At 55.2% G+C, this 46,661-nt stretch carries 47 protein-coding genes, 1 tRNA gene, 1 rRNA gene, 1 other RNA gene and 1 pseudogene (1 of these 51 running past the window's edge); 25 read left to right on the forward strand and 26 right to left on the reverse strand.

The features are described 5' to 3' along the window. The 4 genes in view from ubiI to ABIE02_RS14260 are tightly spaced (at most 21 nt apart) and all read right to left on the reverse strand, a layout consistent with a single transcriptional unit that may run on beyond the window. Positions 1-591 carry the 5' end (the start) of an FAD-dependent 2-octaprenylphenol hydroxylase gene (ubiI, locus tag ABIE02_RS14245; RefSeq protein WP_059307237.1) on the reverse strand. Its footprint begins 612 nt before the window's first position, so 591 of the gene's 1,203 nt are visible here — the first part of the coding sequence; the start codon lies at positions 589-591; its stop codon lies off the left edge, out of view. Between the two features lie 12 nt (positions 592-603). After that, complete coding sequence (gene ubiH / locus ABIE02_RS14250; RefSeq protein WP_336995092.1) at positions 604-1,782, reverse strand: 2-octaprenyl-6-methoxyphenyl hydroxylase; 1,179 nt, start codon at positions 1,780-1,782, stop codon at positions 604-606. Beyond that, a complete protein-coding gene (gene pepP / locus ABIE02_RS14255; protein ID WP_103792609.1) occupies positions 1,779-3,092 on the reverse strand; it encodes a Xaa-Pro aminopeptidase in 1,314 nt (437 codons plus the stop codon). Before pepP ends, ubiH begins: the two co-directional genes overlap by 4 nt. A gap of 21 nt (positions 3,093-3,113) precedes the next feature. Then, the gene (locus tag ABIE02_RS14260; RefSeq protein ID WP_059307235.1) at positions 3,114-3,692 is read right to left on the reverse strand and encodes a YecA family protein; all 579 of its coding nucleotides are present in this window, start codon (positions 3,690-3,692) and stop codon (positions 3,114-3,116) included. Between the two features lie 166 nt (positions 3,693-3,858). On the opposite strand from ABIE02_RS14260, the gene zapA reads away from it, so the two are divergent. From zapA to ABIE02_RS14275, 3 genes are all read left to right on the forward strand, one after another. Next, positions 3,859-4,188 carry a cell division protein ZapA gene (gene zapA, locus ABIE02_RS14265; RefSeq protein ID WP_032613890.1) on the forward strand — a complete coding sequence of 110 codons (330 nt, stop codon included), beginning with the start codon at positions 3,859-3,861 and terminating at the stop codon, positions 4,186-4,188. Positions 4,189-4,229: 41 nt separating this feature from the next. Further along, positions 4,230-4,413, forward strand: a non-coding RNA gene (ssrS, locus tag ABIE02_RS14270) — 6S RNA. Between the two features lie 25 nt (positions 4,414-4,438). Beyond that, positions 4,439-5,035 carry a 5-formyltetrahydrofolate cyclo-ligase gene (locus ABIE02_RS14275; protein WP_032613892.1) on the forward strand — a complete coding sequence of 199 codons (597 nt, stop codon included), beginning with the start codon at positions 4,439-4,441 and terminating at the stop codon, positions 5,033-5,035. 90 nt (positions 5,036-5,125) lie between these two features. On the opposite strand, the gene serA is transcribed toward ABIE02_RS14275, so the two are convergent. Then, a complete protein-coding gene (serA, locus tag ABIE02_RS14280) occupies positions 5,126-6,358 on the reverse strand; it encodes a phosphoglycerate dehydrogenase (RefSeq protein WP_032613894.1) in 1,233 nt (410 codons plus the stop codon). A gap of 267 nt (positions 6,359-6,625) precedes the next feature. Further along, positions 6,626-7,285, reverse strand: coding sequence for a ribose-5-phosphate isomerase RpiA (rpiA, locus tag ABIE02_RS14285; protein ID WP_032613951.1), 660 nt, complete (start codon positions 7,283-7,285; stop codon positions 6,626-6,628). Positions 7,286-7,435: 150 nt separating this feature from the next. Here rpiA and argP point away from each other — a divergent pair, with 150 nt between their 5' ends. Continuing rightward, positions 7,436-8,329, forward strand: a complete 894-nt coding sequence (gene argP, locus ABIE02_RS14290) for a DNA-binding transcriptional regulator ArgP (RefSeq protein ID WP_032613896.1) — start codon at positions 7,436-7,438, stop codon at positions 8,327-8,329. Positions 8,330-8,388: 59 nt separating this feature from the next. Here argP and ABIE02_RS14295 read toward each other — a convergent pair whose 3' ends face one another. The 7 genes from ABIE02_RS14295 to tkt form a co-directional block, all read right to left on the reverse strand. Further along, positions 8,389-9,180 (reverse strand): oxidative stress defense protein, encoded by a 792-nt coding sequence (locus tag ABIE02_RS14295; protein ID WP_336995093.1) that lies wholly within the window; start codon positions 9,178-9,180, stop codon positions 8,389-8,391. A gap of 92 nt (positions 9,181-9,272) precedes the next feature. Continuing rightward, a complete protein-coding gene (gene argO / locus ABIE02_RS14300; protein WP_032613898.1) occupies positions 9,273-9,908 on the reverse strand; it encodes an arginine exporter ArgO in 636 nt (211 codons plus the stop codon). A 138-nt stretch (positions 9,909-10,046) separates the two neighbouring features. Continuing rightward, positions 10,047-10,904: a small-conductance mechanosensitive channel MscS gene (locus ABIE02_RS14305; protein ID WP_130588233.1), complete on the reverse strand. Its 858-nt coding sequence runs from the start codon at positions 10,902-10,904 to the stop codon at positions 10,047-10,049. A gap of 186 nt (positions 10,905-11,090) precedes the next feature. Beyond that, the gene (gene fbaA / locus ABIE02_RS14310) at positions 11,091-12,170 is read right to left on the reverse strand and encodes a class II fructose-bisphosphate aldolase (protein WP_032613902.1); all 1,080 of its coding nucleotides are present in this window, start codon (positions 12,168-12,170) and stop codon (positions 11,091-11,093) included. A gap of 89 nt (positions 12,171-12,259) precedes the next feature. Then, positions 12,260-13,423: a phosphoglycerate kinase gene (gene pgk / locus ABIE02_RS14315; RefSeq protein ID WP_032613905.1), complete on the reverse strand. Its 1,164-nt coding sequence runs from the start codon at positions 13,421-13,423 to the stop codon at positions 12,260-12,262. Positions 13,424-13,472: 49 nt separating this feature from the next. Continuing rightward, positions 13,473-14,492: an erythrose-4-phosphate dehydrogenase gene (epd, locus tag ABIE02_RS14320; protein WP_103792610.1), complete on the reverse strand. Its 1,020-nt coding sequence runs from the start codon at positions 14,490-14,492 to the stop codon at positions 13,473-13,475. 389 nt (positions 14,493-14,881) lie between these two features. Continuing rightward, positions 14,882-16,873 (reverse strand): transketolase, encoded by a 1,992-nt coding sequence (tkt, locus tag ABIE02_RS14325; RefSeq protein ID WP_032613909.1) that lies wholly within the window; start codon positions 16,871-16,873, stop codon positions 14,882-14,884. A 280-nt stretch (positions 16,874-17,153) separates the two neighbouring features. Between tkt and ABIE02_RS14330 the strand changes: the two genes are divergently transcribed. Further along, positions 17,154-17,912 carry a M48 family metallopeptidase gene (locus ABIE02_RS14330; RefSeq protein ID WP_032613911.1) on the forward strand — a complete coding sequence of 253 codons (759 nt, stop codon included), beginning with the start codon at positions 17,154-17,156 and terminating at the stop codon, positions 17,910-17,912. Between the two features lie 44 nt (positions 17,913-17,956). On the opposite strand, the gene speB is transcribed toward ABIE02_RS14330, so the two are convergent. From speB to ABIE02_RS14350, 4 genes are all read right to left on the reverse strand, one after another. Continuing rightward, positions 17,957-18,877, reverse strand: coding sequence for an agmatinase (gene speB, locus ABIE02_RS14335; RefSeq protein ID WP_059307233.1), 921 nt, complete (start codon positions 18,875-18,877; stop codon positions 17,957-17,959). A gap of 262 nt (positions 18,878-19,139) precedes the next feature. Beyond that, complete coding sequence (gene speA / locus ABIE02_RS14340; protein WP_032613916.1) at positions 19,140-21,116, reverse strand: biosynthetic arginine decarboxylase; 1,977 nt, start codon at positions 21,114-21,116, stop codon at positions 19,140-19,142. An 8-nt stretch (positions 21,117-21,124) separates the two neighbouring features. Beyond that, positions 21,125-21,256 (reverse strand): acid stress response protein YqgB, encoded by a 132-nt coding sequence (yqgB, locus tag ABIE02_RS14345; RefSeq protein WP_127472193.1) that lies wholly within the window; start codon positions 21,254-21,256, stop codon positions 21,125-21,127. An 87-nt stretch (positions 21,257-21,343) separates the two neighbouring features. Beyond that, on the reverse strand, positions 21,344-21,496 hold the full coding sequence (locus tag ABIE02_RS14350) for a hypothetical protein (protein ID WP_419720628.1): 153 nt from the start codon (positions 21,494-21,496) through the stop codon (positions 21,344-21,346). A 421-nt stretch (positions 21,497-21,917) separates the two neighbouring features. Here ABIE02_RS14350 and metK point away from each other — a divergent pair, with 421 nt between their 5' ends. From metK to ruvX, 8 genes are all read left to right on the forward strand, one after another. Beyond that, on the forward strand, positions 21,918-23,072 hold the full coding sequence (gene metK / locus ABIE02_RS14355) for a methionine adenosyltransferase (protein WP_032613918.1): 1,155 nt from the start codon (positions 21,918-21,920) through the stop codon (positions 23,070-23,072). Between the two features lie 208 nt (positions 23,073-23,280). After that, positions 23,281-24,678: a galactose/proton symporter gene (gene galP / locus ABIE02_RS14360; protein ID WP_032613920.1), complete on the forward strand. Its 1,398-nt coding sequence runs from the start codon at positions 23,281-23,283 to the stop codon at positions 24,676-24,678. Between the two features lie 71 nt (positions 24,679-24,749). Beyond that, the gene (locus tag ABIE02_RS14365; RefSeq protein WP_117386681.1) at positions 24,750-25,247 is read left to right on the forward strand and encodes a SprT family zinc-dependent metalloprotease; all 498 of its coding nucleotides are present in this window, start codon (positions 24,750-24,752) and stop codon (positions 25,245-25,247) included. Between the two features lie 94 nt (positions 25,248-25,341). Next, on the forward strand, positions 25,342-26,049 hold the full coding sequence (endA, locus tag ABIE02_RS14370; RefSeq protein WP_032613924.1) for a deoxyribonuclease I: 708 nt from the start codon (positions 25,342-25,344) through the stop codon (positions 26,047-26,049). A gap of 111 nt (positions 26,050-26,160) precedes the next feature. Continuing rightward, positions 26,161-26,892, forward strand: a complete 732-nt coding sequence (rsmE, locus tag ABIE02_RS14375) for a 16S rRNA (uracil(1498)-N(3))-methyltransferase (protein ID WP_032613955.1) — start codon at positions 26,161-26,163, stop codon at positions 26,890-26,892. A gap of 19 nt (positions 26,893-26,911) precedes the next feature. Continuing rightward, positions 26,912-27,859: a glutathione synthase gene (gene gshB / locus ABIE02_RS14380; RefSeq protein WP_032613926.1), complete on the forward strand. Its 948-nt coding sequence runs from the start codon at positions 26,912-26,914 to the stop codon at positions 27,857-27,859. A gap of 91 nt (positions 27,860-27,950) precedes the next feature. Continuing rightward, on the forward strand, positions 27,951-28,511 hold the full coding sequence (locus ABIE02_RS14385; protein WP_032613928.1) for a YqgE/AlgH family protein: 561 nt from the start codon (positions 27,951-27,953) through the stop codon (positions 28,509-28,511). Further along, positions 28,511-28,927, forward strand: coding sequence for a Holliday junction resolvase RuvX (gene ruvX / locus ABIE02_RS14390; RefSeq protein ID WP_032613930.1), 417 nt, complete (start codon positions 28,511-28,513; stop codon positions 28,925-28,927). Before ABIE02_RS14385 ends, ruvX begins: the two co-directional genes overlap by 1 nt. A 39-nt stretch (positions 28,928-28,966) precedes the next feature. Here the strand turns inward: ruvX and ABIE02_RS14395 are convergent, their stop codons facing one another. Together ABIE02_RS14395 and ABIE02_RS14400 are read right to left on the reverse strand one after the other, a co-directional pair. Continuing rightward, a complete protein-coding gene (locus tag ABIE02_RS14395; protein ID WP_032613957.1) occupies positions 28,967-29,656 on the reverse strand; it encodes an IclR family transcriptional regulator domain-containing protein in 690 nt (229 codons plus the stop codon). 99 nt (positions 29,657-29,755) lie between these two features. After that, positions 29,756-30,733, reverse strand: a complete 978-nt coding sequence (locus ABIE02_RS14400; RefSeq protein WP_032613932.1) for a type IV pilus twitching motility protein PilT — start codon at positions 30,731-30,733, stop codon at positions 29,756-29,758. A gap of 17 nt (positions 30,734-30,750) precedes the next feature. Between ABIE02_RS14400 and ABIE02_RS14405 the strand changes: the two genes are divergently transcribed. The 6 genes from ABIE02_RS14405 to ABIE02_RS14430 all read left to right on the forward strand — a co-directional run bounded on the left by ABIE02_RS14405 (position 30,751) and on the right by ABIE02_RS14430 (position 34,491). Next, positions 30,751-31,452 carry a YggS family pyridoxal phosphate-dependent enzyme gene (locus ABIE02_RS14405; RefSeq protein WP_032613935.1) on the forward strand — a complete coding sequence of 234 codons (702 nt, stop codon included), beginning with the start codon at positions 30,751-30,753 and terminating at the stop codon, positions 31,450-31,452. Positions 31,453-31,473: 21 nt separating this feature from the next. Beyond that, entirely contained in the window at positions 31,474-32,040 is a 567-nt protein-coding gene (locus ABIE02_RS14410) for a YggT family protein (RefSeq protein WP_032613937.1), read from the forward strand. Further along, complete coding sequence (yggU, locus tag ABIE02_RS14415; RefSeq protein WP_032613939.1) at positions 32,037-32,333, forward strand: DUF167 family protein YggU; 297 nt, start codon at positions 32,037-32,039, stop codon at positions 32,331-32,333. The genes ABIE02_RS14410 and yggU overlap by 4 nt, the downstream gene beginning before the upstream one ends. A gap of 3 nt (positions 32,334-32,336) precedes the next feature. Further along, positions 32,337-32,930: an XTP/dITP diphosphatase gene (locus ABIE02_RS14420; RefSeq protein WP_059307228.1), complete on the forward strand. Its 594-nt coding sequence runs from the start codon at positions 32,337-32,339 to the stop codon at positions 32,928-32,930. Next, a complete protein-coding gene (hemW, locus tag ABIE02_RS14425) occupies positions 32,923-34,065 on the forward strand; it encodes a radical SAM family heme chaperone HemW (RefSeq protein WP_130588226.1) in 1,143 nt (380 codons plus the stop codon). Before ABIE02_RS14420 ends, hemW begins: the two co-directional genes overlap by 8 nt. Before the next feature lie 63 nt (positions 34,066-34,128). Further along, complete coding sequence (locus ABIE02_RS14430; protein WP_117386675.1) at positions 34,129-34,491, forward strand: endonuclease domain-containing protein; 363 nt, start codon at positions 34,129-34,131, stop codon at positions 34,489-34,491. Positions 34,492-35,034: 543 nt separating this feature from the next. On the opposite strand, the gene ABIE02_RS14435 is transcribed toward ABIE02_RS14430, so the two are convergent. From ABIE02_RS14435 to trmB, 3 genes are read right to left on the reverse strand one after another with little or no spacing between them, the layout of a single operon-like run. Beyond that, positions 35,035-35,754, reverse strand: a complete 720-nt coding sequence (locus ABIE02_RS14435; protein ID WP_103792620.1) for a DUF2884 domain-containing protein — start codon at positions 35,752-35,754, stop codon at positions 35,035-35,037. 52 nt (positions 35,755-35,806) lie between these two features. Continuing rightward, positions 35,807-36,133: a YggL family protein gene (locus ABIE02_RS14440; RefSeq protein ID WP_059307224.1), complete on the reverse strand. Its 327-nt coding sequence runs from the start codon at positions 36,131-36,133 to the stop codon at positions 35,807-35,809. Beyond that, positions 36,133-36,852: a tRNA (guanosine(46)-N7)-methyltransferase TrmB gene (trmB, locus tag ABIE02_RS14445; protein ID WP_117386674.1), complete on the reverse strand. Its 720-nt coding sequence runs from the start codon at positions 36,850-36,852 to the stop codon at positions 36,133-36,135. Before trmB ends, ABIE02_RS14440 begins: the two co-directional genes overlap by 1 nt. A gap of 144 nt (positions 36,853-36,996) precedes the next feature. Between trmB and mutY the strand changes: the two genes are divergently transcribed. From mutY to ABIE02_RS14465, 4 genes are all read left to right on the forward strand, one after another. After that, the gene (gene mutY, locus ABIE02_RS14450) at positions 36,997-38,049 is read left to right on the forward strand and encodes an A/G-specific adenine glycosylase (protein ID WP_130588225.1); all 1,053 of its coding nucleotides are present in this window, start codon (positions 36,997-36,999) and stop codon (positions 38,047-38,049) included. Positions 38,050-38,074: 25 nt separating this feature from the next. Then, a complete protein-coding gene (locus ABIE02_RS14455; protein WP_032613973.1) occupies positions 38,075-38,347 on the forward strand; it encodes an oxidative damage protection protein in 273 nt (90 codons plus the stop codon). A 121-nt stretch (positions 38,348-38,468) separates the two neighbouring features. Then, on the forward strand, positions 38,469-39,548 hold the full coding sequence (gene mltC / locus ABIE02_RS14460) for a membrane-bound lytic murein transglycosylase MltC (RefSeq protein ID WP_032613975.1): 1,080 nt from the start codon (positions 38,469-38,471) through the stop codon (positions 39,546-39,548). Between the two features lie 237 nt (positions 39,549-39,785). Continuing rightward, entirely contained in the window at positions 39,786-41,042 is a 1,257-nt protein-coding gene (locus tag ABIE02_RS14465) for a nucleoside permease (RefSeq protein ID WP_032613978.1), read from the forward strand. Positions 41,043-41,095: 53 nt separating this feature from the next. On the opposite strand, the gene ABIE02_RS14470 is transcribed toward ABIE02_RS14465, so the two are convergent. Next, on the reverse strand, positions 41,096-43,231 hold the full coding sequence (locus ABIE02_RS14470; protein WP_155167287.1) for an ornithine decarboxylase: 2,136 nt from the start codon (positions 43,229-43,231) through the stop codon (positions 41,096-41,098). Between the two features lie 398 nt (positions 43,232-43,629). Between ABIE02_RS14470 and ABIE02_RS14475 the strand changes: the two genes are divergently transcribed. Both ABIE02_RS14475 and ABIE02_RS14480 read left to right on the forward strand, forming a co-directional pair. Next, complete coding sequence (locus ABIE02_RS14475; RefSeq protein ID WP_032613982.1) at positions 43,630-44,340, forward strand: DUF554 domain-containing protein; 711 nt, start codon at positions 43,630-43,632, stop codon at positions 44,338-44,340. 95 nt (positions 44,341-44,435) lie between these two features. Beyond that, positions 44,436-44,511: transfer RNA gene (locus ABIE02_RS14480), tRNA-Phe, on the forward strand. Positions 44,512-45,070: 559 nt separating this feature from the next. Here ABIE02_RS14480 and ABIE02_RS14485 read toward each other — a convergent pair. From ABIE02_RS14485 to rrf, 3 genes and pseudogenes are all read right to left on the reverse strand, one after another. Continuing rightward, complete coding sequence (locus tag ABIE02_RS14485; protein WP_336995094.1) at positions 45,071-45,700, reverse strand: deoxynucleoside kinase; 630 nt, start codon at positions 45,698-45,700, stop codon at positions 45,071-45,073. Positions 45,701-45,947: 247 nt separating this feature from the next. Next, positions 45,948-46,288 (reverse strand): annotated as a pseudogene (locus tag ABIE02_RS14490) (DUF1971 domain-containing protein). A gap of 300 nt (positions 46,289-46,588) precedes the next feature. Then, positions 46,589-46,661 (reverse strand): 5S ribosomal RNA (gene rrf, locus ABIE02_RS14495); the annotation flags it as partial.

Consider the following 46,661-nt stretch of genomic DNA (forward strand, 5'->3'; position numbering starts at 1 on the left):
CGGCTCCACGGTGCGAATGGTAGCCACCAGCGCATGGTGGCGGTAGTCCCAGTACGTCAGCGGAATGTCGGCTTTGTTACGCAGCCAGGAGTTTGCCCCGTCGGCCCCCACCACCAGGCGAGCAGTCAGCATATCGCCACTTTGCAGGGTAATGAACGCATCGTTTTCGCCCCAGGCGACCTGCTGTAGCTGCGCGGGGGCAATCAGCGTAACGTCGCTGCACTGCTGCGCTTTCTGCCACAATGCATGGTGAATTACGGCGTTTTCGATGATATGGCCGAGATGGCTGTAGCCCATGCTTTCATCATCAAAAGCGATATGCCCGAAGCTGTCTTTATCCCACACTTCCATGCCGTGATAACGGCTGGCGCGCTGGGCAATAATGTCTGACCAGACGCCGATCCGCGTCAGCAGCTTTTCACTGGCGGCGTTGATCGCCGAAACACGGAGTTCAGGCGGCGCATCAGAAGCGACTGGCTGAGGCTGTTTCTGCTCCAGCACCGCCACGCGCAGACCGCTGCCCTGCAAACCACAGGCCAGCGCCAGTCCTACCATTCCGCCACCGACAATGGCAACATCAACATTCTGCACTTTGTTTACTCCTTAGCGAGCGACCCAACCGAGAGTCCTCTGCGCCAGCACATCGCGTGCCGGAATGAATAATTCCATCGCCATCAACCCCAGGTTACGCCCGACAACCAGCGGTGCCCAGCGATTGGCAAACAGATGTACCAGCCCGTCGGTCACGCCGATGGTCGCCTCTTTATCTGCCTGACGTCGTTTCTGATACTGGCACAGCACCGGATATGCTCCGCAATCCTGCTGTTGGTCAAATGCCTGCGCCAGCGTTTCGGCAAGGGTCATTACATCGCGCAGTCCGAGGTTAAAGCCCTGTCCGGCGATAGGGTGTAACGTCTGCGCCGCATTGCCTACCAGCGCGACGCGATGGGAGACAGACTGCGATGCCGTGGTTAATGCCAGCGGATAGGCCGAACGCTTCCCGGCCTGGGTGATACGCCCCAGCCGCCAGCCAAAGGCTTTTTGCAGTTCGGCGCAGAAGCGTTCGTCAGACCAGCCCTGCACTTCATCCGCTTTTTCCAGCGGATGGCACCAGACCAGCGAGCTGCGCCCCTGCGACATAGGCAGCATGGCCAGCGGGCCATGCTGGGTAAAACGTTCAAAGGCGCGGCCACGGTGCGGCTCGGCGGTGGCCACGTTAGCAATCAACGCCAGTTGATGGTACGGCTGTTGCTGCCACTGAATTCCGCACTGCTCGCCGAGCGCCGAACGGGAGCCATCGGCCGCCACCAGCAGTTGGCCATCGAGCGTAGTGCCGTCATTCAGCGTGACGCTGACCGACGTTTCGCTGCGGGTAAAGTGCTCGACACGTGCCGGGCAATGTAGCGTTACGCCTGGAGCATCCTGCAACAGACGGAACAGGCGCAGCCCCACGTCGTGCAGCTCGACCACCTGCCCCAGCGCATCAATGCGATAATCCTGCGCTTCCAGGGTGACAAACCCGGCGTGGCCCCGGTCGCTGACATGAACGGTTTCGATAGCAGTGGCGCAATCGGCAATCGCCTGCCAGATGCCACTGCGGGCCAGCTGCTGGCAGGTCCCTTGCGCCAGGGCGATGGCACGGCCATCAAACCCCGGATGGCCGGTCGATTGTGGTGCCACGGCTTCCACCAGATGGACCGGAAGCTTACCCTGGGTCAGCGTGGAGAGGGTCAGCGCCAGCGTTGCTCCCGTCATGCCTCCGCCAACAATGATGATGCTCATGAGCGTGCCGCCGCCATCAGGGCTTCAATCTCGTCGGCGTTTTTCACCACGGAGGCCGTCAGGTTTTCGTTACCGGTTTCGGTGATCACAATGTCATCTTCAATACGAATGCCGATACCGCGATACTGGGCGGGCACATCGGCATCCGGGGCAATATACAGACCCGGTTCAACGGTCAGCACCATTCCCGGCTCCAGCACGCGCGAACGTTCCGGGCCATACACGCCCACGTCATGCACGTCCAGCCCCAGCCAGTGGCTCAGGCCATGCATAAAGAAGGGACGGTGAGCATTGTCAGCAATCAGCAGATCGACGTCGCCGTTAAGAATACCCAGCTCCACCAGCCCGCTAACCATAATCCGCACCACTTCCCCGGTGACATCCTGAATGGAAGTGCCGGGACGAAACAGCATCAGCGCGGTGTCCAGCGAGTGCAGCACGATGTCGTAGATTTCGCGCTGGGCCGGGGTAAACTTGCCGTTCACCGGGAAGGTGCGGGTGATATCACCGGCATAGCCTTTAAATTCGCATCCGGCATCAATCAGCACCAGATCGCCATCCCGCAGTTCAGACTCGTTTTCGGTGTAATGCAGAATGCAGCCATTTTCACCGCCGCCAACGATGGTGTTGTACGCCGGATAGCGCGCGCCGTGGCGCGTAAACTCATGGTGAATTTCGCCTTCCAGCTGATATTCGAACATCCCCGGACGGCACTTTTGCATCGCCCGGGTATGGGCCAGAGCGCTAATCTCCCCCGCTTTACGCATGACATCCAGCTCTTCGTCTGACTTAAACAGGCGCAGCTCGTGGACGGCAGGACGCCAGTCGGTGAGGGTTGCGGGAGCCTTCAGGTTTTGCCGGGAACCTTTACGCAGCTTATCCAGCGCGGCAAAGACAATCTCGTCGGCATAAGCGTATTCACCCTGCGCGTGGTAGACCGTGTCCAGGCCATTGAGCAACTGGTAAAGCTGCTCGTTGATTTCGCTGAACGCCAGGGCGCGATCGACGCCCAGCTTTTCCGGCGCGGCCTGCTGGCCCAGACGGCGACCAAACCAGATCTCGGCGGTGAGATCCCGGACGCGGTTAAACAGCACGCTGTGGTTGTGGGTATCGTGACTTTTAATCAGCACCAGCACCGACTCCGGCTCGTTAAAGCCGGTGAAGTACCAGAAATCACTGCTCTGGCGGTAAGGATATTCGCTATCGTTGCTGCGTGTGGCTTCCGGTGCGGCAAAAATCAACGCGGCGCTGCCCGGCTGCATCGTAGCCAGCAGCGCCTGACGGCGGCGAAGATACTCTTGCTGAGTCATGACACCCTCCAGTAGTTTTTATTAGTGTAAGGTTGGTTTACGCACTTCCGGCGCAGTGGGCTGTGTGCGCGTAAAGGTATCGTGGCAGAGCAGAGACGCAACGCGCACGTACTCGATGATCTCTTCGAGGGACATCTCCAGCTCTTCCTGATCTTCGTCTTCATCGTAGCCCAGTTGAGCGATGTTACGCAGATCGTCGATCGCTTCTCCCGCTTCGCCCGTCACTTTCTCGAGCTTAGGCTGCGTCACACCCAATCCTAACAGATAGTGGTTGACCCAACCGGCCAGCGCATCGGCGCGGTCGAATACGCTGACGCCGTCTCCATCAGGCAGATAAAGCTGAAAAAGGAAACCGTCATCTTCGAGCGCATCGCTGGTTGCGCCATGCATATTGCGCAACGCCTGGGCAAGATCGTGGCCGAACGCCAGACCCTCGTTCGTCAGGTCGTGAACCAGCGGCAGCCATGAGCTGTCGTTGTTTCCACCACACAGCATCCCGCTGATCAGACCGTGCATTTCAGCCGGCGTTAACCCCACGCCTTGCTGGTTCAGTAACTGGCTAACGTCGTTGTAACCAGGCATTTCGTTCTGTATAGACATGGCATTCGTCATCAATGGGAGGAATATTCATGATATGCTACCACTTTGGACCCTGGTGAACCAGAATAGGGCTTGTATCTACGCACCAGGGTAGCTATAGTGTCGCCCCTTCGCAGCCCCCGGAAGCGGATGTGAAGGCAGCGCAGTCAAACAGCAGGAAGGTGGCATGTCTGCACAACCCGTCGATATCCAAATTTTTGGCCGTTCGCTGCGAGTGAATTGTCCGCCTGAACAAAGGGATGCTTTGAATCAGGCTGCGGATGATTTGAATCAGCGGTTGCAAGATTTAAAAGAACGCACTAGAGTCACAAATACTGAGCAACTGGTCTTCATCGCCGCGTTGAACATCAGTTATGAACTGGCTCAGGAAAAAGCGAAGACTCGCGATTACGCGGCGAGCATGGAACAACGCATTAAAATGCTCCAGCAGACCATTGAACAGGCATTGCTTGATCAGGGTCGCATTACAGACAGACCGGGGCAAAACTTTGAATAACACTTCGTGGTCTACTATGGTAGAGTGACCCTGAAGGAAAAATTTCTCTGAGATGTTCGCATGCGGGCCAGTCCCCTGAGCCGATATTTCATACCACAAGAATGTGGCGCTCCATGGTTGGTGAGCATGCTCGGTTCGTCCGAGAAGCCTTAAAATCATGACGACACATTCACCTTGAACCAAGGGTTCAAGGGTTACAGCCTGCGGCGGCATCTCGGAGATTCCCTCACCTTTCTACCCAGCGACTACCATGACGCAACTTCCTGAAGTTCCTGCCTCACGTCAACACATTCGTCAGTTAATTCGTCAGCATCGCAGAGCCTTAACGCCTGAACAGCAAGCCCATTTTGCGCAACAAGCCGCGGCCCGCATGATGGCGTATCCGCCCGTCGTAATGGCGCACACCGTCGCCCTGTTTCTCTCTTTTGATGGCGAACTCGACACCCAACCGCTGATCGATGAACTCTGGCGCACCGGAAAAAAAGTTTACCTGCCGGTACTGCACCCTTTCAGTCCGGGAAATCTGCTGTTTCTGCACTACCATCCTCATAGCGAACTGGTGGTGAATCGTCTGAAAATCACCGAACCGAAACTGGACGTGCGCGACGTGTTGCCGCTTGAGCAACTGGATGTGCTGGTAACGCCGCTGGTGGCTTTTGATAAAAGCGGTCAGCGTTTAGGTATGGGCGGAGGATTTTACGATCGCACGTTGCAGAATTGGCAGCAGCATGGCCTGCAACCGGTGGGCTACGCACATGATTGCCAGGGCGTTGAAAAGTTGCCGGTGGAAAAATGGGATATTCCGCTGCCAGCGGTGGTGACACCGTCGAAGATCTGGCAGTGGTGAAAAAAGCCGGGTGGCGACTCCGCCTTACCCGGCCTGTAAGACCCGCAGGCCCGGCAAGCGAAGCGCCGCCGGGGATCAGATGGCACTCACTTAGTAGAGCAAACGCGCGCGGATAGTGCCCGGAATGGCCTTCATCGCCTGCAACGCTTTCTCTGCAACATCTTCATCCGCTTCAATATCAATAACCACATAACCCATCTGCGCGTTAGTTTGCAGATACTGTGCCGCGATGTTCACACCCTGCTCAGCGAAGATCTGGTTAATGGCCGTCAGTACGCCTGGACGGTTTTCATGAATGTGCAGCAGGCGACGCCCGCCGTGCAACGGCAAAGAGACTTCCGGGAAGTTGACCGCAGACAGGGTTGAACCGTTGTCAGAGTATTTGCTCAGCTTACCAGCCACTTCAAGACCGATATTTTCCTGTGCTTCCTGCGTAGAGCCACCGATGTGTGGCGTCAGGATCACGTTGTCGAACTCGCACAGCGGCGAAGTGAACGGGTCGCTGTTGGTCGCAGGCTCGGTCGGGAAGACGTCAATCGCCGCGCCCGCCAGATGTTTGCTTTTCAGGGCTTCGCACAGCGCAGGGATATCCACCACCGTACCGCGCGCGGCGTTGATCAGGAGTGAACCCGGCTTCATCAGCGCCAGCTCTTCCGCACCCATCATGTTTTTGGTGGAGGCGTTTTCCGGCACGTGCAGGCTCACCACATCGCTCATATTGAGCAGGTCGGAGAGATGCTGAACCTGGGTGGCATTACCCAGCGGCAGCTTGTTTTCGATATCGTAGAAAAAGACGTGCATCCCCAGCGATTCCGCCAGAATGCCCAGCTGCGTGCCGATGTGGCCGTAACCGATAATGCCCAGTTTTTTACCACGCGCTTCGAAAGAGCCAGATGCCAGTTTATTCCAGATCCCACGGTGGGCCTTGGCGTTGGCTTCAGGGATGCCGCGTAGCAGCAGCAGAAGTTCACCGATGACCAGCTCCGCCACGGAACGGGTGTTGGAGAATGGCGCGTTGAAGACCGGAATACCGCGCTTCGCGGCAGCATTGAGATCAACCTGGTTGGTGCCGATGCAGAAGCAGCCAATCGCGACCAGTTTTTCTGCTGCGGCAATGACATCTTCGGTCAGGTGGGTACGGGATCGCAGGCCGATGAAATGAGCATCACGGATCGACTCTTTCAGCTGTTCGGTATCCAGCGCACCTTTGTGGAATTCGATGTTGGTATAACCTGCCGCACGAAGGCTATCCAGTGCTTTCTGATGCACCCCTTCGACCAGCAGAAATTTAATCTTGTCTTTCTCCAGTGATACCTTTGCCATTTCCCCGACCCTGTCTGATTGTCTGAACTGTTGTTGTGCTGATTTAAAATCCGCTCCCGCCAACATATCAAAAAAAACTATTGCAGCAATATGAACGTTTGCGTCGGCACTCTGAAGAAATGTCATACAGCGCCAAATGGCAGTGAAAAATGCTGTGGAGCAATACGAAAGCGGTAGGATCGTCAGGAGAGGGTTAGAAATGTGACACAAGTCACCGAATATCGCTGTTGCAAAAAAAGTTAGCGGGGGGAGGCTCCCCCCGTCAGATCATTTCACGATGGTTTTAACGCCATCGGCGGTGCCGATCAGCGCGACATCCGCGCCACGATTAGCGAATAACCCTACCGTTACCACGCCTGGCAGGCCATTGATGGCATTTTCCAGCGCCACGGCGTCGAGGATCTCCAGACCGTGAACATCCAGAATCACGTTACCGTTGTCCGTTACCACGCCCTGGCGGTATTCCGGGCGACCACCCAGTTTCACCAGCTCGCGGGCAACCGCGCTGCGCGCCATTGGGATCACTTCAACTGGCAGCGGGAAGTTGCCGAGGATATCGACCTGCTTGGAGGCATCCGCAATACAGATAAACTTGTCTGCCACGGAGGCGATGATTTTCTCGCGCGTCAGTGCCGCACCGCCGCCCTTGATCATCTGCATATGGCCGTTGATCTCATCCGCGCCGTCGACGTAAATCCCCAGGCGGTCAACTTCGTTCAGATCGAACACAGTGATGCCCAGGCTTTTCAGTTTTTCCGTGGATGCATCGGAGCTTGAAACGGCGCCCTCGATCTGGCCTTTCATCGTGCCCAGCGCATCAATAAAGTGTGCTGCCGTTGAACCTGTGCCCACGCCGACAATGGTACCCGGCTGTACATACTGGAGAGCGGCCCATCCTACTGCTTTTTTCAGTTCATCCTGCGTCATGATCTCTTGCCCGTGGTGATTTTGCGTGACGCGCATTATAGAGCATTCGCCTGCGCCATGTGATCTGCGAGGTCACCAATTTCGTCTGTATCAAACATAAATTTATGTCATAGTGCGAAGTATCGTATTTTTTGGGAGTCAGCCAGAGCAATGAAACGTCCGGACTACAGAACATTACAGGCGCTTGATGCCGTTATTCGTGAACGCGGATTCGAACGCGCAGCACAAAAGCTGTGCATTACCCAATCCGCTGTTTCACAACGAATCAAACAGCTTGAGAACATGTTCGGGCAGCCGCTGCTGGTTCGTACCGTGCCGCCGCGCCCAACCGAACAGGGGCAGAAGCTGCTGGCGCTGCTGCGTCAGGTTGAGCTGCTGGAGGATGAGTGGCTGGGCGATGAACAGACCGGCTCCACGCCGCTGCTGCTCTCTCTGGCGGTCAACGCCGACAGTCTGGCAACCTGGCTTCTTCCTGCCCTCGCTCCGGTGCTGGCTGATTCGCCTATCCGGCTAAATTTACAGGTAGAAGACGAAACCCGTACCCAGGAGCGCCTGCGCCGCGGTGAAGTGGTCGGGGCGGTCAGTATCCAGCCTCAGGCGCTGCCAAGCTGCCTGGTGGATCAGCTGGGGGCTCTGGATTACCTGTTCGTCGCCTCGAAAGCCTTTGCCGAGCGTTACTTCCCGAACGGCGTTACCCGTGCCGCCCTGCTGAAAGCGCCTGCCGTGGCCTTTGACCATCTTGATGATATGCATCAGGCATTTTTACAGCAGAACTTCGACCTGCCGCCGGGCAGCGTACCTTGCCATATCGTTAACTCCTCCGAAGCCTTCGTGCAGCTGGCACGTCAGGGCACGACCTGCTGCATGATCCCACATCTGCAGATCGAGAAAGAGCTGAACAGCGGCGAGCTGATCGACCTGACGCCAGGCTTACACCAGCGCCGTATGCTCTACTGGCACCGCTTTGCGCCAGAAAGCCGGATGATGCGCAACGTCACCGATGCACTGCTGGCCCATGGCCATAAGGTCCTGCGCCAGGATTAATAAAAAAGCCGGGTCGCATTAACGCGAACCCGGCCTGTATTTGTGCTGACAAACAAGACTTACGGTGCTTTGGTCGCCGTATCTTGCTCCTGAGTCTGCTGAGGCTGCTCGTTCTGGTGAGCCTGCGTGCTCTGCTGCTGGCCCTGAGCTGGCTCCAGCTGGAACACCACATCAACCTGATCGTCAAACTGAATCGTTGGCTGTTCGTAGGTATCCTGCGCAGAGACCGGTGCCGCTTCAGATTTCATCATGCGAACCATCGGGCTGGGCTGATAGTTAGAGACGTGGTAACGCACGCTGTAAACCGGGCCAAGCTTGCTGTTGAAGCCAGAAGCCAGTTGCTGCGCCTGACGCACGGCATCATCAATTGCCGCTTTACGCGCTTCATCTTTATACTTCTCAGGTTGCGCAACACCCAGGGACACAGAACGGATCTCGTTCAGACCTGCTTTCAGCGCGCCATCTAACAGAGAGTTAAGCTTATCAAGCTGACGCACCGTCACTTCCACGGTACGCACCGCGCGGTAACCTTTCAGGATGCTTTTGCCATCCTTATAGTCATAGTCCGGTTGGGTACGCAGGTTGGCAGAGTTGATGTCTTTTTTACCGACGCCGTTCTGCTCCAGGAAAGAGAGATATTGCGCAACGCGATCGTCTGCCTGTTTCTTGGCGGTGGCCGCATCTTTTGCCGCCACGTTCACTTCGATGGCTAAGGTTGCGATATCGGGTGCCGCATCCACGCTTGCGGTACCAGAGGTCACAATGTGCGGGCTATCAGGCAGTTCACTGGCCTGAACGGATGCTGCGCCAAAACCCATTAATGCCGCCAGGGCGATTACATTCAACTTCACTTTTATTCCTCCATGTTGCGAAGAGTGCCCATGTAACAGGGCGCATGCCAGCAAGCTTAGCGCCTGCTGGTCGAATGTCCATAAGACAACGCTTAGTAGAATAGTTCACGAATATGATGAATCCCCTCTTTCGCCAGCTGAAAAGCGATAAACCACATCACCAGGCCCACCAGTGCGTTGATAATGCGCTGAGCTTTAGCGGTGCGCAGACGGGGAGCCAGCCATGCAGCGAGCAGCGCCAGGCCAAAGAACCACAGGAAAGAGGCGCTGACGGTACCCAGCGCAAACCAGCGTCTCGGCTCGGCATCCAGTTGCCCTCCAAGGCTACCCAGCACCACGAAAGTATCCAGATAGACGTGTGGATTAAGCCAGGTCACCGCCAGCATGGTCACAATAATTTTCCAGCGCCCCTGCTTCATCACTTCGGCGCTGGCCAACTCAATATTGCTGCCCATCGCCGTTTTCAGGGCACCAAAACCATACCACAGCAGAAACGCGACACCGCCCCAGGTCACCAGCGCCAGCAGCCAGGGTGACTGCATCAGCAGTGCGCTGCCGCCGAAAATACCGGCACAGATCAGAAGCATATCGCTTACCGCGCAGAGCAAGGCAATCATCAGGTGATACTGGCGGCGAATCCCCTGATTCATTACAAACGCATTTTGCGGACCGAGGGGCAGGATCATTGCCGCACCAATCATAAGCCCTTGAATATAAAAAGATAACATCGGAATCAATCTCAATAAACTGTCTGAGGGCAAACTATACTGCGGGGGGATAATAAGAGGAAATGGATAATATTAATTGGTAATAAGTGAAGCTAATAAGCCCGGCACGCATTGCGCGCGCCGGGTAACGGAGAAACGTTATTCTGCCGGTTCTTTCACACGCTTGAAGTTAACGTCCATCTGCGGATATGGGAAGCTGATGCCGTTGGCGTCAAAGTCGCGCTTGATGCGTTCCAGTACATCCCAGTAAACGCTCTGCAAATCACTGCTGTTGCTCCAGACGCGCACCACAAAGTTGATGGATGAAGCACCCAGTTCATTCAGGCGTACGGTCATCTCACGATCTTTCAGAATGCGATCATCCGATTCGATAATGTTGGTGAGCAGTTGCTTCACCTTTTCGATATCAGAGTCATACGCCACGCCAATAATGAACTCATTACGACGTACTGGTTCACGGGAAAAGTTGATGATGTTATTGGCGATGATTTTGCCGTTCGGGATCACGACCATACGACCATCCGCGCTGCGCAGCGTGGTAGAGAAGATCTGCACCTGCAGCACAGTACCGGCCACACCGCCGAGATCAACATATTCGCCGGAGCGGAACGGACGGAAGGTTACTAACAGCACGCCTGCGGCCAGGTTCGACAGCGAGCCTTGCAACGCCAGACCAATAGCCAGACCTGCGGCACCCAGTACTGCGATAACCGATGCTGTTTGCACCCCGACACGCCCCAGGGCCGCAATCAGCGTAAACGCGATAACACCGTAGCGCACCAGCGCGGAGAGGAAATCTGCCACCGTGGCATCAATATGACGCGCCCGCATTACGCGGTTAACGGCGTTAGAGATGATGCGCGCCACGATCATACCGATGACGATAATCGCGATGGCCGCCACAATGTTAACGGCATAACTCAGCAGCAACGCCTGGTTGCGCACCAGCCAGGAACCCGCGTTATTGATGCTATCTACAACACCGAGATCTTCCATTCAATATTCCTTATCTAAGCAAACCATAGAAATACATCCCCCATCGAGGCAGGCAAGTTAGTAAAGGGTAAACAAAAGCGGGTTTTTTTGCCAAACAGATCACATAAATAGTGTCCGTAGACAGTTGAAAGGCATAAAAAAAGCCCGCGATTAATGCGGGCTTTTTGAGGCTGTTAGCAGCGCAAATTACAGAACGTCAACCGCGTTCAGCTCTTTGAATGCCTGCTCCAGACGCGTCACCATAGAGGTCTGCGCTGAACGCAGCCATACACGTGGATCGTAGTATTTCTTGTTCGGCTGGTCTTCGCCTTTCGGGTTGCCCAGCTGGCCCTGCAGGTAAGCTTCGTTAGTTTTGTAGTACTGCAGGATACCGTCCCAGGTTGCCCATTGGGTATCGGTATCGATGTTCATTTTGATAACACCGTAGCTTACGGAGTCTTTGATTTCCTGAGCAGAAGAACCGGAACCGCCGTGGAAGACGAAGTTCAGGCTGTTATGCGGCAGGTTATGTTTCTTGGAAACGTATTCCTGAGAATCACGCAGAATGGTTGGGGTCAGAACCACGTTGCCTGGCTTGTACACGCCGTGTACGTTACCGAAGGAAGCAGCGATGGTGAAACGCGGGCTGATTTTGCTCAGCTCGGTGTAAGCGTAATCAACGTCTTCTGGCTGAGTGTACAGGGCAGAAGCGTCCATGTGGCTGTTGTCCACGCCGTCTTCTTCGCCACCGGTGCAACCCAGTTCGATTTCCAGAGTCATGTCCATTTTGGCCATGCGCGCCAGGTATTTAGAGCAGATCTCGATGTTCTCTTCCAGAGACTCTTCAGACAGGTCGATCATGTGAGAAGAGAACAGTGGCTTACCGGTTGCAGCGAAGTGTTTTTCGCCCGCGTCCAGCAGACCGTCGATCCACGGCAGCAGTTTCTTCGCGCAGTGGTCAGTGTGCAGGATAACCGGAACACCGTAGTGCTCAGCCATCTGGTGAACGTGGTGTGCGCCAGAGATTGCGCCCAGGATTGCCGCACCCTGAGGAACGTCAGTTTTCACGCCTTTACCTGCGATAAACGCAGCACCGCCGTTGGAGAACTGAACGATTACCGGCGCTTTAACTTTTGCTGCGGCTTCCAGTACGGCGTTGATAGAGTCGGTACCGACGCAGTTAACCGCTGGCAGAGCAAAGTTGTTTTCTTTTGCTACCTGGAACACCTTCTGAACGTCATCACCAGTGATCACGCCAGGTTTTACGAAATCAAAAATTTTAGACATGTTGCGAGTCCTGTATCTTCGGCCTTGGAAAGGGGCGAGCTATTAAAAGCACGCTGAAAATTGGGCAGGTTTCCCTGCCCTAAAATGGCTTACTTCTTAGCGCGCTCTTCGAGCATGGCTACTGCTGGCAGAACTTTGCCTTCCACGAATTCGAGGAATGCGCCGCCGCCAGTGGAGATGTAGGAGATCTTGTCGGAAATACCGAACAGATCGATTGCTGCCAGGGTATCACCGCCACCAGCAATGGAGAACGCTTCGCTGTCTGCAATCGCGTTAGCCACGATTTCAGTACCTTTACGGAAGTTCGGGAATTCGAACACGCCAACCGGGCCGTTCCACAGAATGGTTTTCGCATTCTTCAGGATCTCAGCCAGCTTCTCTGCAGAGGCGTCGCCCAGGTCCAGAATCTGCTCTTCGTTTTTGATGTCAGAGACAGATTTCAGTTCAGCGGTTGCGGTTTCAGAGAACTCGGTCGCCACGCGAACGTCAGTTGGGACAGGGATATCACAAGTGGTCAGCAGGCGTTTGGCTTCGTCAACCAGGTCTGCTTCGTACAGGGATTTACCAACGTTATGGCCTTGAGCAGCCACGAAGGTGTTAGCGATACCGCCACCCACAATCAGCTGGTCAGCGATTTTGGACAGGGAATCCAGAACGGTCAGTTTGGTAGAAACTTTAGAACCGCCAACGATAGCAACCATTGGACGAGCAGGTTCTTTCAGGGCTTTGCCCAGAGCTTCCAGTTCGTCAGCCAGCAGTGGACCTGCACAAGCGACGTCGGCGAATTTACCGATACCGTGGGTAGAAGCCTGCGCACGGTGAGCAGTACCGAAAGCATCCATTACGAACACGTCGCACAGTGCAGCGTATTTTTTGGACAAAGTTTCGTCGTCTTTCTTTTCGCCTTTGTTGAAGCGAACGTTTTCCAGAACAACCAGCTCACCTTCAGCCACTTCCACGCCATCCAGGTAGTCTTTAACCAGACGTACCGGGCTGGACAGTTTGTCTTTCAGGTAATTAACAACCGGCAGCAGAGAGAACTCTTCGTTGTACTCGCCTTCGGTCGGACGACCCAGGTGGGAGGTTACCATCACTTTTGCGCCCTGCTTCAGTGCCAGTTCGATGGTTGGCAGAGAGGCACGGATACGCGCGTCGCTGGTTACTTTCCCATCTTTAACCGGTACGTTCAGATCCGCACGGATGAAAACGCGTTTACCTGCCAGATCCAGATCGGTCATCTTAATTACAGACATGGTGAATCCTCTCGTTGATTCTTAAAGTTTTGCAGACGCAACAGGCGTCTTACCTGAAACCTTGTGCGGCCATGGCTAACGTGGTGTCGAGCATCCTGTTAGCAAAGCCCCATTCGTTATCACACCAGACCAGCGTTTTGATCAGATGTGCCCCACTTACGCGCGTTTGGGTGCCATCGACGATGGCGCTATGCGGATCGTGGTTAAAATCTACTGAGACCAACGGTAATTCCGTATAGTCAACTATACCATGAAATGCTTGCTGTGCCGCTTTTTGCAGCAACAGGTTGACCTCACAGGCTTTTACCGGTTTTTTCACGGTCACGCTGAGGTCAATCGCCGTCACGTTGATCGTTGGAACACGTACGGCGATGGCTTCAAAACGGTCTTCAAACTGGGGAAAAATTCGGGTAATTCCGGCCGCCAGTTTGGTATCCACCGGGATAATCGACTGACTCGCCGCGCGAGTGCGTCGCAGGTCCGGGTGGTATGCGTCAATGACCTGCTGATCGTGCATAGCGGAATGAATCGTGGTCACGGTGCCCGATTCAATGCCGTAGGCATCGTCCAGCAGTTTGATGACCGGAATAATACAGTTGGTGGTGCAGGAAGCATTGGAGACGATGCGGTGTTCCGCTTGCAACTCATGATGGTTCACGCCGTAAACCACCGTAGCATCGAGATCGTTACTGCCCGGATGTGAGAAGAGCACTTTCTTAGCGCCAGCCGCCAGATGGGCTTCGCCATGCGCGCGATTACCGTAAACGCCGGTACAGTCGAGCACCACATCTACGCCCAGCTCACGCCAGGGTAAGGCGTCGATCGTCTGCTCGTGCAGGACACGAATCACGTCATCACCGACGAACAGTTGCTCTCTCTCCTGACGAACGTCCCAGGCAAAGCGCCCATGGCTGGTGTCATATTTCAATAAATGCGCCATGCCTGCGGCATCCGCCAGTTCATTGATGGCCACCACGGTCATTTCCGCCCGACGCCCGGATTCATATAAAGCACGAACCACGTTGCGTCCGATGCGACCGAAACCATTAATCGCTACGCGTACGGTCATAAGTCTCCTGCAAAGCTTTCCCTGATTCGAGGTGGCTGACAGAGTAATCCAGCAACGCTCTGAGGGGAATCCTCGCCTGTCACAAACTCCAACTGATTGGTCATTTGTCGAACGTTTAATCGACTGAAACGCTTCAGCTAGAATAAGCGAAACATGGAATAAAGGGAATGTCCGTCCAGAGCAATAAGCCAGCTATATGACGCATATCACATTTTGAATGGAATAACTTACAGGCGTATTACATTTATGAGGAATAAGATGCACAAAAAGACGGGTGGGCAGGTAAAAGCAAAACGGTAACCAAAGGGTTACCGTTTTTAGTGTTTGCGCCCTCTCTTACAAGGAGGGGGCTGCGGTGAAGGCATCTGCCCGCACCGCATCAACCACGATTACAGCAGTTCTTTCGCTTTCGCGACCACGTTCTCAACGGTGAAGCCGAACTCTTCGAACAGCTGCTCAGCCGGCGCAGACTCACCGAAGGTGGTCATGCCGACGATAGCGCCGTTCAGGCCCACGTATTTGAACCAGTAGTCAGCGATACCCGCTTCGATAGCAACACGGGCAGAAACAGCTTTCGGCAGCACGGACTCACGGTATGCCGCATCCTGCTTGTCGAAGGCGTCGGTAGACGGCATGGAAACCACGCGCGCTTTAACGCCTTCGCCTGCCAGCTGATCCCAGGCCGCAACCGCCAGTTCAACTTCAGAACCGGTCGCGATGAAAATCAGCTCAGGCTGACCGTCGCAGTCTTTCAGCACGTAACCACCGCGGGCGATGTTCGCCAGCTGCTCTTCGGTACGATCCTGCTGAGCCAGGTTCTGACGGGAGAGGATCAGTGCGGTCGGGCCGTCCTGACGCTCAACGCCATATTTCCACGCTACCGCAGATTCAACCTGGTCACATGGACGCCATGTGGACATGTTCGGGGTCACACGCAGGGAAGCAACCTGCTCTACCGGCTGGTGAGTCGGGCCATCTTCGCCCAGACCGATGGAGTCGTGGGTGTACACCATCACCTGACGCTGTTTCATCAGCGCAGCCATACGCACCGCGTTACGGGCATATTCCACAAACATCAGGAAGGTGGAGGTGTAAGGCAGGAAACCACCGTGCAGGGAGATACCGTTAGCAATCGCGGTCATACCGAATTCACGTACACCGTAATGGATGTAGTTACCGGCAGCATCTTCGTTGATCGCTTTGGAACCGGACCAGATGGTCAGGTTGCTTGGCGCCAGGTCAGCAGAGCCGCCGAGGAACTCTGGCAGCCACGGGCCGAAGGCTTCGATGGCATTCTGGGATGCTTTGCGGCTGGCGATTTTGGACGGGTTCGCCTGCAGTTTAGCGATGAATTCGTTCGCTTTCGCGTCGAAGTCTGCTGGCATTTCACCTTTCATACGGCGGGTGTATTCAGCCGCTTCCTGTGGGAAGGCTTTAGCGTAGGCCGCGAATTTCTCGTTCCATGCAGCTTCTTTCGCCTGGCCCGCTTCTTTGGCATCCCACTGCGCGTAGATCTCAGACGGGATCTCAAACGCGGCGTGTTTCCAGCCCAGCTGTTCGCGGGTCAGGACGATCTCTGCGTCACCCAGTGGTGCGCCATGGGAGTCGTGCGTACCGGCTTTGTTCGGGGAACCGAAACCGATGATGGTTTTGCACATCAGCAGGGACGGTTTGTCGGTCACAGCGCGTGCTTCTTCTACTGCGCGTTTAATCGCTTCAGCATCATGGCCGTCAACACCACGCACCACGTGCCAGCCGTAGGCTTCGAAACGTGCTGCGGTATCGTCGGTGAACCAGCCTTCAATGTGACCATCGATGGAGATGCCGTTGTCGTCATAGAACGCAACCAGTTTACCCAGCTTCAGGGTACCGGCCAGGGAGCATACCTCGTGAGAGATACCTTCCATCATGCAGCCGTCGCCGAGGAATGCATAGGTGAAGTGGTCAACAATGTCATGACCCGGACGGTTGAACTGCGCCGCCAGCGTTTTCTCAGCAATCGCCATGCCCACGGCGTTAGCAATACCCTGACCCAGCGGACCGGTGGTGGTTTCTACACCTGCGGTGTAACCCACTTCCGGGTGGCCTGGGGTTTTAGAGTGCAGCTGACGGAAGTTTTTCAGCTCTTCGATTGGCAGGTCGTAGCCGGTGAGGTGCAGCAGGCTGTAGATCAGCATGGAGCCGTGGCCGTTGGACAGTACGAAACGGTCACGGTCAGCCCAGGCCGGGTTATTCGGGTTGTGGTTCAGGAAATCACGCCACAGTACTTCGGCAATGTCAGCCATACCCATCGGGGCACCCGGGTGACCGGATTTAGCTTTTTGTACAGCATCCATGCTCAGCGCACGAATAGCATTGGCAAGCTCTTTACGTGAGGACATTTTGACTCCAGATCGGATGTTGAAGGCCATACCCGTTTCGGCTTGACGACAGCGCGTTTTGGGCTACGCCAGAAAAAAGTGCCAACAATGTAACCCAAGCGACAAAGCATGTACATGGACCATTCTTTTGCCGGTTAAGAAATCTCTGGAACACGCTCGCACGTTGCGCAATCTTCTCGCTCGCCGTCGTTTATATTCTTTATACTTAGCCATACTCCGGCCTCGCTGCCGTGATGTACTTTCAGAATTTATCGTGTTTAACGAGTGCGGAAGCAACCTAATGAAAATGCGTGCAATAGTGCTGGCTCTGGGAACAACGCTCCTGCTGAGCGGATGTCAGAATATGGACTCGAACGGTCTGATGAGCTCCGGTGCAGAGGCGTTTCAGGCCTACACCCTGAGCGATGCTCAGGTTAAAACATTAAGCGATGAGGCCTGTAAGGAGATGGACGGTAAAGCTACCATCGCGCCGGCAGGCAGCACTTACGCTCAGCGTCTGGATAAGATTGCTTCTGCGCTTGGCAATAACATCAATGGCCAGCCGGTGAACTACAAGGTTTATATGGCCAAAGACGTCAACGCCTTCGCCATGGCCAACGGCTGCATCCGCGTTTACAGCGGGCTGATGGACATGATGACCGACAACGAAGTTGAAGCGGTTATCGGGCATGAAATGGGTCACGTTGCGCTCGGCCACGTGAAGAAAGGAATGCAGGTTGCGCTTGGCACCAACGCCGTTCGCGTGGCGGCGGCGTCTGCCGGGGGCATTGTCGGGAGCCTGTCTCAGTCACAGCTTGGCGATCTCGGTGAAAAACTGGTCAACTCCCAGTTCTCCCAGCGTCAGGAATCTGAGGCCGATGACTACTCTTACGATCTGTTGCGCAAACGCGGCATTAACCCGTCCGGTTTAGCCACCAGCTTCGAAAAACTGGCTCAACAGGAAGCAGGCCGTCAAAGCTCAATGTTTGACGACCATCCTGCCTCTGCAGCACGTGCGCAGCATATTCGCGATCGCATGGCCACAGACGGCATTAAGTAACAGCGATAATCAGGCCGGGCAACGTGTCCCGGCCTGTTTCTTTATTACTCGCCTTTTTTCGCAGCCTGGATGTAGAGCATTTCCAGCGCCAGCGTCGCAGCGGCAAGCGCCGTGATCTCAGACTGATCGTAAGCCGGAGCCACTTCTACCACGTCCATACCCACGATGTTCAGATCTTTCAGACCGCGTACCAGCTTAATGGCGCGATCGGAAGTCAGGCCACCGATGACCGGGGTGCCGGTACCTGGCGCAAAGGCCGGATCCAGGCAGTCGATGTCGAAGGTCAGGTATACCGGCATATCACCCACGATCTGTTTCACCTGCGCGATGATGTCGTCCACGCCGCGATCGTTCACCTGACCGGCATCCAGCACGGTGAAGCCGTTGTCTTTGTCGAACTCGGTACGGATACCAATCTGCACGGAGTGGTTAGGATCGATCAGACCTTCTTTCGGCGCGGTGAAGAACATGGTGCCGTGGTCAAATTCGCAGCCGTTCGCGTAAGTGTCGGTATGGGCGTCGAAATGCACCAGCGCCATCTTACCAAAGTGCTTCGCGTGGGCGCGCAGCAGCGGCAGGGTCACGAAGTGGTCACCCCCGAAGGAGAGCATACGCTTGCCGGCAGCCAGCAGTTTTTCTGCGTGGGCCTGCAGTTTTTCACTCATCTCACGCGCGTCACCGAAGGCATACACCAGGTCGCCGCAGTCAACCACGTTCAGGCGCTCGCGCATGTCGAAGTTCCACGGGAAACGATTGTGCTCCCAGGCCAGGTTAGTAGAGACCTGACGAATGGCCGCCGGGCCATGACGGCCACCGGCACGACCGGATGTCGCCATATCAAACGGCACACCGGTAATTACCCAATCCGCATCGCTGTCGTACGGCTGGAAATTCATCGGAAGGCGTAAAAAACCAAAGGCGTTAGATACCAGGGAGTTATCGTACTGATGGCCTAAAGTGCTCATGTCCTGACCTCTTTTTAAAGTCGATACATTAAAAATAGATGAAAAAAAATCCCTTCCGCGTCGTTAAACCCGACGAGGAAGGGATTGATTCGAATAGTGCTTGTTGCGGCGGATTATCGCCGCTAATTCATACGGGTTCAAGAGAGTATAAAGCATCGCGCGCGCTTTGCTCCTCACCCTACCCCTCCCCAAAAAGAAGAGGGGATGTGAACACCTGCTCCCTTTTAAAAAGCAGGCTGGAAAAGGGGAAAGCGCGAATGCTTTACTCGTCTTCCAGATACGTGTAGCCGTACAGACCCGCTTCAAACTCTTCCAGGAACTGCTTCTGCAACGTATCGTCAAGATCGGTGTTTTTCACCTGATCGCGGAACTGCGTCAGCAGCTTGTTCGGATCGAGCTGCACGTACTGCAACATATCCGCCACGGTGTCGCCCTCGTCAGAAAGCTCCACTTCGACGTTGCCGTCAGGGAAGACAAACACGTCAACCGCTTCGGTATCCCCGAACAGGTTATGCATGTTGCCCAGAATCTCCTGATATGCCCCGACCATAAAGAAGCCCAGCATAGGTGGACTCTCTGGATCGTACTCCGGCATCGGCATGGTGGTGGCGATGCCATCACCGTCAATGTAGTGATCGATAGCCCCGTCTGAATCACAGGTAATATCCAGCAGCACTGCGCGACGCTCAGGCACCTGGTTCAACCCTTCCAGCGGGAGGACCGGGAACAGCTGATCGATACCCCAGGCATCCGGCATCGACTGGAACAGAGAGAAGTTGACGTACATCTTGTCCGCCATTCGCTCCTGCAGTTCGTCGATAATCGGACGGTGCGCACGATTGCTCGGGTCGAGCTGTTTCTGCACTTCGTGGCACATGTTCAGATACAGCTGCTCTGCCCAGGCACGCTCCTGCAGGCTGAACGCGCCGGATGAATAGCCGGTGTGAATATCGTGCAGGTCCATCTGGCTGTCGTGCAGCCATTCACGCAGGGAACGACGGGTGCCCGGCTCGTGCATCTCAATCCAGGTTTCCCACATGCTTTGCAGCGCGCGTGGGGCATCGTCTTCCGGTGGCGTGGCTTCGGTGTATTCGTTGCGCTCGACGCCGATGATGTTAGACACCAGCACCGTGTGGTGCGCGGTCACCGCACGCCCGGACTCGGTGATCACCGTCGGGTGCGGCAGGCCGTTCTCTTCACACGCATCGCCAATGGCCCAGATAATGTTGTTGGCGTACTCGTTCAGGCCGTAGTTTACGGAACAGTCGGACTTCGAGCGGGTCCCTTCGTAATCCACGCCCAGACCGCCGCCCACGTCAAAGCACTGGATGTTCACGCCCAGCTTGTGCAGCTCGACGTAGAAACGGGCCGACTCACGCACGCCCGTCGCGATATCGCGGATGTTGGCCATCTGCGAACCGAGGTGGAAGTGCAGGAGCTGGATGCTGTCCAGGCGACCACGTTCACGCATGATCTCCACTAGCTGCAGAACCTGGTTCGCCGCGAGGCCGAATTTGGATTTCTCACCGCCGGAGGACTGCCATTTACCGGAGCCTTGCGAGGCCAGACGCGCACGCACGCCAAGACGCGGCACCACGTTCAGGCGCTCGGCCTCTTCCAGCACGATATTAATCTCGGACATCTTCTCGATGACCAGATAGACCTTGTGACCCATCTTCTCGCCAATCAGCGCCAGACGAATGTATTCACGGTCTTTATAGCCGTTACACACGATCACCGAGCGGGTCATGCCGGCATGCGCCAGCACCGCCATCAGCTCGGCTTTGGAACCGGCTTCCAGCCCCAGCGGTTCGCCGGAGTGAATTAAAGATTCGATAACGCGACGATGCTGATTCACCTTGATCGGGTAAACCAGGAAATAGTCGCCGTTGTAACCGTAAGATTCGCGCGCGCGTTTGAAGGCGGCGTTGATAGAACGCAGACGGTGTTGCAGGATCTGTGGGAAGCAGAACAGTGCAGGCAAACGCTGCCCCTGCGCTTCACGCGCTTTCACCAGTTTGGCGAGATCGACGCGCGCTTCCGGTACGTCAGGATCCGGGCAAACGCTGATGTGGCCCAGTTCATTGACGTCGTAGTAGTTATTGCCCCACCAGGCAATATTGTAAGTGCGCAGCATCTTGCTGGCTTCCTGGGAGCTCATCGCAACCTCCTGCATAGAACGTAGTACACCCTGTTCGCCTGCTGACGAAGGCGAAAAAGAAGACATGTCGTCAGACATAGCGAACCTCAACTCTTACTATTCAGTGTAAAACAGTTGACTACTATCGCAGCGTCAATCTGCGATAACAACCCATTATCCGACCGGATTTCCAGCACAGAATGCTGAAAGCCGGGGCGTGCGACCGGTTTCTTATTCATATCATTGTAAAACACGTATCCGAACTCTGTATGACAAGGTCCGGCGAAACCACGAGAAAACTCTTGTATTTACAAGAGCGCCCTTGTTCAGACTTCACAAAGCGTAGTGCCTGCCCTGGAATCCTGAGAAGCGCCGAGATGGGTATAACATCGGCAGGTTTGCAGATTAGAAATGCGAATGGCGGGGAGCATGTTCCAGCCTGAAAGGCAGAACTGTTTAAGCGGAAAACGACGGTTCATTATCTCGTATCACCTCCACGCAAGCTTAAGCAAACTCGCGACAAGTTAAAGCTAAAAGTTCACTGCTTTACCCGGCTGGAAGTGGCGACACGAAGAAACGTCGTGTGCTTTTTTTGTATGAGCCGCGCGCCGCGTTTTATACCGACAAGACAGGGAAAATGCAAAATATAAATGCGTGCATTGCCAGGACCGTCAGTAAAAATTTCCAGTCGGGTTTTCAGGGTCGTAGGCGCACCGACAAAAAAAGCTGGAAATCGGGCGAAGAAGTGACCTAAAATAGCCGTCCAGATGTTAATCCATCCATACTGATTAACACTCAGACTGCCAGTGTCATCGTTTGCAAGCCCTGGTGGAAAACCCTGCCGCGGCTATCCCACACGACAGTTTGAGCTAAACAAATTCTCCTTAGGTAAATTAAAACATGGCAAAACACCTGTTTACGTCCGAGTCTGTATCAGAAGGACATCCTGATAAAATTGCTGACCAGATCTCCGATGCAGTGCTGGATGCGATCCTCGAACAGGATCCAAAAGCGCGCGTCGCCTGCGAAACCTATGTCAAAACAGGCATGGTGATGGTTGGCGGTGAAATCACCACCAGTGCATGGGTTGATATCGAAGAGATCACCCGTAACACCGTGCGTGAAATCGGCTATGTGCATTCTGATATGGGCTTTGATGCCAACTCTTGCGCCGTACTGAGCGCCATCGGCAAACAGTCCCCTGACATCAACCAGGGCGTTGACCGTGCCGATCCGCTGGAACAGGGCGCAGGCGACCAGGGCCTGATGTTTGGCTACGCCACCAACGAAACCGACGTGCTGATGCCAGCCCCTATCACCTATGCTCACCGTCTGGTGCAGCGTCAGGCTGAAGTGCGTAAAAACGGCACCCTGCCATGGCTGCGCCCTGATGCGAAAAGCCAGGTAACCTTCCAGTACGATGACGGCAAAATTGTCGGCATCGACGCGGTGGTTCTGTCCACTCAGCATGCCGAAGATATTGATCAGAAATCCCTGCAGGAAGCAGTGATGGAAGAGATCATCAAGCCGGTTCTGCCGACCGAGTGGCTGAATGCTTCTACTAAATATTTCATCAACCCAACCGGCCGCTTTGTTATCGGTGGACCAATGGGCGACTGCGGTCTGACCGGTCGTAAGATCATCGTTGATACCTACGGCGGCATGGCCCGTCACGGTGGCGGCGCGTTCTCCGGTAAAGATCCGTCTAAAGTAGACCGTTCCGCAGCCTACGCAGCACGTTATGTTGCCAAGAACATCGTTGCGGCTGGCCTGGCTGACCGTTGTGAGATTCAGGTTTCCTACGCAATTGGCGTGGCAGAACCGACCTCCATCATGGTTGAAACTTTCGGCACCGAGAAAGTGGCAACTGAGCAGCTGACCCTGCTGGTGCGCGAGTTCTTCGACCTGCGTCCATACGGTCTGATCCAGATGCTGGATCTGCTGCACCCAATCTACAAAGAAACCGCTGCATACGGTCACTTTGGTCGCGAACATTTCCCATGGGAAAAAACCGACAAAGCTGCCCAACTGCGTGAAGCTGCCGGTCTGAAATAATCGACTGACAGTCTTTCTGAAAGGCCAGCCCCGTGCTGGCCTTTTTGTTTTCAGCTTTACAACGCCCGCCATGAAATCGCTTACACCCAAATAAAATCAGTCCCTTTCGGAATACTCTCTTTGTCACTCCTGACCCTCTGACATATTTTTACTGTCTCCTCATAAAATCTTTACATTGATGAAACAGCTAAGCCAAATGGAGGGCAAAATGCCTGACAATAAAAAACAGGGGCGGACGTCTAACAAGACGATGACGTTCTTCGTCTGCTTCCTTGCCGCTCTGGCAGGATTACTTTTCGGTCTTGATATCGGCGTTATTGCCGGGGCATTGCCGTTTATCACGGATGAATTCCAGATCAATTCTCACACGCAGGAATGGGTGGTCAGCTCGATGATGTTCGGCGCGGCCGTCGGCGCAGTCGGCAGCGGCTGGCTCTCCTTCAAACTCGGGCGTAAAAAAAGCCTGATGATTGGCGCCATTCTGTTTGTCGCCGGTTCGCTCTTTTCCGCAGCAGCGCCAAACGTGGAAGTGCTGATTGTCTCCCGCGTGCTGCTCGGCCTGGCGGTAGGTGTTGCCTCTTACACCGCGCCGCTTTACCTGTCGGAGATCGCGCCGGAGAAAATTCGCGGCAGCATGATCTCCATGTATCAGCTGATGATCACTATCGGGATTCTGGGTGCTTACCTTTCCGATACCGCATTCAGCTATAGCGGCGCATGGCGCTGGATGCTGGGCGTCATTATTATCCCGGCGATCCTGCTGCTGATCGGTGTCTTCTTCCTGCCTGACAGCCCACGCTGGTTTGCGGCCAAAAGGCGCTTTAACGATGCGGAGCGCGTGCTGCTACGCCTGCGCGATACCAGTGCAGAAGCGAAACACGAGCTGGAAGAGATCCGTGAAAGCCTGAAGATCAAACAGAGTGGCTGGGCGCTGTTTAAAGAGAACAGCAACTTCCGCCGGGCGGTGTTCCTTGGCGTGCTGCTGCAGGTGATGCAGCAGTTTACCGGGATGAACGTCATCATGTATTACGCGCCAAAAATCTTTGAACTGGCGGGGTACAGCAATACCACCGAGCAGATGTGGGGCACGGTGATCGTCGGTCTGACCAACGTGCTGGCAACCTTTATCGCCATCGGCCTGGTGGATCGCTGGGGCCGTAAACCGACGCTGACGCTGGGCTTCCTGGTGATGGCCGCCGGCATGGGCGTGCTGGGAACGATGATGCATATGGGCATCCACTCCACTACCGGCCAGTATGCCGCCGTCGCGATGCTGCTGATGTTTATCGTTGGTTTTGCAATGAGCGCAGGTCCTCTGATTTGGGTGCTGTGTTCTGAGATCCAGCCGCTGAAAGGGCGTGATTTCGGTATCACCTGCTCCACCGCTACCAACTGGATCGCCAACATGATCGTCGGCGCAACCTTCCTGACCATGCTCGATACGCTGGGTAACGCCAATACCTTCTGGGTGTACGGCGGTCTGAACCTGCTGTTTATCGTGCTGACCCTGTGGCTGGTTCCTGAAACCAAACACGTGTCGCTGGAACATATTGAACGTAACCTGATGAAAGGTCGTCCCCTGCGCGAAATCGGCGCTCACGACTGATCCCGCCGGGTTCCTCCCCTCGGGAGGAACCCGCTTGCACCGCTCCGCGACAGGCTCTATGCTCTGCCGTTATGAAAACACCCCGTCTCCCCATTGCGCTTCAGCAAGCCGCCATGCGCAGCCTGCGTGACAACCTGGCGCAGGCCAATCTGAAGCTCGCCCGGAACTATCCTGAACCGAAACTGGTCTGGCAGCAGCGCGGCACCGCAGCGGGCACCGCCTGGCTGGATGCGTATGAGATCCGCCTCAACCCGATCCTGATGCTGGAAAACCAGCAGGCTTTTATCGAGGAAGTGATCCCGCATGAACTGGCGCACCTGCTGGTGTGGAAACATTTTGGCCGCGTCGCCCCTCATGGCAAAGAGTGGAAATGGATGATGGAAGCGGTGCTGGGCGTTCCGGCTCGTCGCACGCATCAGTTCGAGCTTGATTCAGTACGGCGCAATACCTTCCCTTATCGTTGCTCGTGTCAGCAGCATCAGCTTACCGTGCGCCGTCACAACCGGGTGGTGCGCGGCGAAGCCACCTACCGCTGTGTGAAATGTGGTGAACCGCTTATGGCGGAGTAAGCGGCAGAACCAACAGGAACATTCCTGATCTAGCTGATTGCATACAGGAACAACTTTCGTTACGTTGCGGGCTCGTTTTGACACGGAGCTCACGATGTCCCGTAATTTCTCTCTCGCGGTCGCTTTTCTGACGACGGCGTTCTCAGGCCATGTGCTGGCCGAAGGTATCCATAGTTTCTCTCAGGCAAAAACTGCAGGCGTAAAGGTCAATGCCGATGTCCCCGGCGATTTTTACTGTGGCTGTAAAATTAACTGGCAAGGCAAAAAAGGCGTCGTGGATCTGGCGTCCTGCGGCTACAAAGTGCGTAAAAACGAGAACCGCGCCAGCCGCATCGAATGGGAGCATGTCGTACCGGCCTGGCAGTTCGGGCACCAGCGTCAGTGCTGGCAGGATGGCGGACGAAAAAACTGCGCCAAAGATCCGGTCTATCGTCAGATAGAGAGCGATATGCATAACCTGCAGCCCGCCGTGGGCGAGGTGAATGGCGATCGCGGCAACTTTATGTACAGCCAGTGGAACGGCGGCGAAGGCCAGTACGGCCAGTGCGCCATGAAAGTCGATTTCAAAGACAAACTCGCCGAGCCGCCGGCCCGCGCCCGGGGCAGCATCGCCCGCACCTACTTCTACATGCGCGATCGCTATCAGCTGACTCTTTCCCGCCAGCAAACCCAGCTTTTCAATGCCTGGGATAAACTCTATCCGGTGACCGCCTGGGAGTGCCTGCGCGACGAGCGTATTGCCAAAGTGCAGGGGAATCACAATCCGTACGTCCAGCGCGCTTGCCAGGCGCAAAAGAGCTAACCTACACTAGCGGCAATTGTTTCTTTGTGTACCCCTCACCCTCGCCCTCTCCCCTCAGGGGAGAGGAGACAGAATGTGCAAGGGACTCAGCTCTTGATGGACTTCTTAACTATGCGTGTTCCTCGTATTTATCATCCCGAAATGATTGTTGCAGGCAGTGAAATTGCCCTCTCTGAAGAGGCCGCCAACCACGTTGGCCGCGTGCTGCGCATGGGCGCAGGCCAGGCGATTCAGCTGTTTGATGGATCAAACCAGGTGTTTGACGCACAAATTACCCGCGCCGATAAAAAAAGCGTGCAGGTGAGTATCCTGCGTGGCGAGCTCGACGATCGGGAATCACCGCTGCATATCCATTTAGGCCAGGTGATGTCACGCGGCGAAAAAATGGAATTCACTATCCAGAAATCGATCGAACTGGGTGTAAGCCTCATTACGCCACTTTTTTCTGAACGCTGTGGCGTTAAACTGGATGCCGAACGTCTGAATAAGAAGCTCCAGCAGTGGCAAAAAATCGCCGTTGCCGCCTGTGAACAGTGTGGCCGCAATCGCGTCCCGGAGATCCGACCTGTCATGGATCTCGAAGCCTGGTGTGCGGAAGAGGAGCAGGGTCTGAAGCTCAATCTGCATCCCCGCGCCAGCGCCAGCATTAACACCCTGCCGCTGCCGGTGGAACGCGTGCGTCTGTTGATTGGCCCGGAAGGCGGGTTGTCGGCAGAAGAGATTGCCATGACCGCGCGCTACCAGTTTACTGATATTCTGTTGGGACCCCGCGTTCTGCGTACTGAGACCACCGCGCTAACCGCCATTACTGCCCTGCAGGTGCGTTTTGGCGATTTAGGTTGAAGCATTAACGGAGAAGACAATGATCAAGCTCGGCATCGTGATGGATCCCATCACAAGCATCAATATCAAGAAAGATTCCAGCTTCGCTATGCTGCTGGAAGCGCAACGTCGCGGCTACCAGCTCCACTATATGGAGATGAGCGACCTGTACCTGATTAACGGCGAAGCGCGTGCCCGCACCCGCATTGTCAACGTCGAGCAGAATTACGATAAATGGTACGAGTTTGGTTCCGAGCAGGATCTGCCCCTGGCCGAACTCGACGTCGTCCTGATGCGTAAAGATCCGCCGTTCGACACCGAATACATCTACTGCACCTATATCCTTGAACGTGCAGAAGAGAAAGGGACGCTGATCGTCAACAAACCGCAGAGCCTGCGTGACTGCAACGAGAAGCTCTACACCGCCTGGTTCTCTGACCTGACGCCAGAGACGCTGGTGACGCGCAGCAAAACGCAGTTGAAAGCCTTCTGGCAGAAACACGGCGACATCATCCTGAAACCGCTGGACGGTATGGGTGGTGCATCTATCTTCCGCGTCAAAGAGGGTGACCCGAACCTCGGTGTGATCGCAGAGACCCTGACCGAGCATGGCTCTCGCTACTGCATGGCGCAGAACTATATTCCGGCCATTGTTGATGGTGATAAGCGCGTGCTGGTAGTGGACGGCGAGCCGGTGCCATACTGCCTGGCGCGTATTCCACAGGGTGGTGAAACCCGTGGTAATCTGGCGGCCGGTGGCCGTGGCGAACCGCGCCCGCTGACCGAAAGCGACTGGGAAATTGCCCGCCGCGTTGGCCCGATGCTAAAAGCCAAAGGGTTGATCTTCGTCGGCCTCGACATCATTGGCGATCGTCTGACAGAAGTGAACGTCACCAGCCCAACCTGTATTCGTGAAATCGAAGCGGCGTTCCCGGTGTCCATTACCGGCATGCTGATGGATGCGATCGAAAAACGGCTGAAGCAGTAGTAACCCAGCCAATACTGTTAGTGACAGCATCCGGGTTTGTACGCATACTGGGTGCTGTCGCTTTTTAAACCAGGAAACAGAACCTCTGACAATGAATTTACAGCATCACTTTCTTATTGCCATGCCTGCTCTCCAGGATCCGATTTTCCGTCGTGCAGTGGTTTACATCTGCGAGTACAGCGAAGATGGCGCGATGGGGATTATCATCAATAAACCGCTGGAAAATCTTACTGTTGAAGGCATTCTGGAAAAATTAAAAATTTCCCAGGACGAACGTGTTCCTGAAATTCGTCTCGACAAAGCTGTGATGCTGGGTGGCCCGCTGGCAGAAGATCGTGGCTTTATACTGCATACGCCGCCAGGGTTTTCCTCCAGTATCCGTATCTCTGACAACACTGTGATTACAACCTCCCGTGACGTGCTGGAGACTCTGGGCACAGAGAAACAGCCTGCTGATGTACTGGTGGCGCTGGGCTACTCCTCATGGGAGAAAGGCCAGCTTGAGCAGGAGATCCTCGATAACGCCTGGCTGACGGCTCCGGCAGATTTGAACATCCTGTTTAAAACCCCGATAGCCGATCGCTGGCGTGATGCGGCAAAGTTGATTGGCATTGATATCCAGACAATGCCTGGCGTAGCGGGGCATGCCTGATGAGCGGCACGCTTCTCGCCTTTGATTTCGGCACCAAAAGTATCGGCGTGGCGATCGGCCAGCGCATCACCGGCACCGCTCGCCCGCTGACGGCGTTGAAAGCACAAAATGGCACCCCGGACTGGAACCTGATTGAGCGCCTGCTGAAAGAGTGGCAGCCGGAGGTGGTGATTGTCGGGCTGCCGCTGAATATGGATGGCACCGAACAGCCATTAACTGCACGCGCACGCAATTTTGCCAATAAAATTCATGGCCGCTTTGGCGTGGCGATTAAGCTGCACGATGAACGACTGAGTACGGTAGAAGCCCGCGCCGGTCTGTTTGAGCACGGCGGTTTTCGCGCGCTCAACAAAGGCAGCGTCGATTCCGCTTCGGCGGTGATTATCCTTGAAAGCTTCTTCGAGCAGGGTTACTGATCCCCCTTCCCTTTGCCCGGCTTCCCGGGCAAAGACCTCTTATTGTTCCAGCAAGGTGGCGTTAAGCGTCGTCAGTTCAGCCAGACGCGTGCGAACCTGTTCATCATCAATATTCCACATCCCGGCAAAGGCCAGCGCGGCGTGATGCGCGCCCACGGGTAGTGCCATCGATACTTCGCCGTCGTCATGGTGCCAGACCACATGCCCCTGCTGGCGCTGCTGCGCCACATGCGGAGCAAGGTTTTGCCACTGCTCAGGCGTAAAGCGCAACATCAGCGCCTCGTCCGTCTCACTCGCCAGCAGTGACATACCAATCACCGATTGCCAGGCAGGCAGCATGTGGAAACCTGCCAGCGCCTGGGTGGTCTGGCTGCCGGGCACGGAGTGCCAGATATAGATCACCTGGTCTTCCCACAACACACCCAGCGCCACCACGATATCGCGTGGTGCATCGCGCTCCAGCCGGGGCAAGGCGCGGGAGAAAAGCTCGGAACCGCGGATAGACTGGGCCGCCAGGGCATGAATGCCAGGGCCAGGCAGGTAACGCCGATGCTCGTCCTGCATGGTCAGGCCAATGGAGGCCATGGTCATCAGCAAGCGGTTAACACGGGTGGTGTTGATCCCCATCAGCCGCGCAAGTTCACGGCAGCCAATGGCGCGGCCGCTGGAAACCAGATATTGCAGACAGCGAATGCCGTCGATAAGACTTTGGTTCGGTTGTGATGACATAGCCGCTTTTAAGGTGTGCAATCGGAGGCTCGATTTTACCGCCCGCGCAGAAGGATACAAGGCCGTGAAAATCATTCTTTGCCGTAAATTGCCCATGCTTTAAAGCCGCCCCTGCGCCTTGCGTTCAGCACGGCTCTGCTCGAAGTTCTGCATCCCTGCCTGCAGCCCGGTCTGGATCACGCCAGGCAGTTGATAGGTTTTGCCTTCACGAATCAAATTCGCCGCAGCTGGAGTGTTAATGAGTAACTCAAACAGCGCCACGCGCCCCTGCTGGTTGTCCCTTTCGAGTTTTTGTGCCAGCACCGCCTGCAAACTGCCGGCCAGCTGCTTGCGTACCGGCTCTTTTTCCTCCGCCGGGAAGGCATCCACCAGCCGCTCTATCGCCTGGGCTGCGCCACGGGTATGCAGGGTCGCCAGCACCAGATGCCCGGTCTCTGCGGCAGTAAGCGCAAGGCGGATCGTTTCGCTATCGCGCAGTTCGCCTAACAGGATCACATCGGGATCTTCCCGCAATGCCGCCCGCAGCGCATCGGCAAAGGCGTTGCAGTGCAGGCCAATCTCCCGCTGCTGCACCAGGCAACGTTTGCTCTGATGGATAAACTCCACCGGATCTTCCAGGGTCAGGATATGTCCGTCGCTGTGGTGATTAAGAAAGTCGACCATTGCCGCAAGCGTGGTGGACTTGCCGCTGCCGGTGGCACCGGTCACCAGAATCAGGCCGTTATCCCTGGTCAGCAGTTCGGGGATCGCCTGCGGCGTACCTAGGGTACGCAATTGCGGACACTGTTCCGGCAGCAGCCGGAGCGCCAGCGAACACCCTTGCGTATGGGCGAAGGCGCTGGCCCGCAACCGGTGGCTCTCCAGAGTGACGGCAAAATCGACCTGCCCCTGAGCACACCATGCCCCCTGTTGTTCATCGCTGAGCCAGCTTTTCAGCAGCATCACCACATCCGGTCCCGGAAAAGGCGCCAATTCCATCTTTCCTCGTCGTCGCCAGCGAGGTGGTGCGTTACTGCACAGGTGTAGATCCGACACGTTATGCTTTACACTAAGGGCCACAATTTCTTCCATATTCATTTAATGATCCTCGGAAAATGAACGACATTGCGCATAACCTGGCACAGGTCAGGGATAAAATCTCAGCCGCGGCAACACGTTGCGGCCGTGCTTCAGAAGAAGTTACGTTGCTTGCAGTCAGTAAAACCAAGCCTGCGAGCGCCATCGCAGAAGCGATTGATGCAGGCCAGCGCATGTTCGGTGAAAACTACGTGCAGGAAGGAGTGGAAAAAATCCGCCACTTCCGGGAAAAAGGCACCGCGGATCTGCAATGGCATTTCATCGGGCCATTACAGTCGAACAAAAGCCGACTGGTAGCGGAGCATTTTGACTGGTGTCATACCGTCGATCGTCTGCGCATCGCCAGTCGTCTGAGCGAGCAGCGCCCGGCCGAGATGCCGCCGCTTAACGTACTGATTCAAATCAACATCAGCGACGAAAACAGCAAGTCCGGCATTGCGCTTGAGGCGCTGGATCAGCTGGCGGATGAGGTGGCGGCGCTACCGGGCCTTAAGCTTCGTGGGTTAATGGCGATCCCGGCCCCGGAGTCAGATTACGACAGGCAGTTTGCCGTCGCCCGGCAAATGGCTGTAGCATTTGAGGCGCTTAAAACACGCTTCCCAACGGTCGACACGCTTTCACTGGGCATGACGGACGATATGGCTGCCGCGATTGCGGCTGGCAGCACCATGGTGCGCATCGGCACAGCAATTTTCGGTGCGCGCGATTACACCCAATAATAAGGAAACCTGAGGAACGCCATGAAGACGTTGACCTTCCTGCTCTCAACGGTCATTGAACTGTATACGATGGTGCTTTTGTTACGCGTCTGGATGCAGTGGGCCCGTTGTGATTTTTACAACCCCTTCTCACAGTTTGTCGTTAAAGTCACCCAGCCCATCATCGGGCCGCTGCGTCGGGTGATCCCGCCGATGGGGCCGATTGACAGCGCCTCCCTGCTGGTTGCGCTGATCCTGTGCGTGGTGAAAGCGATCGTGCTGTTTATGGTCATTACCTTCCAGCCGATCATCTGGATCGCGGCGGTGTTGATCCTGATAAAAACGATCGGCCTGCTGATTTTCTGGGTACTGTTGCTGATGGCAATTATGAGTTGGGTGAGCCAGGGCCGTAGCCCGGTGGAATATTCACTTATTCAGCTTGCCGACCCGCTGCTGCGCCCGATCCGTAATCTGCTGCCTGCCATGGGCGGAATCGATTTCTCCCCGATGATCCTCGTGCTGCTGCTGTACGTGATCAACATGGGCATCGCTGAACTGCTGCAGTCCACGGGCAACATTCTGCTGCCGGGGCTGTGGATGGCGTTATGAGTGCTGTCAGCACCTGCGCCGACGGGCTGGTTTTACGGCTATATATTCAGCCGAAAGCCAGCCGTGACACCATTATCGGGCTGCATGGCGACGAAGTAAAAGTCGCCATCACCGCCCCTCCTGTGGATGGCCAGGCGAACGCCCATCTGGTGAAGTATCTGGCAAAGCAGTTTCGCGTCGCGAAAAGCCAGGTACTGCTCGAGAAGGGTGAACTGGGTCGCCACAAGCAGGTCAAAATTCTCAATCCGCAACAAATCCCGACGGAAGTCGCGGCCCTGATACAACAGGACTAACGTATGCAAAAAGTTGTTCTCGCTACCGGTAATGCCGGTAAAGTGCGCGAGCTGGCCTCGCTGTTAAATGATTTCGGTCTGGATGTGGTCGCCCAGACCGAGCTTGGCGTGGACTCTGCTGAAGAGACCGGCCTGACCTTTATTGAAAATGCCATTCTGAAAGCGCGCCATGCGGCGCAGGTTACCGGTTTGCCGGCCATCGCCGATGACTCCGGTCTGGCGGTGGACGTGCTTGGCGGTGCGCCGGGGATCTACTCAGCCCGCTATTCTGGCATCGATGCCAGCGACCAGCAGAATCTTGAAAAGCTGCTTGAAGCGCTCAAGGACGTACCCGATGATCAGCGCAAAGCGCAGTTCCACTGCGTGCTGGTCTATATGCGCCATGCCGAAGATCCTACGCCAATTGTCTGCCACGGCAGCTGGCCGGGTGTCATTGCCCGCGAGGCGGCAGGCAACGGCGGCTTTGGCTACGATCCGATTTTCTTTGTCCCGACCGAGGGCAAAACCGCTGCGGAACTGACCCGCGAAGAAAAAAGCGCGATTTCCCATCGTGGGCGCGCACTGAAACTGTTACTGGAAGCGTTACGTAATGGCTAATTTGCCACCTCTGAGTCTTTATATTCACATCCCGTGGTGCGTGCAGAAATGCCCGTACTGCGATTTCAATTCGCATGCGCTGAAAGGCGAAGTGCCTCATGACGATTACGTTCAGCATCTGCTTGCCGATCTGGACGCCGACGTCGCTTACGCACAGGGACGTGAAGTTAAGACCATTTTTATCGGTGGCGGTACGCCGAGCCTGCTCTCAGGCCCGGCGATGCAGACGCTGCTGGATGGCGTGCGTGCGCGCCTTAATCTGGCAGCGGATGCAGAAATTACCATGGAGGCCAATCCGGGTACGGTTGAGGCCGACCGTTTTGTCGAGTATCAGCGCGCCGGGGTAAACCGTATCTCCATTGGGGTACAGAGCTTCAGCGAGCCGAAGCTAAAGCGTCTGGGACGCATTCATGGCCCGGGTGAAGCAAAGCGCGCCGCACATCTGGCGACCGGGCTGGGCCTGCGCAGCTTTAACCTCGACCTGATGCACGGTCTGCCGGATCAGTCTCTGGTCGAAGCGCTGGACGATCTGCGCCAGGCCATTGAGCTGAACCCGCCGCACCTCTCCTGGTATCAGCTGACCATTGAGCCGAACACGCTGTTTGGTTCGCGCCCGCCGGTGCTGCCGGATGACGACGCGCTGTGGGATATTTTCGAGCAGGGCCACCAGCTGCTGACTGCCGCCGGGTATCAGCAGTACGAAACCTCGGCCTATGCGAAGCCAGGCTACCAGTGTCAGCACAACCTGAACTACTGGCGTTTTGGCGATTATCTGGGAATTGGCTGCGGCGCACACGGTAAAGTGACCTTCCCGGACGGACGTATTCTGCGAACCGCCAAGACGCGCCATCCGCGTGGCTATATGGAAGGACGTTATCTGGAGCGCAGCCATGACGTTGAGGCCGAAGATAAACCGTTTGAGTTCTTTATGAACCGCTTCCGCCTGCTGGAAGCCGCGCCACGCGCAGAGTTTTCCCGCTATACCGGTTTAGCGGAGTCGGTGATTCGTCCTCAGATTGACGAAGCGCTGGCACAAGGTTATTTGACCGAATGCGATGAGTTCTGGCAGATCACCGAGCATGGCAAACTGTTTTTAAACTCCCTTCTTGAGCTGTTCCTCGCCGAAGAATCCTGAAGCCTGATTCAGGATGTTGCATCCCGTTCTGCTGGCTGAGGGAAAAGCTGGCAGAGTGCGGGGATGGACATGATTCGCTCTTATGCAAAACAGCTCCGCCGTGAGCTGACCACAGAAGAGAAACGACTCTGGTATCGGTTACGTAGTCGTCGATTCGCTCACTATAAATTTCGTCGCCAGCATCCTGTTGGGAATTACATTCTGGATTTCGTTTGTTGCGAAGCCCGCCTGGCTATTGAGCTGGATGGAGGACAACACGATGAAAGAGAAGAATATGACCGGCAGAGAACCGTCTGGCTGAATCAAAAAGGCTGGCAGGTGATTCGGTTCTGGAACAACGAAATCTGGCATAACGAGGAAGGGGTATTGGATGAAATTTTAGAGAAGCTGCAAACGCTTTTACCCTCACCCCGACCCTCTCCCTGAAAGGGAGAGGGAGCAAACCATACCTGGGCTCACCTCGGGCAGCAAACTGCTCCTTCTGCCCTGTGAGAAAAGGAGGTAAACCATTTCCGGGCTCACTTCGGGCTGCAAACTGTTCCCTCTCCCTTTGGGGGAAGGAGGCAAACCCTTCCCGGTCTCACCTCGGGCAGCAAACTGTTCCCTCTTCCCTTTGGGGGAACGAGGCAAAACATTAGCGGGTACGCCTCGGGCAGCAAGCTGTTCCCTCACCCCTGTGGGGAAAGGAGGCAAACCCTTGCCGGGCTCACCTCGGGCAGCATAATGTTCCCTCGCCCTGAAAGGGAGAGAAGACAAACCCTTGCCGGGCTCACCTCGGGCTGCAAACTGTTCCCTCTCCCCTTTGGGGAAAGGAGGCAAACCCTTGCCGGGCTCACCTCGGGCAGCATACTGTTCCCTCTCCCCTATGGGGAAAGGAGGCAAAACATCCCCGGGCTCACCTCGGGGAGCAAACTGTTCCCTCTCCCCTTTGGGGAGAGGGTTAGGGTGAGGGGTCCAGACCGCACTACACTACTTCAGCGACCCCACCAGCCCCTTGCGGCTCTCTTCCAGCGACACTACGCGTTTGCACACATCTTTGCCGAAAGCTTTGAAATCCGCTTCCTGGTTTTTCCACTCGTTCTGAATCGAGGTTTGCAGGCCGCCCAGGCTACCCAATACGCCCTGCAGCGGGTTGCCACCGCCTTTCAGCACCGCTTTGGCACCCATCTCGTTGATGCTGTCCTGCAAAATGCCGCCCATCGCCTGGTTAACCAGCTGTTGGCCATCAGCACGCACCTGATCGATCGCCTGATAGTGGAACGTCAGGCCATCGGTACGATGTTCAATAATACGGTTCATCTGCTCTTTTAACTGGGCATCCAGTTTGGTCAGGCGCGAGCGCATATTACTGCTCTCCCCCACCTCTTTAGCGATGATCTTATCCAGCGCGACACGGCCTTTTTCTACGCGTGTCAGAGCACCTTCATCGATCCACGGCAGCGCGCTACGCAGATCGGCCTGGTAATCTTTTGCCTGTTCACGTTGGGCTGCGCTCAGCGTGTACTGCTTGCCGTTGAACATGACATTGCCATCCGGGGTGATCACCAGATTGCCGTTCTCCCCTTTTACCTGCACGGTTTGCGGGCTCAGGATCACGTCATCACGCGGCGTGACTTCGCATTTGTAGTCGGCGTGAGCGGTCAGAGCCGTCGTCATTAAAGCCGCAGCGAGCAGCGTTTTGCGCATCATATCTTCTCCCTTATACAAAACGGGCCAGCAATTGCTGGCCCCTTATGTTCTATTAGTCCCACCAAATATCGAAAAGTTCGCTGATGCGTACCTCTTCGAATTTACGGTCTTCCAGCCACTTACGCACGATGGCCTGATGCTCTTCGGTGCACTGGCCGATCTCTTGTTTGCAGATCAAACCTTCCCACGCCAGGTAGCCACTGCCGTCAAACGCCAGCTTGTTCGGCTCGATAACTTCATTGATGAAGGCATCTACCTCTTCATCAATTTTTTCTACACTGGTGCCTTCCGGGAAACGCCATGCAACCGAAAAACCAATTTCCTGGAATTCTTCGATGTGCATTTTCTTACGCAGACGACGGCTACGGTTCTTTGCCATTATTTCACCCTCTCGAACATTAAGTCCCATACGCCGTGACCAAGACGATGGCCACGCTGTTCAAATTTCGTTACCGGACGTGAGTCAGGACGCGGCACATAATCATTGCTCGCCGACTGGTTTTTATACCCGTCGAGTGACGACATCACTTCCAGCATATGCTCCGCATACTGTTCCCAGTCGGTCGCCATGTGGAAAACACCACCCAGCTTCAGTTTGCTCTTTACCAGCTCAGCAAAGGGTGCCTGAACAATACGGCGTTTATTATGGCGTGCTTTGTGCCATGGGTCAGGGAAAAAGAGCTGAACCATGTTCAGAGAATTGTCAGGGATCATCTTGTGCAGCACTTCTACCGCGTCATGACACATCACCCGCAGGTTCTCGACACCCTCTTCATGAGCCGTTGCCAGGCAAGCACCCACGCCCGGCGAGTGAACCTCAATACCGAGGAAATTCTGCTCCGGGCGCGCTTTTGCCATTGTCACCAGCGAGGCGCCCATGCCGAAACCGATCTCCAGCGTAATCGGCGCGTCGCGGCCAAACAATTCCACAAAGTCGAGCGGCCGTTCGGTGAACTCCACGCCCATCACCGGCCAGTAGTTATCCAGCGCGTGTTGCTGCCCCTTTGTCAGGCGCCCCTGACGGCGGACAAAGCTGCGAATACGGCGCAGCGGGCGGCCGTTTTCATCAAATTCCGGTGATATGACGTCGTTTTTCATAAAAGAGTAGTCTGCTTGTGAGAATGTTCGGGAAACGGGCATTATCCAAAGTTAATGATGGGATGCAAGCATGGGAAAGATCCGGTTTACAGCCGCAGGCCTCTGTGCTGCAATCTGCGTCCCTGATATCGCGAAGCGAAGACCATGCAAGCCTCTCAATTTTCAGCCCAGGTGCTGGACTGGTACGACAAATACGGGCGTAAAACCCTGCCCTGGCAAATTGAAAAAACACCCTACAAAGTATGGCTCTCTGAGGTGATGTTGCAACAAACGCAGGTCGCGACTGTTATCCCCTACTTTGAGCGCTTTATGGCGCGTTTTCCAACGGTAACCGATCTGGCTAACGCCCCGCTTGATGAGGTACTGCATCTGTGGACCGGGCTAGGCTACTACGCCCGCGCCCGCAATCTGCATAAAGCCGCCCAGCAGGTGGTGTCGCTGCACGGTGGCATCTTCCCTGAAACGTTCGAGGAGGTGGCAGCCCTGCCGGGTGTCGGGCGATCTACCGCGGGGGCGATCCTCTCCCTCTCGCTGGGTAAACACTTTCCTATTCTCGACGGTAATGTGAAACGCGTGCTGGCGCGCTGCTATGCCGTTGGCGGCTGGCCGGGCAAGAAAGAGGTGGAGAAGCGTCTGTGGGAAATCAGTGAGGCAGTGACCCCCGCTAATGGCGTCGAACGCTTTAACCAGGCAATGATGGATCTGGGAGCGATGGTCTGCACCCGCTCGAAGCCCAAATGTGAACTCTGCCCGCTGAATAATCTGTGTGTGGCTTATGCCAACCACAGCTGGGCGCAGTATCCCGGTAAAAAACCGAAGCAGACGCTGCCTGAGCGAACCGGCTATTTTCTGCTGATGCAGCACGCAGAGACGGTATACCTCGCTCAGCGTCCACCAAGCGGTTTGTGGGGCGGTTTATTCTGCTTCCCGCAGTTCGAGAATGAAGAGAGCCTTCGCGACTGGCTGGCGCAACGCGGCATCCCTGCCGATACTCTTCAGCAACTCACGGCGTTTCGTCATACCTTCAGCCACTTCCATCTGGATATTGTTCCGATGTGGCTTCCCGTGTCCTCATTCACCTCGTGCATGGATGAAGGCACCGCTCTCTGGTATAACTTAGCGCAACCGCCATCAGTGGGGCTGGCAGCTCCTGTAGAGCGCCTTTTACAGCAATTACGTGTCGGAGCAACGGTTTAGCTCCGGGCGACAAAGAGGAATCAGTATGGCCAGAACAATTTTTTGTACCTTCCTGCAACGCGACGCAGAAGGCCAGGACTTCCAGCTTTATCCGGGGGACCTGGGTAAGCGCATCTATAACGAGATCTCAAAAGAGGCATGGGCGCAGTGGCAGCAAAAGCAAACCATGCTGATTAACGAGCGCAAGCTCAACATGATGAACGTTGAACACCGCAAGCAGCTGGAGCAGGAGATGGTGAATTTCCTGTTTGAAGGCAAAGACGTTCACATCGAAGGCTATACACCACCGGAAAAATAATTCCCTGCGGGCTGATGCCCGGCGGCGCTACGCTTGCACAGGCCTACGGTAACCAGGCCGGGTAAGCGTAACGCCACCTGCCACTCGCGCCAAAGCAAACACAACACGCACTCCCGGAATGATGAAAAAATTTTTAGCGCTTGCTCTTGTTGCACCGTTACTTGTTTCGTGTTCCTCCAGTAATAAAGGCGATAGCTATAACGAAGCCTGGGTCAAGGACACCAACGGTTTTGACATTCTGATGGGGCAGTTTGCCCACAACATCGAAAATATATGGGGATTTAACGAGGTTCTGATCGCCGGACCAAAGGACTACGTTAAGTACACCGACGCTTACCAGACCCGCAGCCACATCAACTTTGACGAGGGTACCATCACCGTCGAAACCATCGCCGGGACCGATCCTGCGGCGCGTTTACGCGAGGCGATCGTGAAAACCTTGCTGATGGGTGACGATCCTGGCTCTATCGACCTCTACTCCGACGCTGACGACATCACCATCTCAAAAGAGCCGTTCCTCTATGGCCAGGTGGTGGACCAAACCGGTCAATCGATTCGCTGGGAAGGTCGTGCCAATAACTTTGCCAACTATCTGCTGCAAACGCGTCTGAAGAGCCGCAGCAATGGTCTGCGCGTTATCTACAGCGTGACCATTAATCTGGTACCCAACCACCTTGATAAACGTGCGCATAAATACGTCGGGATGGTACGTCAGGCCTCGCGTAAATATGGGGTGGACGAATCGTTGATCCTGGCGATTATGCAGACTGAATCCTCGTTTAACCCGTACGCGGTGAGCCGGTCCGACGCCCTGGGCCTGATGCAGGTTGTTCAGCACAGCGCCGGGAAAGATGTGTTCCGTTCGCAGGGAAGATCGGGCACACCAAGCCGCAGTTATCTGTTTGATCCTGCCAGCAACATTGATACCGGCACCGCCTATCTGGCCATGCTGAATAATGTCTATCTGAGCGGCATCGATAACCCGACCTCGCGTCGCTATGCGGTGATCACCGCCTATAACGGTGGCGCGGGCAGCGTGCTGCGGGTCTTCTCCAGCGACAAAATCCAGGCGGCAAACATCATCAACAGCATGACGCCAGGGGATGTTTACCAGACCCTGACCAGCCGTCACCCTTCCGCAGAGTCCCGGCGCTACCTTTACAAGGTCAATACGGCGCAAAAGGGCTATCGTAGAAAGTAACATTCTCTCTTTTACCCTCTCCTCCCCGGAGAGGGTAAAGATTCACTTCCCCTGTCGCTGCCTCATCCATAGGAAAGTGTTATTTGCATCACAATCCAAACTGCAAATTAATGTGGATTGCATTTTTTTGCGGGAGGTAACAAAACATCACGTCACTCGCTGATAGAATTGCATCAAATACAAAACCTAAATGTTTCTACACCAACATACAGCCCGCTCTCTTGTGAGGAAAGTAACATGAACCTTAAGCTGCAGCTTAAAATCTTGTCGTTTCTGCAGTTCTGTCTGTGGGGGAGCTGGCTAACCACGCTCGGCTCCTACATGTTTGTCACGCTCAAGTTCGATGGCGCCTCTATCGGTGCCGTTTACAGTTCTTTGGGTATCGCCGCCGTCCTGATGCCGACTCTGCTCGGGATCGTGGCGGATAAGTGGATAAGCGCCAAGTGGGTGTACGCGCTTTGCCATCTGGTAGGGGCGGGTACACTATTTATGGCGGCCGAGGTCACTACGCCAGGGGCGATGTTTATGGTGATCCTGCTTAACTCGCTGGCCTATATGCCAACGTTGGGCCTGATTAACACCATCTCCTACTACCGTCTGAAAGACGCCGGTATGGATATCGTGACCGACTTCCCACCGATCCGTATCTGGGGCACCATTGGCTTCATTATGGCGATGTGGGCAGTGAGCTTCGCAGGCTTTGAACTGAGCCACATGCAGCTCTATATCGGTGCTGCGCTGTCTCTCCTGCTGGCGCTGTTCACCCTGACCCTGCCGCATATTCCGGTTTCTAACCAGCAGAAAAACCAGAGCTGGAGCGCGATGCTCGGCCTGGATGCTTTCGCGCTGTTTAAAAACAAACGTATGGCGATCTTCTTTATCTTCTCCATGCTGCTGGGTGCGGAACTGCAGATCACCAACATGTTCGGCAATACCTTCCTGCACAGTTTCGATAACGACCCGCTGTTCTCCGGGAGCTTTATCGTTGAGCATGCGTCGGTAATGATGTCGATTTCGCAGATCTCCGAAACGCTGTTCATCCTGACCATCCCGTTCTTCCTGAGCCGCTACGGTATTAAGAACGTAATGATGATCAGTATTTTCGCGTGGATGCTGCGCTTCGGTCTGTTTGCCTACGGCGACCCGTCAGCCTTCGGTACTGTGCTGCTGGTGCTGTCGATGATTGTCTATGGCTGCGCCTTCGACTTCTTTAACATCTCTGGTTCCGTGTTTGTGGAAAAAGAGGTTCGCCCGGAAATCCGCGCCAGCGCCCAGGGTATGTTCCTGATGATGACCAATGGCTTCGGCTGTATTCTCGGCGGCGTGGTGAGCGGCAAGGTTGTAGAGATGTATACCACTAACGGTATTACTGACTGGCAGCCGGTGTGGCTGATCTTTGCAGGCTACTCACTGGTACTGGCCTTCGCCTTCATGGTGTTGTTCAAGTACAAACATGTTCGTACTCCAACAGGTGCGCAGAGCATCGCGCATTAATCTGTTACGTTCCCCCCTCCTGCTGAGGGGGGAATTTTTTTACTTCAATACATTTACTTCAGTACATAGCCGTACAACCGTTTAATCCCGTCCGCATCTTTCTCGCTGTAAACGCCCTGCAATTCCGGTGAAAAACCAGGCAGCAAATTAACGCCCTCTTCCAGCGCCAGGAAGTAACGCTGCACCGCCCCGCCCCACAGTTCGCCCGGTACGACACACAGCACGCCCGGCGGGTATGGCAACGCCCCTTCTGCCGCAATGCGCCCTTCGGCTTCGCTGATGCGCACCAGCTCGACATTACCGCGAATGAAGGCCTGGTTAGCATCCTGCGGGTTCATTGCCACGGTGGGCAGGCTCTCTTTGCGGAACATCGCTTTCTGCAGATCCTTCACGTCAAAGCTGACGTACAGATCGTGCATCTCCTGGCAGAGCTGACGCAGGGTGTAATCGCGATAGCGCACCGGGTATTTCTTCCAGATGGTTGGCAGAACATCCGCCAGCGGAGTGTCGTCCTCGATGTGCTGTTCAAACTGACCCAGCATTGCCACCAGTTGCGCCATCTTCTCTGCGCTCTCTGCCGGGGTGAGCAGGAAGAGTATGGAGTTGAGATCGCACTTCTCCGGCACAATGCCTTTCTCGCGCAGGTAGTGCGCCAGAATGGTCGCCGGGATGCCAAAGTCAGTGTACTCCCCGCTTTCAGCATCGATGCCCGGGGTGGTCAGCAGCAGCTTGCATGGGTCGACAAAGTATTGTTCCTCGGCATAGCCCTCAAAACCGTGCCATTTCGCACCCGGCTCAAAGCTGAAGAAACGCAGCTCGCTGGCAATCGCGTGGGTAGGATGATCCTGCCACGGACGCCCGGCCACCACCGGCGGGATAAAAGGTTTAATCATTTTGCAGTTGGCAATGATCGCCTTGCGCGCTTCGATACCCAGCGCAACGCACTCAGCCCACAGCCGACGCCCGCTATCCCCTTCATGGATCTTGGCATTCACATCGAGGGCCGCAAACAGCGGATAGAACGGGCTGGTAGAGGCATGCAGCATAAAGGCGTTATTGAGCCGCTTATGCGGGCAAAAACGCGCCTGGCCGCGGATATGGTTATCCTTTTTATGGATCTGCGAGGTCTGGGAGAAACCGGCCTGCTGTTTATGCACTGACTGGGTGACAAAGATCCCCGGATCGTTCTCGTTGAGTTCCAGCAACAGCGGCGAGCTGTCGGCCATCATCGGGATAAACTGCTCGTAACCTACCCATGCGGAGTCAAACAGGATGTAGTCGCACAGTTGGCCGATTTTATCGATTACCTGACGGGCATTATAGATAGTGCCGTCATAGGTGCCGAGCTGGATCACTGCCAGACGGAACGGACGCGCGTCACGGGCTTTTTCCGGTGCAACTTCACGGATCAGCTCCCGCAGGTACGTCTCGTCAAAGCAACGGTCATCAATACCGCCAATGAAGCCAAACGGGTTGCGTGCCGCTTCGAGATAAACGGGCGTGGCCCCGGCCTGAATCAGCGCACCATGATGGTTAGATTTATGGTTGTTGCGGTCAAACAGCACCAGATCGCCACGGGTGAGTAGCGCATTGGTCACCACCTTATTGGCGGCCGAAGTCCCGTTGAGCACGAAATAGGTCTTGTCGGCGTTAAACACCTTTGCGGCAAACTTCTGCGCGTGTTTGGCGGAACCTTCATGGATCAGCAGATCGCCCAACTTCACGTCGGCGTTACACATATCGGCACGAAAAACATTTTCACCAAAGAAATCGTAAAACTGACGCCCGGCCGGGTGTTTCTTAAAGAACGCTCCGTGCTGGTGCCCAGGACAGGCAAAGGTGCTGTTGTCCATGGCCACATACTGGCTGAGGGTGTCGAAAAACGGCGGCAGCAGGTTCTCTTCGTAGCGACAGGCTGCGGCTTCCAGCTCTAACCACTCCTGCGCTTTGCCGTCGATCACGCCATCAACGCCCGCAGGGATCTCAACAGGCTGAGGCGAGAACATAAATACAGGCAGGTTAAAGCCGGTGCGTTTCAGTAACGCGAGGATGCCGCTGTGACTGTCAGCGACGGTAATGACGACTGCCGCCACATCCGTAAAATCGGTGTTATCCAGCGTCACCACTTCCCGGTGCGTGGACAACGCGGACGCCAGCTCACGGCTGACGGCAATTTTCATTGATTTCATAAGCGCAAATACCCGTGCAAGGCGAGAAAAAGCCCCGGACAGGGAGTCCCCCTGTCCAACGAATGTGTCTGACCGGAGTTCAGCTCCGACCGCCAGACATCAGTAAAAACAGAACGCGTCTGGTTTTACTGATGTCCTGCAGTGAGCCTGCATTACCCTCACCGCATGGTGAGCGTAGAATAAGATGTGTCGATACGGCCAGCCATTCGCGCAGCAAAAGAGAGTCTGTTCATCGGCGGCCCCGTATCTGAGAGGAGAAAATTCGCGCAATAATGTCACCTTTCGCCAGGGGGCGCAAGAAGGAATCATTATGCAAAAAACGGGATAACACTTGGCGATTACTCCCTGAAAAGAGTAATAATAATGCAAGATCAATGAGTAAATAACAGGAGTTCACAGTGGTTATTGGACCGTTTATCAATGCGGGAGCCGTGCTGCTGGGCGGCGTACTTGGCGCCGTGCTCAGCCAGCGATTACCGGAGCGTATTCGCTCTTCAATGCCCTCTATCTTTGGCCTGGCCTCATTGGGAATTGGTATTCTGCTGGTCATCAAGTGCGCTAACCTGCCAGTGATGGTGCTGGCAACGCTGCTCGGGGCACTGATTGGCGAGTTCTGCTATCTGGAGAAGGGAATTAACGGCGCCGTCAGCAGAGCGAAAAACCTGCTCTCGCGCGGTCAGCATAAGGGCGGCGCTCATGACTCCTATATCCAGAATTATGTTGCCATTATCATTCTGTTTTGCGCCAGCGGCACAGGGATCTTTGGTTCGATGCAGGAGGGGATGACCGGCGACCCCAGCATTCTTATCGCCAAAGCCTTCCTGGATTTCTTTACCGCGACGATTTTTGCGACCACGCTGGGTATCGCCGTGGCCGCGATTTGCGTGCCGATGCTGCTTATCCAGCTCGCCCTCGCAACCTGCGCCACGCTAATCTTACCCCTGACCACGCCAGCGATGATGGCAGACTTCACCGCTGTCGGCGGTTTGCTGCTGCTGGCAACAGGGCTGCGAATATGCGGAATTAAGATGTTTGCGGTGGTAAATATGCTACCAGCGCTGGTGATCGCCATGCCCCTTTCTGCCCTGTGGACCGCGTTTTTTGCCTGAGATAGCAGCAAACTGGCGAGAGAGTGTGCGGTCGGTAGCGAATTCAACAAATTCCGTTGACGGCACGAGGCGGATCGGGTTTAATTCGCCCCGTTGCCCGGATAGCTCAGTCGGTAGAGCAGGGGATTGAAAATCCCCGTGTCCTTGGTTCGATTCCGAGTCCGGGCACCACTATTTAGAAAAACCAGCCTTAGGGCTGGTTTTTTGCTTTCAGGGGTTCAGGACTCTCCATCGAACTACGTTCGATTATTCGCCGCCAGCGGCTCACCCCTTCGGGGCCAGCGCGACAAGCGCGCTGTTCAACGCCTTCGGCGTTAGTCCGGGTCCGGGCACTACTATTTAGAAAAACCAGCCTTAGGGCTGGTTTTTTGCTTTCTGGGGTTCCGAACTCTTCATCGAACTACGTTCGATTATTCGCCGCCAGCGGCTCACCCCTTCGGGGCCAGCGCGCCAAGAGCGCTGTTCAACGCCTGCGGCGTTAGTCCGGGTCCGGGCACCACTATTTAGAAAAACCAGCCTTAGGGCTGGTTTTTTGCTTTCTGGGGTTCTGGACTCTCCATCGAACTACGTTCGATTATTCGCTGCCAGCTGCTCACCCCTTCGGGGCCAGCGCGCCAAGCGCGCTGTTCAACGCCTTCGACGTTAGTCCGGGTCCGGGCTCAACTACTTAAAGAGCCCTCCCGAAAACAGTTTTTTGCTTTTGGAGAAACAGTAAATACTACAGCACTCTCTATTCCAGCTTTGCTGTTACCGCATCTGCCAGCGTTTTTGGGCATGCAAAACCCGACTGGACCTGATGCGTCAGCAGCTTTGAGCCATACTGGCGGGTAATTTGCGGCAGACAGGCGTCGTGGAAGGCTTTAACGTCCTCAAAGTAGTCCAGCGTATACTTATCCTCTCCAGACCGCCCTCGCGCCATACAGTCGTTATAACAGGACTCTGCATCACGATCGATATAGACCACCAGATCGATATGTGGGTAGCGCTTAAGGTGTTCCTTAACCTGGTAGAAATAGGACATATAACGGGCCGATGGCTGTTCAGTCGTTAGAAAATTCACATGGCAGAACACGATATCGCTGTAAAGAGAGCGCTCAATAACGTAGTTGCCTTCCGGGAGATTGTTTAACAGGCGCTGTCGGGAATCGGTTATATAGAGCTGAAAAGCCACCCTGGCGTCTGCGTCGTGCGGGTTCTCAACGAAGCCCTGCAGTAACTCAAGGAACACCGGATCTTCATCTACGGGTTCCTTTAGCACATTCCAGTATGCGCCTGTTTTATCTGATAACGCTGTCGCCAGAGGCTCCAGCAGGGTGCTTTTTCCTGCAGCGATACTGGCCTCAATAGCGACGATCTTCATAGCGATCTTCCGGCGGAGGGATCATTTGATCCCGTATCAACCTGTTGATCCTGATGAAGATCCGGCCACAAAGGCGCTTTGCAGCAGAGATACTCCTGATATTCAGCCACGTGAAGCAGAAGTAGTTCCCCGCAGGATTCCTGCTCGCCGTAGTCTACCCGCGTTGAAGAGTGTTTTAGGAAATGGATCATAATGCTTTCACACTGTATGAAGGTGCTCCCTTATTAATGATAAGGGAGCATTGAGATTATGCCTTTTTCGCGCTGTAAACTTCATCACCGGAGAATGCCGGTTCGGCCCAGAAATTGATATTAAACTGTGCATCATCGGTCATCTCAATACGGTGCCAGTACTGCGGTGGGCTGGTCGCAAAGGTTCCCGCGTTAATCACCACTTTCACTTCTGGCTCTGTCGCCTCTTCATTGGCGAAGCCGTAGTAAGTCACTGTCCCTTCCATCACGCAGAGCTGGCCAAAGATACCGGCTGCGGTGTTGTGGTGGCTCAGAAGCGCTGCTGGAACATTGTCTTTCGTAAAAAAGGGAGTTGAACGTTTGATGGTCCAGTTTTAGGGATTCTGTGATGGCTCATAAATACCTCCGATTTAAAACATGCATATAAAATACAACTTTTAATTCCAGCTGTAAAGGATTAATGATAATAAATCTCATTTCCATTGAAAGCAGGAGATATGCCGAAAGAAAAGCCTTAATTGCCCGCCATCCGGCCGGTTTTTGGGTTTTATGGCTTCAGGGTTTGAGGGTTTGAGGGTTGCAGGGTTGCAGGGTTGCAGGGTTGCAGGGTTGCAGGGTTGCAGGGTTGCAGGGCCTGAGAGTTTCGTGCAGACGACAAAAAACCCCGTACCGCAAGGTACGGGGTTTCCGATTTGATGCCTGGCAGTTCCCTACTCTCGCATGGGGAGACCCCACACTACCATCGGCGCTACGGCGTTTCACTTCTGAGT

It is taken from the genome of Leclercia sp. 1548 (assembly GCF_050435045.1).
Lineage (GTDB): Bacteria > Pseudomonadota > Gammaproteobacteria > Enterobacterales > Enterobacteriaceae > Enterobacter > Enterobacter adecarboxylatus.

Bases quoted from the DNA above. Each gene is read 5' to 3' on its own strand.
- ABIE02_RS14455 (WP_032613973.1), top strand. From the start codon at position 38,075: ATGGCCAGAACAATTTTTTGTACCTTCCTGCAACGCGACGCAGAAGGC.
- fbaA (WP_032613902.1), bottom strand. From the start codon at position 12,170: ATGTCTAAAATTTTTGATTTCGTAAAACCTGGCGTGATCACTGGTGAT.
- ABIE02_RS14430 (WP_117386675.1), top strand. From the start codon at position 34,129: ATGGACATGATTCGCTCTTATGCAAAACAGCTCCGCCGTGAGCTGACC.
- mltC (WP_032613975.1), top strand. From the start codon at position 38,469: ATGAAAAAATTTTTAGCGCTTGCTCTTGTTGCACCGTTACTTGTTTCG.
- serA (WP_032613894.1), bottom strand. From the start codon at position 6,358: ATGGCAAAGGTATCACTGGAGAAAGACAAGATTAAATTTCTGCTGGTC.
- ABIE02_RS14465 (WP_032613978.1), top strand. From the start codon at position 39,786: ATGAACCTTAAGCTGCAGCTTAAAATCTTGTCGTTTCTGCAGTTCTGT.
- ABIE02_RS14405 (WP_032613935.1), top strand. From the start codon at position 30,751: ATGAACGACATTGCGCATAACCTGGCACAGGTCAGGGATAAAATCTCA.
- ABIE02_RS14410 (WP_032613937.1), top strand. From the start codon at position 31,474: ATGAAGACGTTGACCTTCCTGCTCTCAACGGTCATTGAACTGTATACG.
- ABIE02_RS14485 (WP_336995094.1), bottom strand. From the start codon at position 45,700: ATGAAGATCGTCGCTATTGAGGCCAGTATCGCTGCAGGAAAAAGCACC.
- zapA (WP_032613890.1), top strand. From the start codon at position 3,859: ATGTCTGCACAACCCGTCGATATCCAAATTTTTGGCCGTTCGCTGCGA.
- ABIE02_RS14420 (WP_059307228.1), top strand. From the start codon at position 32,337: ATGCAAAAAGTTGTTCTCGCTACCGGTAATGCCGGTAAAGTGCGCGAG.
- ABIE02_RS14400 (WP_032613932.1), bottom strand. From the start codon at position 30,733: ATGAATATGGAAGAAATTGTGGCCCTTAGTGTAAAGCATAACGTGTCG.
- ABIE02_RS14330 (WP_032613911.1), top strand. From the start codon at position 17,154: ATGAAAATGCGTGCAATAGTGCTGGCTCTGGGAACAACGCTCCTGCTG.
- argP (WP_032613896.1), top strand. From the start codon at position 7,436: ATGAAACGTCCGGACTACAGAACATTACAGGCGCTTGATGCCGTTATT.
- ruvX (WP_032613930.1), top strand. From the start codon at position 28,511: ATGAGCGGCACGCTTCTCGCCTTTGATTTCGGCACCAAAAGTATCGGC.
- ABIE02_RS14440 (WP_059307224.1), bottom strand. From the start codon at position 36,133: ATGGCAAAGAACCGTAGCCGTCGTCTGCGTAAGAAAATGCACATCGAA.
- pepP (WP_103792609.1), bottom strand. From the start codon at position 3,092: ATGACTCAGCAAGAGTATCTTCGCCGCCGTCAGGCGCTGCTGGCTACG.
- tkt (WP_032613909.1), bottom strand. From the start codon at position 16,873: ATGTCCTCACGTAAAGAGCTTGCCAATGCTATTCGTGCGCTGAGCATG.
- argO (WP_032613898.1), bottom strand. From the start codon at position 9,908: ATGTTATCTTTTTATATTCAAGGGCTTATGATTGGTGCGGCAATGATC.
- mutY (WP_130588225.1), top strand. From the start codon at position 36,997: ATGCAAGCCTCTCAATTTTCAGCCCAGGTGCTGGACTGGTACGACAAA.
- ubiH (WP_336995092.1), bottom strand. From the start codon at position 1,782: ATGAGCATCATCATTGTTGGCGGAGGCATGACGGGAGCAACGCTGGCG.
- endA (WP_032613924.1), top strand. From the start codon at position 25,342: ATGTCCCGTAATTTCTCTCTCGCGGTCGCTTTTCTGACGACGGCGTTC.
- pgk (WP_032613905.1), bottom strand. From the start codon at position 13,423: ATGTCTGTAATTAAGATGACCGATCTGGATCTGGCAGGTAAACGCGTT.
- hemW (WP_130588226.1), top strand. From the start codon at position 32,923: ATGGCTAATTTGCCACCTCTGAGTCTTTATATTCACATCCCGTGGTGC.
- yqgB (WP_127472193.1), bottom strand. From the start codon at position 21,256: ATGAATAAGAAACCGGTCGCACGCCCCGGCTTTCAGCATTCTGTGCTG.
- speB (WP_059307233.1), bottom strand. From the start codon at position 18,877: ATGAGCACTTTAGGCCATCAGTACGATAACTCCCTGGTATCTAACGCC.
- yggU (WP_032613939.1), top strand. From the start codon at position 32,037: ATGAGTGCTGTCAGCACCTGCGCCGACGGGCTGGTTTTACGGCTATAT.
- metK (WP_032613918.1), top strand. From the start codon at position 21,918: ATGGCAAAACACCTGTTTACGTCCGAGTCTGTATCAGAAGGACATCCT.
- ABIE02_RS14350 (WP_419720628.1), bottom strand. From the start codon at position 21,496: ATGAACCGTCGTTTTCCGCTTAAACAGTTCTGCCTTTCAGGCTGGAAC.
- gshB (WP_032613926.1), top strand. From the start codon at position 26,912: ATGATCAAGCTCGGCATCGTGATGGATCCCATCACAAGCATCAATATC.
- rsmE (WP_032613955.1), top strand. From the start codon at position 26,161: ATGCGTGTTCCTCGTATTTATCATCCCGAAATGATTGTTGCAGGCAGT.
- rpiA (WP_032613951.1), bottom strand. From the start codon at position 7,285: ATGACGCAGGATGAACTGAAAAAAGCAGTAGGATGGGCCGCTCTCCAG.
- speA (WP_032613916.1), bottom strand. From the start codon at position 21,116: ATGTCTGACGACATGTCTTCTTTTTCGCCTTCGTCAGCAGGCGAACAG.
- ABIE02_RS14385 (WP_032613928.1), top strand. From the start codon at position 27,951: ATGAATTTACAGCATCACTTTCTTATTGCCATGCCTGCTCTCCAGGAT.
- galP (WP_032613920.1), top strand. From the start codon at position 23,281: ATGCCTGACAATAAAAAACAGGGGCGGACGTCTAACAAGACGATGACG.
- ABIE02_RS14275 (WP_032613892.1), top strand. From the start codon at position 4,439: ATGACGCAACTTCCTGAAGTTCCTGCCTCACGTCAACACATTCGTCAG.
- trmB (WP_117386674.1), bottom strand. From the start codon at position 36,852: ATGAAAAACGACGTCATATCACCGGAATTTGATGAAAACGGCCGCCCG.
- ABIE02_RS14305 (WP_130588233.1), bottom strand. From the start codon at position 10,904: ATGGAAGATCTCGGTGTTGTAGATAGCATCAATAACGCGGGTTCCTGG.
- ABIE02_RS14435 (WP_103792620.1), bottom strand. From the start codon at position 35,754: ATGATGCGCAAAACGCTGCTCGCTGCGGCTTTAATGACGACGGCTCTG.
- ABIE02_RS14395 (WP_032613957.1), bottom strand. From the start codon at position 29,656: ATGTCATCACAACCGAACCAAAGTCTTATCGACGGCATTCGCTGTCTG.
- epd (WP_103792610.1), bottom strand. From the start codon at position 14,492: ATGACCGTACGCGTAGCGATTAATGGTTTCGGTCGCATCGGACGCAAC.
- ABIE02_RS14365 (WP_117386681.1), top strand. From the start codon at position 24,750: ATGAAAACACCCCGTCTCCCCATTGCGCTTCAGCAAGCCGCCATGCGC.
- ABIE02_RS14260 (WP_059307235.1), bottom strand. From the start codon at position 3,692: ATGTCTATACAGAACGAAATGCCTGGTTACAACGACGTTAGCCAGTTA.
- ABIE02_RS14470 (WP_155167287.1), bottom strand. From the start codon at position 43,231: ATGAAATCAATGAAAATTGCCGTCAGCCGTGAGCTGGCGTCCGCGTTG.